Origin of the sequence: Salmonella sp. JXY0409-18 (assembly GCF_020268625.1) — a bacterium.
GTDB lineage: Bacteria > Pseudomonadota > Gammaproteobacteria > Enterobacterales > Enterobacteriaceae > Salmonella > Salmonella enterica.
This window is the reverse complement of sequence record NZ_CP084216.1, coordinates 2,300,964-2,357,072: the sequence shown is the minus strand read 5'-3', so window position 1 is coordinate 2,357,072 and position 56,109 is coordinate 2,300,964. Positions and strand designations below refer to the sequence as shown.

Genomic DNA, 56,109 nt, shown 5'->3' with positions numbered 1-56,109 from the left:
GGACTGGCGCACTGTACAATTCGCCCCTGACGGAACACGGCGATACGGTCGCCGAGCTTTAGCGCTTCGTCGATGTCATGGCTGACCAGCATCACGGTCTTTTTTAGCTTACGCTGCATATCCAGAAACTGGTTCTGGATCACTTCGCGGTTAATTGGGTCCACCGCGCCGAAGGGCTCATCCATCAGCAGTACCGGCGGATCGGCGGCCAGAGCGCGGATCACGCCAATACGCTGCTGCTGTCCCCCGGACATCTCCTTTGGATAGCGATGCAGAAATTTTCTGGCATCCAGCGCCACCATGTCCATCAACTCTTCGGCGCGTTGCTTGCAGCGTGCTTTGTCCCAACCCAACATGCGCGGCACAACGGTAATATTTTCTTCAATCGTCATATTAGGAAACAGGCCGATCTGTTGGATAACATACCCAATATTGCGGCGTAGCGTTACCGTATCCATATCGTTGGTATTCTCGCCGTTGATAAGAATATTACCGCTGCTGGGCGCGATCAGCCGGTTGATCATCTTTAACGTGGTGGTTTTGCCGCAGCCGGAGGGACCGAGTAAGACGCACATTTCGCCTTCCGGCACGTTCAGGTTGACGTTGTCGACGGCTTTTAGCGGCTGACCCTTTTTCTGTACAAATTGTTTGGTGAGATTTTCCAGTTTTATCATTATCGTATCCCCTTAGGTGTCAGTACGACTTGCAGACGATGCAACAGCCAGTCAAGTACAATTGCCAGTAGACAGATCATCAGCGCGCCGGCAATTAACATGCGAATATCGCTGCCGCTAATGCCGTTTAACAGTAGCAGCCCCAGACCGCCGGCACCGATCACCGCGGCAATCGCCATCACGCCGATATTCATCACTACCGCGGTGCGGATACCCCCGAAAATAACCGGTAGGGCCATTGGGATTTCGACCCAGCGCAGCCGTTGCCAGAAAGTCATACCGATGCCGCGTCCCGCTTCACGCAGACCGGGCGGCAAACTATCAAGCGCAGTATGGGTATTACGGACAATCGGCAGTAAAGAGTAGAGAAAAACGGCCGTCACGGCGGGCAGAACGCCAATACCATGCCCGATCAGCGAAAAGAGCGGGATCATTAATCCAAACAGCGCGATAGACGGAATGGTAAGAAGTAGCGTGGCGGCGCCCAATACCGGCGTTGCCAGCCATTTGTGGCGTACAATCAAAACGCCTAACGGTACGCCGATGATAATCGCCAGACCGACGGCCAGCGCGACCAGCCAGAGATGCTGAAAGGTAAGGTTGGCGAGATAGCCTGCGTTATCCAGCATATAATGTATCGTATCCATAGGCGCTCCTTACAGCAGACCTTTGTCCTGCAAAAATTGATGGGCTACCTGTTGCGGCGTGCGATGCTCGATATCGACCTGGGCGTTTAGGGTCGATATCACATCGTTATTGAGCAGGCCGGAAAGGGTGTTTAAGGCGTCATCAAGGCCAGGATTGGCTTCCAGCACCTCTTTACGCACTACGGGCGTGACAGCGTAACTTGGGAAGAAGCCTTTATCATCTTCCAGCACTTTCAGATCAAACCCTTTCACCCGTCCGTCGGTGGTATAGACCAGCCCGGCGTCAACCAGCCCATCCCGAACGGCGTTATAGACCAGCCCTGGGTCCATCTGTCGTATTTGCGGGCGATCAAGCTGCATCTGGTAGGCTTGCTGAAGGGGCTTCATTCCGTCGCTGCGCCCGGCAAATTCCAGATCGAGGCCGAGCATCCAGTTGTGGTCAGGATCGTTCTGCCGGACCTGTTCGATTTTTGCCACCATTTGCGAGATGGTGGTGATATTTTCCGACTCGGCGCGTTTGCGCTGCATCGCGAACGCGTAAGTATTGTTCATGTCAGCCGGTTTGAGCCATACCAGGCCCAGCTTCGCATCCAGGCGTTTTACCGTGTCGTAGGTTTCCTGTGGACTCATGCGCTTATCGATACGGTTGAAAATAATCAGCGATGTACCGGTGTATTCCCAGGTAATATCAATTTGTTTATTCACCATCGCATTACGTGAAATCACCGCGGCGATATTGGTTTGCGGCTGAACCTGAAAGCCTTTCTTCTGCAAATACTGAACGGTCATAGCGGAAAGAATATGCTGCTCGGTAAAGCTTTTGGTGGCGAGAACCAGCGGCGCGGCCTGCGTCTGGCTACTGAACAACAGCGTTGCGGCAAGCCATCCTAACAGGTGTTTTTTGAATCTCATTTAACGCTCCTTATTGTTATTTATGCGTTCAAACGGTATGAGGGCTAAGGCGTCGCCCAAACCAGGCAAGCAGAGTGTCAAGAATCAGCGCGAATAACGCCGTGGCCGTTGCGCCGAGGATCAACGTCGGAAAATCGTTGAGATAAATTCCCGGGAAAATCAGCTCGCCGTAGCTGCTGGCGCCGATCAGAAAGGCCAGCGGCGCGGTGCCGACATTGATGGCGGTCGCGATGCGAATACCGGACAGCATCACTGGCCACGCATTAGGTAGCTCTACCTGGCGAAGCCGCTGCCATTTTGTCATCCCAATCCCGTTCGCCGCTTCAATCAGTGAGGCGGGAACGGAACAGAGGCCCGCATAGGTATTGCGGACGATAGGCAGAAGGGAGGCCAGAAATAGCGCGACAATGGCGGGCGTATCGCCGATCCCGATAATCACCATCGCTAAGGCCAGGACGGCCAGTGGCGGCAAGGTATTACCAACATTAAAGATTTGCATGACATATTCAGCAAATCCTTTTGCCGCAGGTCGGCTGAGTAAAATCCCACTCGGGATACCGACCAGTAAAGCAAAAAACATGGACGTAAAGACCAGCATCAAATGCCGTTGTCCGAGATACAGCAGATCGACCTGACGCGCTTTCAGCGTCTCCAGACCGATTCCCCAGATAAACAGCGCCAGTAACAGCAAAATGACGATAGTGAACCCAAGTACGCGTTTTAGGGTGAGGGTGTGCATTGCGGTGTGTCTCCCTGTTTGCATGTGTTATGGCGACGTTAAGAGTCGCGTGTTGTTATGCCATGTTCCGGCAGGGTACTTTGAGCTATAGCAACAGGTTGGGAAGGATTCCAGCGGAGCGTGATGTTTAACACTGTTAAACATCTATTAACAATTATGTTTTGCCCTTATGCGGCTTCGCGTGAACATTCACGATAAAGAATTATCTTAAAAATAGAAACGTAGTGTGACGTTGTCACTTTTTGTAGATAAAAATAGGCCGCAATGGGAGAAAAGGCAGGTAAAATCCTGCCTTTTGTGGGGATTAACGGAATAACGGTTTTACAGCGACGGGAATAATGAGTTGAGCTTGCCATTGCGCCAGAGTCAGACGCGCCAGTTGCCCCAACGCCTGATAAAACGGATGCCCGGCATGATCGATAAATACGTCCAGAAAGCGGGACGACCACGGAAACAGATGCCAGGCCAGGAGTTGTTCGCATTCATGATGACGGTCATTCTCGGCAAGCCAGGCCGCCAGCAGCAACAGCGACCCAAAATGATCTTCTGGCTCGTTTTGCTGCATTTCAAACTGAATTCCGTTTTCGCGCATCCACTGACGTAGCGCCAATGTAGAATCGCCAAATAATACGCTCTCACGATCCAGCCAGACGGAACCCCACGGCGGAGACGGCAGAGCGTAAGGGCCGATAAACAGACGCTGCCAGGCCTGTGGCAACGACTCTTCGCTGTGGGTCTTAAACATAGCCGCCACAGGCGCAAGCGCCTCGGCATCAAGCGGCCACTGCGCCTGCCAGTCGTCGGTTAATAGCGCCTGAACCAGAGGAGCGGTTTCGTGGCTTTCCGGCGAATAATAAAACAACGCGCCGAGAACACGCGCCGTTACTGCAAAATCATCACGTTGTAAAAAAGTGGTCATTCAAACAATCCCGAAAGGTGCGGGTCGCCCCGCACGCATAAATTAACCTGCGACGGCCATACCTACGGTCATATGCAGGCCATAAAAAAGTCCGCGGCCAATAATTTCGCCCGCCAGCACCAGCACGACACCGAGCAGCAAACCAACGGTATGCGGTTCGCGGCGACGGATTAGCGGACATAGCCAGCAGCCTAATCCGGCAGCAAGCAAGACAATGCGCCAGACCTGTAGCATACCGTAATCCGGTGCGAGATGGCTGGCCTGTTGCACGGAACTGTGAATGGTTGAGAGAGACAGCCCTTGTAGTACGATGACCGCCACGCACACCACCAACGCCAGGCCGCTAATACTGGCAAACGTCACGCTGCAAAATGGGACGCGCGCGATGCGTAGCAGTAGCGCCGCAAACACCGGGCCGCACAGGAATGCCGTGAGGAAAAAGGCCAGCGTGGTGTAGCCATTATACCAGGTTGGCACGGTATCTATCTGATAAACGAGCGTCATTGCCCAGATGAATGCAACGCCGAGCGCCATACTGACCAGCAGCCACACTTTACCCAGCGCCGGGGGCATTTTACCGAGTACCGCCACCAGCCACCAGATGCCGCCTACGGCAAAGAACACCGATCCTGCGGCGATTTCATTACTCAGTGCGGAAGCGCCTACGCGGTTAAGCGAGTTAAACGCACGCATCGGCGAGCCGAGATGCATAATCGACGCGAGGAATCCCACTCCCATCACCAGCCACAGAAAAAACATGCTGCGCACGATGCGCTGACGGGCGATGGTATCGTCTTTTGCCGTCAGCCAGCCCAGTCCGCTAACGATTAACGCGCCGACCACGCACTGACCAAAGACCGTGAAGATCATCAACGGCCATTCATGCCATCCACTTCCCATCTTATACCTCCTTCGGATTGGCCAGATAACCGGTAGTGTCCCCGGTCGGGCGGCTGTTGGCGTTGGGTTTAATCACAATATTCGGCTTCGTGAAATGCGCGCGCGGCAGCGGCGCGACGGCAGCCAGCTCACCGTGTTTTTTGCGCAGTTCGTCTATCGGACCAAAGTCCAGCGCCCGCAGCGGACAGGATTCCACGCAAATTGGTTTCTTGCCTTTCGCCACCCGGTCATAACAGCCGTCGCACTTGGTCATATGACCTTTGGCGGCGTTGTACTGCGGCGCGCCGTACGGGCAGGCCATGTGGCAGTAGCGGCAGCCGATACAGACCTCTTCATTCACCACCACAAAACCGTCATCGCGCTTGTGCATCGCGCCGCTCGGGCAGACTTTCGTACAGGCCGGGTCTTCGCAGTGGTTACAGGAGATGGAGAGATAGTAGGCAAAGACGTTCTGGTGCCAGACGCCGTTATCTTCCTGCCAGTCGCCGCCTGCGTATTCATATATCCGCCGGAAACTAACGTCGGGAGTGAGATCTTTGTAGTCCTTGCAGGCCAGTTCGCAGGTTTTGCAACCGGTGCAACGACTGGAATCAATAAAAAATCCATACTGGGTTGTCATGGGTTACTCCTTACGCCTTTTCAACCTGAACAAGATTACTGTGTGACGGATTACCTTTCGCCAGTGGGGAAGGCCGGTGCGACGTCAGAATGTTAATGGAGCCGCCGCGATCGATTTTGTCGCCAAACATGTCGGCATTTAACCAGGCGCCCTGGCCGATAGCGGTGACGCCAGGCAATATGCGCGGCGTGACTTTTGCCGGAATGAGCATCTCTCCATTCTGGTTAAAGACCCGCACGGTGTCGCCGTGCTGAATGCCGCGCGCTTGCGCATCAATCGGGTTGATCCAGATCTCCTGCGGACACGCCTGTTGCAGGACGTCGATATTGCCGTAGCTGGAGTGGGTACGCGCTTTATAGTGGAAGCCGGTTAGCTGTAGCGGGTAGCGCTGACGAAGCGGATCGTCCCAACCGTCAAAGCCTGGCGTATAGGCGGGTAAAGGATGGATAATCTCATCTTTCTTCAGCTCCCACGTGTTGGCGAGGGTTGCCAGACGCTCGGAATAGATTTCGATTTTACCGGACGGCGTTTTCAGTGGGTTGGCGGCAGGGTCTTCGCGGAAGGCGCGGAAAGCGACGTAGTGCTCCTCCGGGCATTTTTTCTTGAAAATCCCTGTCTGTTTCATCTCTTCGTAATCCGGCATTTCCGGGTTACGCGCTTTGGTTTTTGCGTGCAGGTATTTGACCCACTCATGCTGCGTGCGGCCTTCTGTGAAGGTCTGGTATACGTCCGGACCAAGCCGTTTAGCCACTTCACTGAGCGTCCAGTAAATGGGCTTTCTTTCAAATTTCGGCGAGGTGGCGGGCTGACCAAGAATGACATAGCCCATATTGCCTGCGGATTCGTGGGAAATCAGATCTTCCTGCTCGGTCGGCATTAAATCAGGCAGCAGAATGTCGCAATATTTTGCCGACGCGGTCATAAAGTGCTCGATGCCGACGATCATTTCACATTTACTGTCGTCCTGAAGCACCTCGTGGGTGTGGGCGATATCGCCATGCTGATTGATCAGCGTATTACTGGCGTAGCACCACAAAAATTTGATCGGCACGTCGAGCTTGTCTTTTCCCCGCACGCCGTCGCGTGTGGCGGTCATTTCCGCGCCATGATCGATAGCGTCGGTCCAGGTAAAGACCGAAATCTGGGTTTTTACCGGGTTCTCCAGCATAGAAAACCATTCGACGCCCAGATCCCAGGTGCCTTCGCGCACGCCGGAATTACCGCCATTTATGCCGACGTTACCGGTGAGTACAGACAACATGGCGATTGCGCGTGCGGTCTGCTCCCCGTTAGAGTGGCGTTGCGGTCCCCAGCCCTGGCAAATGTAAGCCGGTTTCGCCGAGCCGATTTCCCGCGCCAGTTGAATGATTTTTTCCGCCGGAATACTGGTAATCTGCGCGGCCCATTGCGGCGTTTTAGCAATACCGTCTTCGCCCTGACCCAAAATATAGGCTTTATAGTGCGCGTTACGCGGGGCCGAGGCGGGCAGAGTGGTTTCGTCGTAGCCGATGCAGTATTTATCCAGAAACGGTTTATCAATAAGATCTTCGGTAATCAGCACCCAGCCGATTGCCGCCGCCAGCGCGCCATCGGTACCTGGGCGAATCGGCAGCCACTCGTCTTCGCGGCCGGCGGCAGTGTCGTTATAACGCGGGTCAATGACGATCATCCGGGCGTTGGAGCGTTCGCGCGCCTGTTCGACATAGTATGTCACGCCGCCGCCGCTCATACGTGTTTCCGCGGGGTTATTGCCAAACATCACCACCAGTTTTGTATTGGCGATATCATCCGGACTGTTGCCGTCGTTGCCGCCGAACATATAGCTCATGGCCGCGCTGATTTGGGCGGTGCTGTAGCTACCGTAACGGCTGAGATAGCCGCCGCAGGCGTTCATCAGGCGATACGGTACGTTAGAATTGGTGATATTGCCGCCGTCCACGCCGGTACCGTAAAGCACATGTACCGCTTCGTTGCCGTAGTCCTTGAGGATACGTTTCAGGTTATCGCCGATGGTATCCAACGCTTCATCCCAACTGATACGTTCGAATTTGCCTTCTCCACGTTTACCAACGCGTTTCATCGGATATTTCAGGCGATCGGGGTGGTTCATCCGGCGACGAATGGAACGACCGCGCAGGCAGGCGCGTACCTGATGGTTGCCATATTCATCGTTGCCCGTGGTATCTGATTCAACCCAATATACGGTGTCATCTTTTACGTGCAGGCGTAGCAGACAGCGGCTGCCGCAGTTAACGGTACATGAACTCCAGACCGCTTTTTCTGCCACATTGCCAGATGCGAGGTCTGCTGCGGCGTGGGCGATGCGGGAGAACGGAAGGGTGAAAGCGCTACTGGCAAGCGCAAGGCTACCGATAGCGGAGGTTTTCACCAGGCTTCGTCGGCTGATACTGGCCGCCATTAATGCCTCAGGGTTGGTGATTTTCATAACAGCTCACTATGCTCATCCAAAAAAGAGTTTTAAATGTTGTTGTGTTCGCAAAACGGGGAGCCCCGGGCGCGTAAAAACGTCCCGGAGCAGGCGGCTTAGATTTTTTCGATTTCCACCAGATTTGTATGTTGAGGATTCCCTTTTGCCAGGGGGGAAGGACGCAGCGTCGTGAGCGTATTGATGCAGGCGCCGTGGTCAATTTTATCGCCAGCCATATCCGCATTATGCCATGCGCCCTGACCCATCGCGCTGACGCCGGGCAGAATACGCGGCGTGACTTTGGCGGGTAGACGCACCTCTCCACGATCGTTAAAGACGCGAACCTTATCGCCATTCGCGATACCGCGTTTTTGCGCATCGAGCGGATTTATCCACACCTCCTGGCGACAGGCGGCCTGCAGAACATCAATATTGCCGTAGCTTGAATGGGTACGGGATTTATAGTGAAAGCCAAACAGCTGTAGCGGGAAGGTGCTCCGCTTCGGATCGTCCCATCCTTCAAAAGTAGGGGTATAAATCGGCAGTGGGCTTATCACGTCGCCTTCCGCCAGCTCCCAGGTACTGGCGATATGAGCGAGTTTGCTTGAGTAGATTTCGATTTTACCGGACGGCGTTTTTAACGGATTGGCCTGCGGATCTTCACGAAATTTTTTATAGGCGACAAAATGGCCGTTGGGATCTTTGCGTTTATAGATGCCCATTTTTTTCAGCTCGTCATACGCGGGCAATGCCGGATCTCTTGCCTGCATTTTGGCGTACAGATATTGCAGCCATTGCGCCTGGGTACGGCCTTCGGTAAACCGCTGATACACATCGTCGCCGAGGCGTCTGGCGATTTCGCTGAGTACCCAGTAGATGGGCTTGCGCTCGAACTTAGGCGTCGTCGCCGGTTGGATAAAAATCAGATATCCCATATTGCCGGCGTAATCATTGGGGATGATATCTTCCTGTTCGACGGTCATGAGATCCGGCAGTAAAATATCGGCGTACTTCGCGGAAGAGGTCATAAAATTGTCGATGACCACAATCATTTCGCATTTCGCTTCATCCTGAAGAATTTCATGGGTTTTATTAATATCCGAATGCTGATTAATCAGGGTGTTGCCAGCGTAGTTCCATAGAAATTTGATCGGAACATCCAGTTTATCTTTGCCGCGTACGCCGTCGCGCAGGGCGGTCATTTCCGGACCGCGCGCAATGGCGTCCGTCCAGCTAAAGCAGGAGATGGCGGTTTTAACGGGATTCTCCAGGACCGGCAGACGTTCAATGGTAATGGTGTAAGTAGATTCGCGTGCGCCGCTGTTACCGCCATGAATGCCGACGTTGCCGGTCAGAATCGGTAACATGGCGATGGCGCGAGCGGTTTGTTCGCCGTTCGCCTGACGCTGCGGCCCCCAACCCTGACAGATGTAGGCCGGCTTGACGCTACCTATCTCGCGCGCCAGTTTGATAATCCGATCGGCGGGGATGCCGGTAATGTGTGACGCCCACTGCGGCGTTTTGGCGATACCGTCCTCGCCCTGGCCCAAAATATAAGCCTTATAATGGCCATTGGGGGGCGCGTCAGCCGGAAGGGTCTTTTCATCGTAGCCGATGCAATAGTTGTCGAGAAAAGGCTGGTCAACGAGATTTTCGTTAATCAATACCCAGGCAATTCCCGCCACCAGCGCGGCGTCGGTGCCGGGGCGAATCGGTATCCACTCGTCTTCACGTCCGGCAGCGGTATCGGTATAGCGCGGATCTATCACGATCATGCGCGCATTTGAGCGTTCACGCGCTTGCTCCAGAAACCAGGTAATGCCGCCGCCGCTCATGCGTGTTTCAGCCGGATTATTGCCGAACATGACCACCAGTTTACTGTTTTCGATATCAGACGTGCTGTTGCCGTCGTTGGAGCCATAGGTGTAGGGCATGGCGCAAGAAATTTGCGCGGTACTGTATGAGCCGTATTGATTCAACGAACCGCCGTAGCAGTTCATCAAACGCTTCACCGGCGAGGCGGCAGGCGACGAGCGGGTTATGTTGCCGCCTACGATGCCGGATGAATAGTGGATATAAACGGCTTCATTGCCGTAGGTCTCTACGGTCTTTTTCAGGCTGGCGCTAATGGTGTCCAGCGCTTCCTGCCAGCTAATGCGTTCAAATTTGCCTTCGCCGCGGCGGCCAACGCGTTTCATGGGATAGTTAAGGCGATCCGGATGGTTAATGCGCCGACGGATTGAACGGCCCCGCAGACAGGCGCGAACCTGATGATTGCCGTAGACATCGTCGCCAGTATTATCAGTTTCAACCCACCAGACTTCATTATCTTTTACATGCAGACGCAGGGCGCAGCGACTGCCGCAGTTGACCGAACAGGCGCCCCAGACGATTTTATCTTCTTCGTTGCGCATGGCCTGCTGCACCGCCGCGGCCGCGGTACGCATCCCAAACGGTAAAGATACGCCTCCGGCAGCCAGCGCCAGTGAGCCAAGCGCCGCTGATTTCACTAACGTCCTGCGGCTAACGCCTGTTTGTTGCTTTTCTCCGGGCATCACTCACTCCATTGTCGTTATTATTTCGCTATATATTGATAACTATAACGAAATTATTAACATGCTAATGATGTAATGAGTTTACCCCTTTGGGAGTAAGGATTATTAATCCATGTCAAAGAGCGTTACCCTCCGGACCCGGAGGGCAGGAGGAGATTATTGCGGTTCGGCGGATGAACCGTCTTGAGCGGGAGAGGTATTGGCTGGCGCATTGCCGCTGCTGGTGCGGGTATAAAGAATTTTATGCGTGTCGTTCGCGCAATGGCCCACCACCTGTGAGTCCGGCTGATCGGCCTGGTCGTTAGGAACGATAGTGAGCGTAAAATTATCTGCCGGCACGCCGTTATTGATGATACGTTGTTCAATATCGCTTTTTACTCTCTCGCACGATCCCGGTGCCGCCATCACCAGCGAGGGGGCGCTGACTAACGCCAGAGCGGCTATTGCAGTTGCGATTTTCATCATGAACTCCTGTGATTAATGACGATGTTCTAAGCTTAGCATTTTTCGTGTAAATAACTGTATTTGCTAATATGATGATAAATATCTTTTCATCCTGGTGACACGCGTGAAGAAACCCCTTTTACTGACGTTATTGTGCATGATACTGGCAGGTTGTGATAACCCGAAATCCCTTGAGTCTTTTACGCCGGAAATGGCCAGTTTTTCGAACGAATTTGATTTTGATCCATTACGTGGTCCGGTAAAGGATTTCAGCCAGACATTGATGAGTGAGAATGGCGAAGTGGCGAAGCAGGTCACCGGTACGCTTTCACAGGAAGGCTGTTTTGATACGCTTGAGTTACACGATCTGGAGAATAATACGGGGCTGGCGCTCGTGCTGGATGCCAATTATTACCGGGATGCTCAGACGCTGGAAAAAAAGGTGCAGTTACAGGGGAAGTGCCAGCTGGCGGCGTTGCCTTCGGCGGGTGTGACCTGGGAAACGGACGACAACGGTTTTGTGGTATCGGCGACGGGCAAAGAGATGAAGGTCGAGTACCGCTATGATAGCGAAGGCTATCCGTTAGGTAAGACAACCATAAACTCGCAGAATACGCTCTCTGTGACGGCAAAACCCTCCGCGGACCCGCGTAAAAAGCTGGATTACACGGCAGTCAGCCGGGTGGATGATCGACAGGTCGGCAACGTCACACAGAGCTGCGAATATGATGCGTACGCGAACCCTGTTGACTGCCGGCTTGTTATCGTCGATGAGAGCGTTAAGCCGGCAGTATCCCACCATTACACCATTAAAAATCGTATCGATTACTACTAAACCGGGCGCGGTGCGACTCTCCGTGACTACTGCGCCACGTTTACTGCGCGGTGGGTTTCAGGAGCGTAGAACCGGACGTTTTATGTTCATCCAGATACTGCTGCTGGAAGATACACATGCGGATGGTGTTACGGTATTCGCCGTTAATGAAGAACTCATGAATCAGCTCGCCTTCTACTCTAAACCCGAGTTTACGGTAGATGTGAATCGCTTTTTCATTCTCTTTATCGACGATCAAATACAATTTATAGAGATTGAGTACGGTAAATCCGTAATCCATCGCCAGTTTGGCCGCGCGTGACGCCAGGCCTTTTCCCTGGTACTCCGGCGAGATAATAATCTGAAATTCCGCCCGCCGATGCACATGGTTAATTTCCACCAGTTCTACCAGCCCAGCGTTTTCACCATCGCATTCGACGACAAAGCGCCGTTCGCTTTGGTCGTGGATGTGTTTGTCGTAGAGATCCGACAGTTCGACAAAAGCCTCATACGGCTCTTCAAACCAGTAACGCATAACGCTAGCATTATTATCAAGCTGGTGGACAAATCGTAAATCTTCACGCTCAAGCGGGCGCAGTCTGACCTTGTAGTCACTTGTCATACTGTATCCTTACACTTCCTTTTAGTTATCCTGCATTAGGGCGTAATAACGCGACCTGTACGACGATCCAGACACCGCAGCGTATTGGGCTCCCAATAGGCGTTGATGTTGGCGCTTTGCTCGCATTTATCGCGGTTATCAAAGGCGGCATCGGCTTTGTCCCACTCTTTTTCTGCGCGGGTATTCACTTTCTGACGCAGACTGCGAGTGTCGTTCCATTGTTCCTTTTCCATCGCCGCTTCCTGACGACTTTGTGCGCTATCTCCCGATTCAATCACCAGTTTACTGGTTTCAGCGAATGCGGAAGTAGTATATACAACGGCCGCCAACGTAAGCATTGCCGTCAGGCACAGGCGTTTGCTCAGCGTATTGTTCATCACAACATCCTTTCATTAGAGGGGAAAAAGCGGTAAACCACCTGTAAATTCTACACCAATCCTTATGCCTGGCATATACACAAGAATGGCCGGATAACCGTAACGATATTCTGTTGTATTATCACTTATCATTTCGTAACCAAATGAATCTCATGCTAAAGACGACTCTGCTTTTCTTTGTCACCGCCCTCTGTGAAATCATTGGATGTTTTCTTCCCTGGCTATGGCTTAAGCGCGGCGCCAGCATGTGGTGGCTTCTGCCCGCCGCCGCGTCACTTGCGTTATTCGTCTGGCTTTTGACCTTGCATCCGGCGGCGAGTGGGCGGGTTTATGCGGCTTACGGTGGGGTATATGTCTGTACTGCGCTCCTGTGGTTACGTGTTGTCGATGGCGTCCGGCTCACGGTTTATGACTGGTGCGGCGCGCTGATCGCGCTGTGTGGAATGCTGATTATCGTCGTCGGATGGGGACGTACGTAACATTGCCGCGCGACCAGAACATTTTGTGATCTGGCAGCGTTTTTTACATTAATATACTTGTATGGTAGTAGCTCAGTTGGGTAAATTTCCTGCATCCCATAATGCGATGTAAGGAATAAACATGAAGATTGTAGGGGCTGAAGTTTTTGTTACGTGTCCAGGGCGTAACTTCGTCACCTTAAAGATAACCACGGAAGACGGGATCACCGGTCTGGGGGATGCCACCCTGAACGGACGCGAGCTCCCGGTGGCCTCGTACCTTACCGATCACCTGTGCCCACAGCTCATCGGGCGGGATGCTCGCCGCATCGAAGATATCTGGCAGTTCTTCTACAAAGGCGCGTACTGGCGCCGTGGCCCTGTCACCATGTCCGCCATTTCCGCGGTTGATATGGCGCTATGGGATATTAAAGCCAAAGCCGCCAATATGCCGTTGTATCAGTTACTCGGCGGCGCTTCGCGTGAAGGCGTCATGGTGTATTGCCATACCACAGGCCACACCATCGACGATGTGCTGGAAGACTACGCGCGTCATAAAGAGCAAGGGTTCAAAGCAATCCGCGTGCAGTGCGGCGTTCCGGGGATGAAAACCACCTACGGCATGGCGAAAGGCAAGGGGCTGGCCTATGAGCCCGCGACAAAAGGCCAGTGGCCGGAAGAACAATTGTGGTCAACGGAAAAGTATCTCGATTTTACGCCAAAGCTGTTTGACGCCGTGCGTAATACGTTCGGGTTTAATGAACATCTTCTGCACGATATGCATCACCGACTGACGCCTATTGAGGCTGCCCGCTTTGGCAAAAGTATTGAAGACTATCGTTTGTTCTGGATGGAAGACCCGACGCCGGCTGAAAATCAGGCGTGCTTCCGCCTCGTCCGCCAGCATACGGTCACGCCGATTGCGGTAGGCGAAGTCTTTAACAGTATCTGGGATTGCAAACAGCTCATTGAAGAGCAATTGATTGACTATATCCGCACCACGCTTACCCATGCTGGTGGTATTACCGGGATGCGCCGCATTGCCGATTTTGCCTCGCTCTACCAGGTGCGTACCGGTTCGCATGGGCCGTCCGATCTGTCGCCGGTTTGTATGGCCGCTGCATTACATTTCGACCTGTGGGTGCCTAACTTTGGTGTGCAGGAGTTTATGGGCTACTCCGAACAAATGCTGGAGGTTTTCCCGCATAACTGGACGTTCGAGGGCGGCTATATGCATCCGGGCGACAAGCCAGGTCTGGGCATTGAGTTCGATGAAAAACTGGCGGCGAAATATCCGTACGATCCAGCCTATTTGCCGGTGGCCCGCCTGGAAGACGGCACACTGTGGAACTGGTAAGGAGCGAAAAATGAAAAGCATCGTAATCGAAAAACCGAATACATTAACTATCGAAACGCGCGCGCTTCCGCAGCCTGCGCCGGGTGAAGTTCGTATTAAAGTGAAACTGGCGGGTATCTGCGGTTCCGACAGTCATATTTATCGGGGACATAATCCCTTTGCAAAATATCCCCGTGTCATAGGCCATGAATTTTTCGGTGTCATCGACGCGGTAGGCGACAACGTCAATCACGACCGGATAGGAGAACGGGTATCCGTCGATCCGGTGATCAGTTGCGGGCATTGTTACCCTTGTTCAGTCGGTAAACCCAATGTGTGTACCTCGCTGGTGGTGCTGGGCGTGCATCGTGACGGCGGTTTCAGCGAGTATGCGGTGGCGCCGGCCCGTAATGCTCATCGCATACCGGACAACATCGCAGATCATCATGCCGTCATGGTTGAGCCGTTTACCATTGCGGCAAATGTGACGGGGCAGGTGAATCCAACCGAGCAGGACGTGGCGCTTATCTATGGCGCAGGCCCGATGGGACTGACGACCGTACAGGCGCTGAAGGGGGTTTATCAGGTTAAAACGGTCATAGTCGTTGATCGCATTGAAGAGCGTTTAGCGATGGCGAAGCAGAGCGGCGCTGACTGGACCCTCAATAATGGTCAACATTCACTGGCGGAATTTCTACAACAGAAGGCGCTAAAGCCGACCTTGATTGTCGATGCCGCCTGTCATCCCGCTATCCTGCAAGAGGCGATTACCCTTGCATCGCCTGCGGCACGCATTGTCCTGATGGGGTTTTCCAGCGACCCGTGTGAGATTGTACAGCAGGGTATTACCGGAAAAGAGCTGGCTATTTATTCATCGCGTCTTAATGCCAATAAATTCCCGGTCGTGATTGACTGGCTGAATAAAGGGCTTATTGATCCGGATAAGCTGATAACGCATACATTTGATTATCAACATGTCACCGACGCGATTGAGCTTTTCGAGAAAGACCAGCGTCAATGCTGCAAAGTCTTACTCACGTTTGCGAAATAATATAAATAATTGCGAGTAAGTGGTACGCATCTTACCTCTTAGAGATTGCCTATATGACACAAATAAAGCATGAACGATCGACTCAGGATTTAGTGCGCGCTGCCGTATCTGGCTGGTTAGGCACTGCGCTTGAATTTATGGATTTTCAGTTATATTCACTAGGCGCGGCTCTGGTCTTCCATGAGATATTTTTCCCGGAACAGTCTGCCGCGATGGCGCTTATTCTGGCAATGGGCACCTATGGTGCAGGTTATATAGCCAGAATTATCGGCGCCTTTGTTTTTGGTAAAATGGGCGACCGCATCGGACGAAAAAAAGTATTGTTTATTACCATCACCATGATGGGGATCTGCACCACGCTGATTGGCGTACTGCCGACGTATGCGCAAATCGGCATTTTTGCGCCAGTATTACTGGTGACATTGCGAATTATACAGGGGCTGGGCGCCGGGGCGGAAATTTCCGGCGCGGGTACCATGCTGGCCGAGTATGCGCCGAAAGGAAAGCGTGGCATCATTTCCTCGCTGGTCGCGATGGGCACCAACTGCGGTACGTTGAGCGCGACGGCGATCTGGGCGGTGATGTTCTTTGCGCTTGAACGCGAACAACTGATCGCCTGGGGATGGCGTATTCCTTTCCTGGCGAGCGTCGTTGTCATGATATTCGCGATCTGGCTGCGAATGAATCTGAAAGAAAGCCCGGTATTCGAAAAAGTAAGCGAAGGCGAAAAATCGCCAGCGTTAACGCCTGCGTCAGAAAATACATTGGGCGCGATGTTTACCAGCAAATCTTTCTGGCTGGCCACCGGTTTACGTTTTGGACAAGCTGGGAATTCGGGGCTTATTCAAACCTTCCTTGCCGGATATTTAGTTCAGACGTTATTATTTAACAAATCTATCCCAACCGATGCGTTAATGATAAGTTCCGTAATTGGTTTTATCACTATCCCACTATTAGGGTGGTTGTCCGATAAATACGGTCGTCGGCTGCCGTATATAATATTGAATATCTCCGCGATTATTCTCGCCTGGCCGATGCTGTCTATTGTGGTAGATAAAACGTATAGCCCTGGCGTAATTATGGCGGCGCTCATTGTTATTCATAACTTTGCCGTGCTGGGATTATTTGCGCTGGAAAACATCACCATGGCGGAAATTTTCGGATCGCGTAATCGCTTCACCCGGATGGCGATTTCAAAAGAGGCAGGAGGCCTGGTGGCGGTTGGCTTTGGCCCCGTCCTCGCAGGAATCTTTTGTAACATGACCGATTCCTGGCTGCCCATCTTAATTATGCTGGTGCTCTACTCGTGTATTGGTCTGATTTCTGCGCTGTTGATGCCGGAGGTCAGAGATCGCGACCTGAGTTTGCCTGAGGATGCGGCGGAAGCGACAGCGGCAGAGAAGTTACGCCACTCCGCAACCCAGACGAGTTAAATCGTGTCGACGGTATGGCCGGAACGCTAATGCGGTTTCGGCCATGCTGTCCGGTCACTTTTGTTTAATTAGCGTAAATCCAAATGCACCAGGGCAGGCGTTACTCTGCGACTGTTCCGCTTTCAGAATATAGAGGTTATAAAATGCAAAACAGGCTTTTATCGGCAAAGGCGACGCTTCCTGATTACGATCGTGCGGCGCTGGCGGCGCGGATGGTCCATCTCGGTTTTGGCGCGTTTCATCGCGCGCATCAGGGGGTTTATACAGATATTCTGGCTGCGGAGCAGCATAGCGACTGGGGCTATTATGAGGTTAACCTTATTGGCGGCGAACAGCAGATTGCCGATCTAAAGCAGCAGGATAACCTCTATACCGTGGCGGAGATGTCGGCGGATGCCTGGACGGCGCGTGTGGTGGGCGTCGTCAAAGCGGCGTTGCATGTCCAGGTTGATGGTCTGGAACGTGTGCTGGCGGCGATGTGCGAACCGCAAATAGCGATTGTGTCTCTGACCATTACCGAGAAAGGGTATTGTCATTCGCCAGCCACGGGCCAACTTCTGCTGGAGCATCCCATGATTGCCGCCGACCTGCAAAATCCGCATCAACCGCTAACGGCACAGGGTATTATTGTCGAAGCGTTAGCGCGTCGTAAAGCCGCAGGCTTACCGGCATTTACCGTGATGTCCTGCGATAACATGCCGGAAAATGGGCATGTGACGCGTCAGGTTGTGACGGCTTACGCCCGGGAGGTGGATGCGGAACTGGCGATATGGATCGAGCAAAACGTGACATTTCCGTCAACCATGGTTGATCGGATTGTCCCTGCGGTCACGCCGGAGACGCTGGATAAAATCGAACAACTGACCGGCGTGCGCGATCCGGCGGGCGTCGCCTGTGAACCGTTTCGCCAGTGGGTGATAGAAGATACGTTTGTGGCGGGTCGTCCGCAGTGGGAAAACGCGGGCGCGACGTTGGTCGCCGACGTGGTTCCGTTTGAAGAGATGAAACTGCGAATGCTTAACGGCAGTCATTCATTCCTGGCTTATCTGGGGTATCTTGCCGGCTATCAGCATATTAATGACTGCATGGCTGACGACAACTATCGTCTGACCGCGCAGGCGTTAATGTTACGCGAGCAGGCGCCAACGCTGAAAGTCCAGGGGGTAGATTTACAGCGTTATGCCGATCAGTTGATTGCGCGTTACCGTAATCCGGCGCTGCGTCATCGTACCTGGCAGATTGCGATGGATGGTAGCCAGAAACTTCCGCAGCGTATGCTGGACTCCGTTCGCTGGCATCTTGCTAATCATAGCGATTTTGATTTGCTGGCGCTGGGCGTGGCGGGGTGGATGCGTTACGTCGGCGGCGTGGATGAACAGGGCAAGGCGATCGACATTAGCGATCCGCTATTGCCGGTTATTCAGCGCGCCGTGGCAAATAGTGAAGAAGGCGCAAGTCGTGTTAAGGCGCTGCTGGGAATGGCTGAAATTTTCGGCAACGATTTGCCGCAGGCGGCGCGGTTTACGCAAAAAGTGCAAGAAGCCTATGACAGTTTACTGACATATGGCGCGAAAGCGAGCGTGGCAAAATATGCCGAGCGGTTGAAGTAGCGCAACAGAGACCCGGTAGCATTATGCTACCGGGAAGGCCGGGGCGGTTCTTAGCGGCCAGTGGTATCAGTTCATGCCAAGACGAATCAGTTCGACCGGCGCGAATTTACCTTCACAACCTTCGACAATCACCGTTTTGCCGCGGCGAATTTGACCTGCATCCAGACCTTCGCTCTCAATGGCTTTAATAATCCCGGTATGACCCGTGCCGCTTATCATGACCCGGCTACCGGTAGTGATTGCGTTACGGTTACGATCGTATGTCATCATGGTGTTTTCTCCTTTCAAACTTACAGCCAAAGCCCGCAGGTTTCCCCGCATGACGGGCGACATATAAATACGCTTATCGTTGCGAATTTTTTTTGTTTTTGATCAAGCTCACGGCTTTTTAGGCGGGAATGTGCAGGGTGAGAAAGCGGAGAAGGCGTCTCACCCCGACGTTAAAGGGGGTTAGTCTTCGCTAAACCAGCCGCTGTTTTCCTGACGGATAAGCTGGACGGATTCGCTAATTTCCTGCAAATGCTGGGTCATTGCGCTCTCAACCGCATTGCCGTCACGATTTTCCAGCGCGGAGAAAATATCATGGTGCTGGCGCAACAACATCTCCGGCGGAGAAACATGATCCAGACTCATATAGCGAACCCGGTCGATTGTCGCTTTGATATTTTCAATGGTATCCCACGCTAACTGGCAATCGGCGATCTGCGCCAGCTTTTGGTGGAAATCGTCATCAAGCTGGAAAAAATCATCAATCTGTTTGCGCTCGATGGCAATATGTTGCAGGTGCAGGTTTTGCGCCAGTTGATAGCACTGGTTGTCGGTGATCATCGCCGCCGCACGGCGGACCACCGCGCATTCGATCGCCTGCCGAACAAAGCAGCCATTCTGTACCTGAGAAAGCGAAATCTTATTCACATAACTACCGCGCTGAGGGCGGATCTGAATCAACCCATTTTCCGCCAGCTTTATAAAAGCCTCGCGCACCGGTTGACGCGAAACGTTAAAACGGGTTGAGACCTCTTTTTCTGATAGCGGCGTGCCAGGCGGGATCAGACAATGCACGATATCACGCCGAAGAATACGGTAAATTTGCTGGTTGACAGGCTGTGTAGGGTTAAGCTGCGTTTCGACGGTCATTCATTCTTACTTTTTAGGCGGTTGACCCGGATACTCTACCACTTTTCCGTGGTGGTCTATACCGATCATGTTTCTGGTTGCAGATACGTTTGCCAGGGATTACCCGGCCCGCAGACCGGGTATAACCCCTTAGCTACGGTGGACGCTGAGCCCTGCGAAGGATTGGGTAACAGGCATCATTTCAACGGTATTAATATTCACATGCGCGGGGAGTGTGGCCACCCACCATACCGCTTCGGTAATGTCTTCTGGCGTGAGCGCGGTGGTATTTTCGTAGGTTTTACCCGCTTTCTCATCGTCGCCTTTGAAACGGACGCTGGAAAACTCGGTACCGCCAACCAGACCCGGTTCAATGTCGGTCACGCGAACCGACGTGCCGTGTAAATCCGTGCGCAAATTCAGGCTAAACTGGCGCACAAAGGCTTTCGTCGCGCCATAGACGTTGCCACCAGCATAAGGCCAACTGCCGGCGGTTGAACCGATGTTAATGATATGACCGCGATTACGTTCGACCATTCCTGGCAGCACGGCGCGGGTCATATAAATTAAGCCTTTATTATTAGTATCGATCATAGTTTCCCAGTCTTCTACGCTGGCTTTATGCGCCGGTTCAAGACCCAGCGCCAGACCGGCGTTATTGACCAGCACATCAATATCGCGCCACTGCGCAGGCAGAGAGGCCATCATCTCTTCGATGGCCGCGCGGTTGCGCACGTCCAGTTGGGCGGTCAATACGTTCTCGCCAAGCTCATCTTTTAACGCTTGCAGGCGTTCATGACGACGTCCCGTGGCAATGACTTTATGTCCATTCTCAACAAAACGGCGTGCAATGCACTCGCCAAACCCTGCGGTTGCTCCAGTTACTAAAACGATCATCACACAGTTCCTCAACGCTTTTTGTGTTGTATTACCATAGCACGCGGCGTTTATGAAAGGGTAATCCTGGTTAACACGGTTGCGGTCAGCATAGGGGGAAGCTTACTCTTATGATCAACCTATTTTCAGGAGTGAAAAATGTCGACGAATCCTTTGTTAGACCAGAGTATGTTGCCTTATCAGGCACCGCGTTTTGATCGGATCAAAGATTGCCATTATCGTCCTGCTTTTGATGAGGGCGTGCGGCAAAAACGCGTGGAAATCGAGGCCATCGTCAATCATCCGGCGGCCCCTGATTTTACGAATACGCTTCTGGCGCTGGAGCAAAGCGGGGCGCTTCTGTCACGCGTCACCAGCGTTTTTTTCGCGATGACGGCCGCGCACACTAACGATGAACTCCAGCGGTTGGATGAGGCCTTTTCTGCCGAGCTGGCGGCGCTCTCCAACGATATTTATCTGAATAGCGCGTTATTCGCTCGCGTGGATGCCGTCTGGCAACAGCGTCACTCACTGGGGCTGGATGATGAGTCGCTACGGTTGGTCGATGTGATCCATCAGCGTTTTGTGTTGGCAGGTGCGCAGCTTGCCGAAGAGGATAAAGCGCGACTGAAGGTATTGAATACTGAATCCGCGACCTTAATGAGTCAGTTTAATCAGCGTCTGCTGGCGGCAAGTAAAGCGGGCGGGCTGGCGGTCGATGACGCGCATTGCCTGGCAGGATTAAGCCCGGAAGAAATGACCGTCGCTGCTGAAGCGGCGCGTGAAAAAGGCCTGGAGGAGCGCTGGTTCATTCCGCTCCTTAATACGACGCAACAGCCTGCGCTTGCTACACTGCGCGATCGCCAGACTCGCGAAAATTTATTCGCAGCGTCATGGACTCGGGCGGAAAAAGGAGATGCCCACGATACCCGCGCTATCGTTCAGCGTCTGGTAGAGATTCGTCGCTGTCAGGCAAAACTGCTGGGTTTCCCCAATTATGCCGCATGGAAAATGGCCGATCAGATGGCGAAAACGCCGCAAGCCGCACTGAGCTTTATGCGTGGCATTGTGCCGCCAGCGCGTCAGCGCGTACTCAATGAACAGGCGGAAATTCAGAACGTCATTGATGGTGAGCAGGGCGGCTACACCGTTCAGGCCTGGGACTGGATGTTCTATGCCGAACAGGTACGGCGGGAAAAATATGCGTTAGATGAAGCGCAACTGAAGCCCTATTTTGCCTTAAATACGGTGTTACAAGAGGGGGTTTTCTGGACCGCCAACCAGCTATTCGGCATCACCTTCGTCGAGCGTTTTGACATTCCGGTGTACCACCCTGATGTTCGGGTGTGGGAGATTTTCGACTCCGATGGTGTCGGCATGGCGTTATTTTATGGCGACTTCTTCGCGCGGGACTCGAAAAGCGGCGGCGCGTGGATGGGGAATTTTGTCGAGCAATCCACACTCAACGAAACCCGGCCCGTTATATACAATGTTTGTAACTATCAGAAACCGGTTGATGGGCAGCCTGCATTACTGCTTTGGGACGACGTTATTACGCTCTTCCATGAGTTTGGTCATACGCTACATGGTTTGTTTGCCGTCCAACGCTATGCCACGCTTTCAGGTACCAATACGCCCCGCGACTTTGTTGAGTTTCCCTCCCAGATTAATGAGCATTGGGCGAGCCATCCGCGTGTGTTCGAACGCTACGCGCGTCATGTCGACAGCGGTGAAAAAATGCCTGCTGATTTACAGGAAAGAATGCGCAAGGCGAGTTTATTTAATAAAGGTTACGATATGACTGAATTGCTCGGCGCCGCATTGCTGGATATGCGCTGGCATATGCTGGAGGAGAGCGTAGCAGAGCAGTCTGTCGCTGAGTTCGAGCAGCAGGCGCTGGCCGCCGAGCATCTTGATTTACCGGCAGTGCCGCCCCGCTATCGCAGCAGTTATTTTGCCCATATCTTCGGCGGCGGCTACGCAGCGGGATACTACGCCTACCTGTGGACGCAAATGTTAGCGGATGACGGTTATCAATGGTTTGTAGAGCAGGGCGGCCTGACGCGTGAAAACGGGCAGCGTTTTCGTGATGCTATCCTTTCCCGGGGGAATAGTACTGATTTAGAAACGCTTTATTCAGCCTGGCGTGGACATGAACCGCATATTGACCCCATGTTACAATATCGTGGGCTCGATCGCTAAGCTGATACGGTTGTTCGGCACTGTCGAACAACCGCCTGAAAATGAATCCTGCACTTCTGATGACAGCCAGTTAAATTTATGGGGTTAAATTGTCTGAATATAACAAGGGCGTGCATTCGGATTTTTCTACTTATTTTTTCGTGGTGGCTTGATTGCCAAAGATTTATTACCGCTTCGCTGTTGATGTTTTCAAAAAATATATTTTCCGCCATGTATCGGCGTTATGTAAATAATGCAGAAATGAATTTGACACTGCGCACAGGGCGACTAGATTTAGAACTGTATCACATGATATGAGAAGACATATCATATTTAAAACGCAACATCATCATGAGGATTATATTATGGCAGAACATCGCGGCGGTTCCGGTAATTTTGCAGAAGATAAAGAGAAAGCCTCAGAAGCAGGTCGTAAAGGCGGCCAGCATAGCGGTGGGAACTTTAAAAACGACCCACAGCGTGCATCTGAAGCGGGTAAAAAAGGTGGCCAGAATAGCCACAGTGGCGGACGGAAATCCGGCAATTAATTTTACTCCTGATATTTCGTAAATATATTCTGAAATATTGCGCATACGATGCGGGCCATAGGCTCGCATTTTTTTATTCTGACCGGGAGTTATTCTGACCGGTCAGATGAAATTATTGTTTATGCTTTCTTCGTTAACAGAAAAAGCAATTCAGCGAGGGCGAAGCGTACGCATTTTTCCAATACTTCCTGACAATCTCCGTTGAAATGTTGTCGGCTTGTAAAAGTTGTATTGTTAATATTCCAGGCAAACCAAACGGTGCCCGCCGGCGTGCCATCTTCGCCGCCTTCCGGACCGCCATAGCCGCTGATCGCTATGCTGATATTGACCTCAGCCTGATCCTTAGCGCCCTGTGCCATTTCAGTAACGACCGCTTCGCTGACGGCGGTATGTTCGGCAAGACTGTGGCGTTGTACGCGCAAGATTTTTGCTTTGGCTTCATCAGTAAAGGTGACATAACCCACACCGTAAAATGAGGGCGTATCTTCTGCTGCGCACAATGCTGAAGCCAGTTTCCCGCCAGTGCAGGATTCTGCAGTGGTCAGACGGAGTTTCTGGTTAACCAGTAAATGACCAAGTTTTTTTGTCAGGCTATCGATGGTTTCGGCTTCATCAAGGGTGACAATATCGTGCTGTTCTAATCTCATCGTTTATTTTTCCGTTACAGAGACAAATGAAATATGTTCGTTCTTCTCAAGTATGGCATATTTATTTTATGACATTGTCAGTGAATGATTATTTTATCCAGTTACCAACAAACCCGCTGTTGCATAACTTGCTTACTTTTCTGCGGCGATGACTGTCATTGATTATGCGTAAGGCCATTATCCTCAAAAAATAAAGCCGATTATTCTGAATTGCTATCAAGACGTTGATGCATATGACTTCAGCGATGTGGCGAGTTAACTATTACGCCGTTACGCTTTCGTGCTCACCGGCGCTGATATCGGTTGCATATTAATCCGGATGGGTTGATTTTATTGCTTAATATCCTGCGGGTAAATTCATGTTTGTAAAAACTAAAAATAGCGGCCAGACTTAATACGTCAAATAGACGTTATTAAGGAGAGAGCATGAAACTACCGGTGGCTGCATTTTTAAGTTTGCTGATAATGCCTTACGCGCTAGCGGATGATCAAGGGGGATTAAAAAAAGACGTGGCGCCGCCGCCGCCTCATGCTATTGAGGATGGTTATCGCGGTACGGATGATGCAGAAAAAATGACCATCGAACAGGCAAAAACCCTGCATGATGGCGCGACCGTTTCGCTGCGCGGCAACCTTATTGATCATAAAGGCGACGATCGCTATGTATTTCGTGATAAATCCGGCGAGATTAACGTGATAATTCCTTCCGCCGTATTTGATGGGCGGGAAGTTCAGCCGGATCAAATGATCAACATTAACGGTAGTCTGGACAAGAAAGCGAAGGAACCGCTTGTTCGCGTGAACCGACTGCAAAAATAACGCGCGCTAACCGGCAATCTCCAGGTCAGCCATACGAGGCACGCGGCTGGCCTGATACCATGGGTCTTGTAAAAGCGCCTGGGGGACAAAAAGATCCCATAATGTCTTATTCAGGTCTGGTTGCGTATCGTTTAAGCTTCATTGATATTGACGGTGCTACAGTCGTTAGCGATCCGTTATCCTCGCAAGAATTTGCCCGGTAGCGTATAAGCAAAACACAAATCTATCCATGCAAGCATTTACCGCTGGTGAACCGGCGGTTTTTTTTTGCCTGCCATCCAGACAAAAGCGGCCCCTTGCGCAACGATGCAGCAAGGGGCCGGCTCTGCGAGGGATTATCTCCGTTCATTAATCATCCCATTTGTGACTGAACCAGGCGGCCAGAAATCCGGAAAATAAAATAATTCCTAATACAACGATAAAAAGGTTAATACTGCCTAACATCTCGTTTCTCCTTATTTTAGCGTGCATCCTCTTTTTTAAAAAACCTCGTACAGACTATAGTACTAATTTATACTTAAGCAAGTCTGGATTGCGTATTTATTTTACTGGAAGGGTAAAGCATTAGAATATTTTCGTCAGCGCCCAGGAATATTCCTGAATTATCGCAGTGACAGCAGATAATTAGCCTGCAATATATAGGGTTAACCCAGTGCGCCAGAAACAGCGCACATGACTGGCTGCAGATAATTAACAGGTGATAGCCTGTTGCGTAGGGGTAATCCGCATTCCTTTTAACATCAGTGCCCAGGCGAACACAATGGCGATTATCAGGACAACGAAAAGCGACCAGGCGGGAAGCGTCGTCAGGATGACGCCGCTGGCCAGCGGGTTTACCGCCGCACCCAGCCAGCCCAACGATTGCGCTGAAAAATAGCTGGCTTTCATCCCGGCAGGCGCAATGTTGTCAATTAACATATATTCGCCGGGGGCATAAATAATTTCGCCAATCGTGAATACTGCCGCTGAAAGCCCCCAAAAAAACAGATTGTCGCCTGAAAAAATAAATCCGATGAGCCCAGCGATAAAAAAGACGGTGCCGGTCGTCATCATTGGTCGAATATTGACGGCGGTAAGTCGACGGCCCACGGCGTATTGCAAACTGACCACAATAACCGCATTAACCGGCAGGACGACGGCTACCACTTTTTCCGCGAAGCCGCTATCGGCAACGACCATAACGTACTGTGAAATACAGGACGCAAAGGCGCCACCCACAAAGGAGGCCAGAAATGCCGAAAGCGTAAACCACAATAATGCTTTGTCGCGCAGCAGAACGGAGGGAGACCAGATAGCGGCATTTTTCCCCTCGCTGGCGGCAACCGAACGTGTCACCCATACCTGAATAAAGACCAGCGGAAATGCGGAACAGATAGCGGCAAGCCAGAAGGGTAAATTGATGCTTTGCATCACCAGCAGCGTGCCGAGCGGCGGGCCAACCGTCCAGCCGATATTGAGTACGGTATAGTTGAGCGAAAAAATCCGTGTTTTTGTTGTCGCGGTGAGATTATCGGCGAACCAGGCCTTCAGGACGGTAGAAAAAACCGAATAGGCGCAGTTAATAAGCGCAAAAAGCAGGACAACCAGTACGACATTATGCACCATTGGGATGGCGATAAATCCGCAGGCGAAGGCGATAATCGCGAGTAACATGTAGCGCTTTTTATCAAACTTGTCCGCCAGAATTCCAAAGCCAAGACTAAAAATGACGCCAATCGTTAACGCGCTGGTCAGCGCGTAGCCAATCAGATCCACGCCTAAACCGTACTGACGGTTAAGATAGATGGTCATAAAGGGGAGCGTGGCGCCGCGTCCAATTGTCAATAACAGCGATGAGGCGAGTAGAGCCAACGTCGAACGTCTCAATCCTGGATTCATTTTTCCTGCCTGAAATGGAGGTTACGTATCGGGACGTTTTAATCTACCGTGCCCGCAAAAGCATGATGTCTATACGCTATAGCGTAGTCTTAACATACCATAACGCAGGATTTTGCCCATCGTGTGTTGTTCAATGCCATGCTCACGGTAAAAAGAAAAGTCCTGTTATGGCGCACTGATTTCCGATAACTTACCTTTTTACAAAATTTTAATAATGACAGGGGCCGATGATGTCGCGTAAAGACGGTTTTTTGGCGTTACTGGTGGTTGTCGTATGGGGGCTCAATTTTGTTGTCATCAAAGTAGGCCTGCACCATATGCCGCCATTATTGCTGGCAGGATTACGATTTTTACTGGTGGCGTTTCCGGCAATTTTCTTTGTCGCCCGGCCTAAAGTCCCGCTTACGCTGTTGCTGGGCTATGGCCTGACGATAAGCTTTGGGCAGTTCGCCTTTCTCTTTTGCGCGATAAAGTTTGGTATGCCCGCAGGACTGGCGTCGTTGGTATTACAGGCGCAGGCCTTTTTTACCATGGCATTGGGGGCGTTTGTTTTTAGTGAGCGGTTACAACGTAAGCAGTTAGCGGGGATCGCCCTGGCGATTATAGGTGTACTGGTATTGATTGAAGCCAGTCTCAACGGACAGCATATAGCGATGTCGGGATTTATGCTGACTCTGGCGGCGGCATTTAGCTGGGCCTGCGGCAATATCTTTAATAAAAAAATTATGCAACATAGTCCGCGCCCGGCGGTGATGTCGCTAGTGGTCTGGAGCGCGCTGATCCCGATCCTGCCGTTCCTGCTGTCATCGCTGCTACTGGAGGGGGCGGATCACATTACGCAAAGCCTTATTACCATCGATATGACGACGATATTGTCGCTGCTTTATCTGGCTTTTGTCGCCACTATACTTGGCTACGGCATCTGGGGCTCGTTACTGGGGCGCTATGAGACCTGGCGCGTGGCGCCGTTATCATTGCTGGTGCCGGTAGTCGGGCTGGCGAGCGCTGCGGTGTTACTCGGGGAAACGTTGACCGGGATGCAGCTTGCGGGCGCAGTACTGATTATGGCTGGACTCTATATCAATGTGTTTGGATTTCGTGTGCGCCGTACTGCGCGCGTCAGGGGATGAGGCATTATGTTACTAAGAAGACAAACGCTAATTTCAGACCATACCGCGAGGTGATAGCGGCGGACTTGTCATCGCCAGACGGTACTAAAAAAATGCCCCGCAAAACGGGGCAAAGAGGTTAAAGGTGTTGGTCGTTATAATAGGGCACGCCTAATTCATCTGACTTATCGCTGTTCACGCTCACGGGGTGAAGTTCATTTGGCGGATCGCCCACACAGGGCAGCAGCATCACATCGCGGCTATTTTGCGCCACAGGTAACAAAGTTTGTTCTGCAATGCCATATCCGGAGGCGATAAGTAACAGACCCGGCAGGGCGGGAAACAGCATTTTCATGGTGCTCTTCGCGTGGCGCATAAACAAACTAGTAGTTGCCATGGTTCAGCGGCAGCATATACCGTGATTCGCCATGCATATTGGTGATCCGGTATTTGTGTGGCGGCACATCAAAATAGTTTTTGAACGTCCGGGTCAATGTTTGCTGTGACTCAAAGCCATAGCGTTCCGCCAGATAGAGAATGGGCTCGTTGCTCTCTTTTAATTTTTGCGCGATTTCCGTCATTTTACGGCTGCGGATGTATTGGCCTAATGAATGACCGGTCTCTTTTTTAAACATCCGTTGCAGGTGCCATTTGGAATATCCTGAACGCTCAGACACTTTTTCCAGTGAGAGCGGCGACTCCAGGTTATCCTCGATCCAGTCCAAAATGCTATGAATAGTAATAGCGTCAGTGTTGCGTCTGGACATCGTCATACCTCTTTTTTGTCTACGGCAGAATTTTCTTGAGCAAATACTCAAGCGTTGCCACTTCGTCCGCCGTTAAGTTTTTTGTTAATTCCTGATGCAGGTCTTGCCCTGGTCGTTGATGACATTGCTCACAAATTGCCGCGCCGTCCGGCGTTAGCTTCACCAGTACGCCGCGTTTGTCATTAGGATTCGGCAGTCTTTCGATCCAGCCTTTGCACAGCAGGCGATCGAGCATCCGCGTCAATGCGCCGAGATCGACAGACAGCACTTTTTTAAGTTCAACCGGGGTAATACATCCCGCGCAGCGTATCGAGCACAGCACTTTAAACTGTGTTGCGGTGATATCCAGCGGGGATAAATAGTTATTTAACAGGCGATCTTTTTTTTGATTTACCATGTAGATCAAGCGACCCAGCGGAATGATTTCATTGAACAGATCACTGGTGCTTTTCAAAATGGTTGCCCCGGCAAGTAATTAATTTCGTCAGATACTATTGCCCAGGCAAGTATAAGTCAACTAAATGAATTGACCGATGCCACGATTTGCTAAAAGGCGTCCGGAGTATTGTGTTGTGATAACTTGTAACTAATTGATAATTACAGGTTATATGTTGTAGAGGATATTAATTTGCACACTGGCGAAATGGCGCGCCTGGGCAATTTCACTTTATACTTCCGGTTCATGAAACGCTGATGGGTAAGAGATAGTATTATGATGGATTTGTTTAAAGCGATTGGATTGGGGCTGGTCGTACTGCTCCCGTTAGCCAATCCGCTAACCACCGTGGCGCTGTTTCTTGGCCTTGCGGGCAATATGAATAGTGCGGAACGCAACCGGCAGTCCTATATGGCTTCGGTTTATGTCTTCGCTATTATGATGGTGGCGTACTATGCCGGGCAGTTAGTCATGAACACCTTCGGTATTTCGATTCCAGGGCTACGGATCGCCGGGGGGTTAATCGTGGCGTTTATCGGCTTCAGAATGCTTTTCCCGCAGCAGAAGGCGCATGAGTCGCCGGAAGCGAAAAGCAAATCGGAGGAGCTGGCAGACGAACCGACGGCCAATATTGCGTTTGTTCCACTGGCTATGCCAAGCACCGCAGGACCGGGGACCATCGCAATGATCATCAGTTCCGCTTCCACGGTGCGTCATGGCGGCGAGTTTCCCGACTGGGTCATTATGGTCGCGCCGCCGATTATTTTTCTTGCCGTGGCGGTGATCCTGTGGGGATGCTTACGCAGTTCTGGCGCTATTATGCGGCTGGTGGGGAAAGGGGGGATTGAAGCGATCTCCCGCTTAATGGGATTCCTGCTGGTGTGTATGGGCGTGCAATTTATTATCAACGGCGTGTTGGAAATTATTAAAACGTACCACTAAGGCGCATTTTCGTCTGCCGGAAACCTGTTCCCGGCAGACGAATGTCTTAATGCGGTTGTTCTTCCAGCGTCACTGGCCATTTGCGGAATATGAGCACAGCCCATACCAGCGCGGCACAGGCGGGTATAGCGCCAATATAGCCGATGGCCGACATTGACCAGTGCAAACTCACCTGATTGCCTACCAGCGCGCCAGCGCCAATACCAATATTAAAGATGCCTGAAAATAGCGCCATTGCGACATCGGTCGCGTCCGGGGCCAGCGCCAGTACTTTCACCTGCATACCGAGCCCTATCACCATAATCGCAATGCCCCAGAAAATGCTCAGTATGGCCAGATGCGCTTCGCTATTCGCCGCAGGCAGCAGCAGAAGCAGACAGATAACCAGCAGGGCAATAGCGATACTGACGAGCGACGAGGCATGGCGATTACCCAGTTTACCAAACACAAGGCTGCCGATGATCCCGGCGCCGCCGAGGATCAGTAACAGGACGGTAGCAAAATTCGCACTGAGCCCGGCGACATTCTGAACGAACGGTTCAATATAGCTATAAGCGGTGTAATGCGCAGTCACCACAACGACGGTCAGTACATAGAGGCTCATCAGCGCCGGGCGTCGGAATAGCAAAGGTAAACTTTTTAGTGAGCCGGAATGCTCGCTCGGCAATTTCGGTAGAAGCTTAATCAGACATAGCAGCGTAATTAATGCGCCCATGCCGATGGCAAAAAAGGTGGTGCGCCAGCCAAAATACTGACCAACAACGCGACCTATCGGCAGCCCAAGCACCATGGCCAACGCGGTGCCGGTCGCTATCAGACTTAATGCCTGCGCGCGTTTCCCGGCAGGGGCCAGGCGGATCGCCAGCGAGGCGGTTATCGACCAGAAAATAGCGTGGGCGAAAGCGATGCCAATACGGCTAATGACCAGCACGGTAAAGTTCCATGCCAGAAAGGAGAGCACATGGCTGGCAATAAACAAAACAAACAGACAAATGAGTAGCTTACGGCGCTCCATTTGACTGGTAAGAAGCATAAAAGGCAGCGACATGACGGCAACTACCCAGGCGTAAATGGTTAGCATGATGCCGACCTGCGCGGTTTGCATATGAAAGCTTTCAGCAATGTCTGATAGCAAACCAACCGGCACAAATTCTGTGGTATTGAAAATAAAAGCGGCAATAGCAAGCGTAACTACCCGTAGCCACGCGACCTTGCGGGAAACTGGATTGATTGTCATAAAAATATTTCGGGTTAGTTGCGAGAAGGTGAGACCGCGATCTTAAAACGTTTACTGGCGAAAAGACAATCATTTTGTGACCTGCTTCTCATTTACTTCGCAGGCCGTTTCGTCTTCAGTCGACGCTCGCCAGTTGGGCGTTAAGTAACTCGATAAAGGCCTCAAGCTGACGCGTCATCGCCCCGCGCCGCCACATTAGCCAGGTGTTAAGCCAGCGCCACTTCTCCGCCAACGGCCAGGCTTCCACCTGATGATGTCCTGGCATACTGTTGAGCATACTTGCTGGCATCAGCGCAATACCTGCGCCGGCAATTACGCACGCCAACATTCCATGATATGACTCCATTTCGTGAATCGTACCGGGGGTCGCGCCATCGGCATGAAACCAGCTTTCGAAATGCCGTCGGTAAGAACAGTTGGCGCGAAAAGCATAGATGTTATAACCATTCACCTCGCTGGCCCGCGAAACGACGGAATGGCCGTGTGGCGCGACGATCATCATCTCTTCCTGGTAAGCCGGTATACCTTCCAGCCCCGGATGCATTAGCGGGCCATCAATAAAGGCGGCGTTCAGCTTTCCCTCGAGCACGCCATCCAGCATGGCGCCGGAAGGACCGGTCGTTAACGCGAACTGAATTTTAGGGTAACGCTGGTTATAACCCGCCAGCAGCGCGGGGATACGTACGGCGGCAGTACTTTCTAACGCGCCGAGTGAAAACAGTCCTTGCGGTTCCTCTCCGGCAACCACCATGCGGGCTTCATCGACCAGCGCCAGGATCTGCTGGCTGTAACGTAAAAAGTTATGCCCGGCTGGTGACAGCCTGAGTCGCTGGTTTTCGCGAATAAACAGAGAGACGCCCAGGTCGGCTTCAAGCTGGCGGATACGCGTGGTCAGGTTGGACGGAACGCGGTGCACTTTTGCCGCCGCCTGCGTAATGCTGCCCGTCAGAGCGACAGCGTTAAACATTTCCAGTTGCGTCAGGTCCATGGTTTTCTCAATTCGTGAATAGTCTGGTTAATATTATTCATTTTTCAGAAAGGGTAAAGGGCGTCATGATGGTACAACTCCCCTGATAACGAGAGAAAGAACATGACCATGATGACTGCAACACAGGCGTTATCCGTGAATCCTGCGACCGGCCAGACGCTGGCGGCAATGCCCTGGGCTAACGCGCAAGAGATTGAACATGCGCTGAGTCTGGCGGCGAGCGGTTTCAAAAAGTGGAAAATGACATCGGTAGCGCAACGGGCGCAAACATTACGTGATATTGGTCAGGCGCTTCGCGCTCATGCAGAAGAGATGGCGCAATGTATTACGCGTGAAATGGGTAAACCCATAAAGCAGGCGCGTGCGGAAGTGACGAAATCCGCCGCGTTATGCGACTGGTATGCGGAACATGGCCCGGCAATGCTGAATCCTGAGCCTACGCTGGTAGAAAATCAGCAGGCGGTGATTGAATACTGTCCGCTGGGCGTCATTCTGGCGATAATGCCGTGGAATTTTCCTTTATGGCAGGTGTTACGCGGGGCAGTGCCGATACTGTTGGCGGGGAATAGCTACTTGTTAAAACATGCGCCCAATGTCACGGGTTGCGCGCAGATGATAGCCCGAATCTTGACGGAAGCCGGTACTCCTGCTGGCGTCTATGGATGGGTGAACGCCAATAATGAGGGCGTGAGTCAGATGATTAACGATCCGCGAATCGCGGCGGTGACGGTGACCGGTAGCGTGCGCGCCGGCGCGGCGATTGGTGCTCAGGCTGGGGCGGCGCTGAAAAAGTGCGTACTGGAACTGGGTGGCTCGGATCCGTTTATTGTACTCAATGATGCCGATCTCGAGCTGGCGGTAAAAGCCGCGGTTGCAGGACGCTATCAAAACACCGGACAAGTCTGCGCCGCCGCCAAACGTTTTATTGTCGAAGAGGGCATTGCGCAGGCGTTTACCGATCGTTTTGTGGCGGCTGCCGCAGCATTAAAGATAGGTGATCCTCTGGTTGAAGAGAATGACCTGGGGCCGATGGCGCGCTTTGATTTGCGTGATGAACTCCATCAACAGGTGCAGGCTTCCGTCGCCGAAGGCGCACGGCTACTGTTGGGCGGCGAGAAAATCGCCGGGGAGGGCAACTATTATGCCGCGACCGTTCTGGCGGATGTCACACCTGACATGACGGCATTTCGTCAGGAACTTTTTGGGCCTGTTGCCGCCATTACCGTTGCAAAAGATGCGGCGCACGCCCTCGCGCTGGCGAATGACAGTGAGTTTGGCCTGTCGGCGACGATCTTTACCGCCGACGATACGCTGGCCGCGGAGATGGCGGCGCGTCTTGAGTGCGGCGGGGTATTCATTAATGGGTACAGCGCCAGCGATGCGCGTGTGGCATTCGGCGGGGTGAAGAAAAGCGGCTTCGGTCGCGAGCTTTCGCACTTTGGTTTACACGAATTTTGTAATGTGCAGACCGTCTGGAAGAACCGCGTCTAATCGCCCTGACGTCGCGTGGCGCCCTCTGCTATACTCGCAGGCCTTTTCAGACCTGCGAGCAAGGAGCATGTTGTGGCCAGGGCCATGGATAATGCAATTTTAGAGACGATTTTACAGCGCGTTCGCCCCCTCATTGGCCAGGGCAAAGTCGCTGACTATATTCCGGCATTAGCGTCCGTCGAGGGTTCAAAGCTGGGGATAGCGATTTGTACCGTGGACGGGCAGCATTATCAGGCGGGCGATGCGCACGAACGCTTCTCTATTCAGTCTATTTCGAAAGTGCTCAGTCTGGTGGTGGCGATGCGTCATTACCCGGAAGAGGAGATCTGGCAGCGCGTCGGAAAAGATCCTTCCGGCTCGCCGTTCAATTCGTTGGTTCAGTTAGAGATGGAACAAGGCATCCCGCGTAATCCATTTATTAATGCGGGCGCGCTGGTGGTATGCGACATGTTGCAAGGGCGGCTTAGCGCGCCGCGTCAGCGGATGCTGGAAGTTGTGCGCGCGCTTTGCGGCGTATCGGATATTACGTATGACGCTACGGTCGCGCGCTCTGAATTTGAGCATTCCGCCCGTAACGCCGCGATTGCCTGGCTGATGAAATCATTCGGTAATTTTCATCATGATGTGCCTACCGTGTTGCAAAATTACTTTCACTACTGTGCGTTGAAAATGAGCTGCATGGAACTGGCGAGGACGTTTGTCTTTCTGGCGAATCAGGGCGAGGCGTTTCATCTCGACGAGCCGGTAGTTACCCCCATGCAGGCCCGGCAGATTAATGCGCTAATGGCGACCAGCGGTATGTATCAGAATGCCGGAGAGTTTGCCTGGCGGGTGGGATTGCCCGCTAAATCCGGCGTGGGCGGCGGTATTGTCGCCATAGTGCCGCATGAAATGGCGATTGCCGTCTGGAGTCCGGAGCTGGATCCTGCGGGAAACTCTCTGGCAGGTATCGCCGCGCTTGAGCAATTAACACAAACGTTAGGACGTTCGGTATATTGATGAATGCGCTTGAACCGCTCTTTGCCCGCCTGGCGCGATCGACATTTCGTTCGCGTTTTCGTCTCGGGATAAAAGAAAGACAATATTGCTGGGATAAAGGCGCGGAGGTGATTGATAAACACGCCGCCGATTTTATCGCCCAGCGACTGGCGCCAGTTCACCCGGCGAATGATGGTAAGCAAACGCCGATGCGGGGCCATCCGGTATTTATCGCGCAACATGCGACGGCAACCTGCTGCCGCGGGTGCCTGGCGAAATGGCACCAGATTCCTCAGGGAGAACCGCTGAGCGAAGCGCAGCAACAGTATATTGTCAGCGTTATCCATTACTGGCTGGTCATACAAATGAATCAGCGGTAGAGCAGCGCGTCGTTGCTGACGCTTTCCCTGATAAATCACCCTATACCACTGATAGCAGCCGTTGACCGTCATATATCTCATGTGCTGAAGTGTCTTTTTAGTTACAACATACATATAGTTGTTTTTTTTCAACGCCTGTCAGCACTGTGCAAAAAAATGTTCTACAGGGCAGGGGAGCCGTGTATCACCAGAAGCTTGCAACCTTGATCTGGATCACGTTTAATGACAGTGCTTTTTTACCTGCTGAAGATAATCATGATCGTTAGACCACAACAGCACTGGATTCGCCTGATATTTGTCTGGCATGGTTCCGTGTTATCTAAAATCTTTTCACGACTGCTCCTTAACTTTCTTCTTTCTATCGCCGTTATTATCATGCTGCCCTGGTACACAATGCTGGGTATTAAGTTTACCCTTGCGCCGTTTAGCATACTGGGCGTCGCTATCGCCATTTTTCTGGGGTTTCGCAATAATGCCTGTTATGCGCGTTACGTCGAAGCCCGACATTTGTGGGGGCAGTTGATGATCGCTTCACGCTCAATACTGCGAGAGGTGAAAACAACCTTGCCTGATGAACGCGGTATCGAGGATTTTGTTCGGTTACAAATCGCTTTTGCCCACTGTTTGCGTATGACATTGCGTCGACAGCCTCAAACGCAAGTTCTGGGAAACTATCTTGACCAGGAGGCGTTACAGAAAGTTGTAGCTTCCCATTCCCCCGCTAACCGTATCTTATTGCTGATGGGAGAGTGGCTGGCGATTCGCCGCCGCAGCGGAAAGCTTTCCGATATTTTATTTCATAGCCTCAACAACCGTTTAAATGATATGTCGTCAGTGTTGGCCGGCTGTGAACGCATCGCCAACACGCCGGTGCCTTTTGCCTATACGTTAATTTTGCATCGTACGGTTTATCTTTTCTGCATTATGTTGCCATTTGCACTGGTGGTTGATCTGCACTATATGACACCGTTTATTTCGGTGCTTATTTCTTATACGTTTATCGCGCTGGATGCGTTAGCGGAAGAGTTGGAAGATCCGTTCGGTACTGAAAATAATGATTTACCGCTGGATGCGATATGCAATGCGATAGAAATCGATTTACTGCAAATGAATGATGAAAGGGATATTCCGGCAAAACGGATACCGGATAAGCACTATCAACTGACCTGAGATCGTCTTAACTGGCGCAGAATGTTCATCTGCGCCATAACCTGAAGAGCAAAGCTTAATAGCCTTCTCCAACGCCGGTTTTGGCTGGACCGGAGTAGTGGACATGAACGATTCGCCATCCTGTGTTTGGTATCTTCGCCCACACCTGGCTTTCGCGGCCTGTCGTGTGTTGAGTCTGCCCATTATCACGGCGTACCGCGGTAAAATGCCAGTCGAACTCTGCAACGGCGGCATTGCCATACACATGAATAGCCGGGGGAGCGTCCAGTTTTAATGTGCGTTTGCTGAAGGTTTTACCCATAGTGGTGCCATAAAAATTTTCAGCGATCTGCGACCATCCGCGTTCGTGACCGCGTGGATGAATAAAACTGGTTTCTGGTGAAACATAAAAGAGCTGCTTGCCTAACGTTGGGTCTGCCTTATCTATTGAATAAAGGTAACGGTTAATACCTTCTGTAATTTCTTGTTTAACGGTCGACGTAGCTTCATTTTGTGCGGCGGTTGGCGTTGCCGCTGATGCCGATGACGCCATCAGAGTTAACGTTATCGCGGCGGCCGAAAACAATAGTGACGTTTTTTGCATAATAGTTATACCCATATAGTCTGTTTTTGAGACGCTTTATCTTTCCTGTTACGTTCACCTTTATACTAAAGGAGCATGGCTCACGAACAATAAAAACATCCTTCTATAAAATTACCCCGAAAAGGGAGTAGTGCAATTAAGAATATCGTATTTGTTTGTAACGGCATGACTCAAAATATCAACATTTAGAGTTTCAGTATTGTTGTTGTCCCTTGACTTACTTTTATGTTTATTACCACTGGTAAATAGTTAACCTTATGAATAGTGATACACAAATGACCGTTTGCGCTATGTGATAATTAACCATAGTAAAAATACACGAAGCGAAGAAGTGCTATTTCAGTAGTACTGATATTTTCATAACGCTAATTTAAAAATAAATGCAAACGTAACAAATTATACACAAAAATAAGAAGGGCTGTGGCCTCAACTGACTTGATTATGATTCCGTCTTAACGAATGTCAGCCGAGTGTTCAGTGCCATTCTCGCCCTGGCATCCCCGACCGTAAGCCTGTTCTCTACTGGTAACCCCCTTGTTATTACAGCAGAAAACAGGGCATATCATTGATGTAGTCATGCTTAACTTGCATTTTAACATCACTAATACATAGCAAGCTAATATTACACTTTGAAACTTAACGTACGGTAATTGTTAGTGATATTGTCCTGGACAGTTCCGCGAGCAGGTTTTGCGGAAAGTCCAAAAATAAGACAAATAAGGCATATAAAATGAAAAAAGTAGTGGTGTTATCTGCGGTAGCCGCAGCCGTAATGATGGCTGGAGCCGCCAACGCAGCAGAAATCTATAACAAGGATGGCAATAAACTGGATTTGTATGGCAAGGTCGACGGCCTGCATTATTTTTCCAGTAATCATAGTACGGATGGCGATCAATCTTATATCCGTATGGGTATTAAAGGCGAAACTCAAATTACCGATCAACTAACCGGTTTTGGACAGTGGGAGTATCAGGTCAACGCCAATCGTCCGGAAGATGGTGACTCCAGCGGTTCCCCGCAAAGCTGGACGCGTCTCGGTTTTGCTGGTTTGGCATTTGCCGATATGGGGTCTGTTGATTATGGTCGTAACTATGGCGTGTTATACGACATTGGTTCATGGACTGACGTACTGCCTGAATTTGGTAATGATTCGTATGAAGCTTCCGATAATTTTATGACCGGACGTGCGAATGGCGTTCTGACTTATCGTAATAATGATTTCTTTGGTCTGGTTGATGGTCTGAATATTGCGTTGCAGTATCAGGGTAAAAATGACGGCCTGTCGAAAGAAGGCGATCCTTTAAGTAATAATGCCAGAAAAAGTATCGCGTACCAGAATGGCGATGGTTTCGGGGCATCAGCGACATATGATTTGGGCATGGGGGTGAGCCTGGGGGCAGCCTATACCAGTTCCAAACGCACGCTTGATCAGATGACGCAAGATAAATACGACAATGGTGACCGCGCTGAAGCCTGGACTGGCGGCGTGAAGTATGATGCCAATAATATTTACCTGGCGGCAAACTATACCCGTACTTATGATATGACCTATATGGGCGATACATTGGGCGGCTTTGCACATAAAACCGATAACTGGGAAATGGTAGGGCAATATCAATTTGATAATGGCTTACGCCCATCACTGGCGTTCCTGCAATCCAGAGCCAATGATGTTGATGGACTGGGTTCGTTCGACCTTGTGAAATATATTGATGTGGGTTCCTACTACTACTTCAATAAAAATATGTCCGCGTATGTTGACTACAAAATCAATCTGCTAAAAGATGGCAACCCATCGAATCCTAATACAGACAACACCGTGGCGCTCGGCTTAGTCTACGAGTTTTGATAAAACTTGCTGATTAAGACAGTTTAGGGATACCCTCCTTTTCCCAAAACTGTGTCACTGCTTAACCTTTATTATTGTTAATTTATTCTTTTATTATTTCAGGACGCTTCTGGCGTCCTTTTTTATTGACTATTCGTTGGCTATTCGACTTCGATCTCGCGAATGCGCATTCTGCTACTGTCATCTATCTGCACTTTACCTGAATGACAAAAGGGGCAACAGAGTGTGGACGTTTGAGAGGTGAAGGGTTGATTACAGGACAGACACCAACCTTGCGCCGGTGCGATAGTAATGTGGAAACGCGCATTGTCAGCAAGGGTATGACGAGCGGCGACGTCCAGGCCAAAATGCAGCGCCGGCACCTCAACACAGGCCATAACGCCAATCTCCAGCCAGACTTGCTTTACCTTGCTGAACTGGTGATTTACTGCCTGCTCCTCCAGCAATTCGATAATATTTTGCGCCAGGGCTAATTCATGCATGGGCCAGCTCCTTCATTCAACAATATTTACGGCGACACAAGGATCAATTACCTGTAACTGTTGCGACCACAATGAGAGTGGAATAGTGGCCAGTTCGCGAGCAATGACGCCGTCAGATTGGGCGTGACGTGTGGTAGGCGAGATAATACGGTAATCAAGAATATTGCCTGACGTCGTCAGTCTGGCCTGATGAACTAACCATCCTCGCGCGGTTTCCACTACTGCGATTTTCCAATCGCCATCATCAAAACGATTCCAGCGCAGGGTAGGAAGGGCGCTCAAACTTCGGGCGAGCGTAATGCAGCGGGCCAGCAGACGTAGCGCAGTCGTTTTACCGCTAAGACAACAGGCTGACAGCAGCGGATATTCGATAGCCAGAGGCGAGACATCCAGGGGACCATGGGTTATTAACGTATGGTCCGGGGACGACGCCATCGGTAGTGTAGGTGTAATGATATTCTGTACTGCCGCCAGCCAGCGGGCGGTTTCAGAACGCTCTTGCAAAAACCAGGCTTCCCAGCCCTTTACGCCAGCGGCAAGCCAGGTCTGAGGATCATCGTCAAAAAAGATTGTGCTTGCCAGCGGGGATAACTCTCCGCGACGTAACAACGCCCATTCTTCAGCGGTTGCCTGTCGGTGGCTAAACAGGGGGAGCCAGTCGGTCAACGCGCGACGGAGCGTTTCTCGCGCCAGCTCCTGTTGTGCGGCCTGCATATCTGGCTTCTCTTCAGGAAACAACAGTAAAGCCGCCGCTACGCTGTGTGCCTGAGCGCACAACGTAAACAAACGTGAAATAAGCGTTTTTGCGTATACCGGTGTTGCGCCCTGTAACAAACGACCGATCGGCGCCTCCTGCCAGATAATCCGTAGCGGGTGAGAATAGACGGTCAATCTTTGCACGAATTATTACCTTCATCGATCACCATAAACCCGGACTTACTGGTTTCGCAAACCGGACAGCACCAGTAATCAGGTAACTGGCTGAAGGGCACGCCGGGTGGAATTTGCCATACGTCATCGCCCAGCGCAGGGTCGTAAACCCACCAACATACTTTGCACTCCATGCGCACCACTGGCTCATTTTCTGTGACCGGGTATTCTTTCAACCATTCCAACGTATTTTTTAGCCCCGCGTAGGCATCTTCGATATCGTCGATGCCTGCAACGGCGATATCAGGAATGTCCGCTATCTCAATCATATCTTGCAGTAATGTATTCATATCATTGAAATAATTTACCCGCCATACGCCGGGAAAATGCGTACTTACAATCCGGCATTTACCATATCCGCGTGAAAAAATAGCGCTACAACCTTCGCCTAAAAAATGATCCAGATACTCGCGATCGGCATCGTTTACTGGCAACAGCGTTAAGTTAATGATATGCGGCTCTTTTACCGGCTGTTTTACGCGCTCGGCTATTTCATGCGCGATAAAGGCGCCATTCATCAGTCCCGCCGGTTGTGGCGGCAATTCTGGCGTAATCGTCGGCTGCGGATGCGTCTGCCAGATGCTCTCCGGGATCGGGCCAATGATAATTTCATCGGCAACCCGTTGCTGGTCAGCGTTATATTCACGCACACGCCAGACACCCGTAAAAACCGTCTCCTGAATACGCTGTTCTTTTCCATCGGATAATAGTACCCGGGCGGAGATTTCACCTTCGCCGAGCAGTTGATCCAACAAACCGCTATTCTGTTGCTCAGTGGCATTCAGCTTATAGCTCAGGGGAAATGGGAGCGTTGCCACCGGGTTATCCATATCGCGAATAAGCGTAGTCAGGATGTGTCTGGCAACACGAAGCTCAGCGGGCAACGCCTGTTCCGGTAAAACCGGCGTCAGTGGTAGATTAATGCCGGCGGGGATAGGAAGAAAGTTAAAGTCTTCCTCTTCTGGCTGCGAGCCTGGTCCGGCAATATTAACGACTGGAATAGTTCTGGAATGATTCACGTGTGTTACCTTTCATTCTATTGCGTGATAACGGGAATATCCTGACGATAGCCCGGTGTGGTCAGCAATGCGGCCACCCGCTGAGAGTATTCTTGCCAGCTATATAATCCCGCCAGACTGCCGACAAAACGGTGCTGGCGAAAGAAAAGCAGCGCCGGATATTTCAGAATGCGATACTCCCGGGCGATCAGATCACTCTGTTCGCTATCCGCAAATGCCGCGGTATAAGACGTCGCCGGAAATTGCTTGAGGATCTCCGGGATAATGACCCAACTGTCGGCGACTTCCGGATGTTTGTTGGGGTCGCTTTGCAGCAAAACCAGCACAGTCGGATGCGCATTAATCAACGACGGGAGCGTTTGCGCATCGGTAACCAGAAAGCCTTTATCCGCCAGTGGACAAACAGGATTTTGGGGTGAGATAGTCATTTTTTTAAATGCTCCGGTAATTCAGGCGTGCGAGACAATAAATCGGCAAAACCGGTCAGCGGATCGCTTTGCGTAAGCATGGCCTGTTCCAGCGAGTCCAGCGCCGCCAGTACCTCAACGGCTTCCGCTTCGTCCATTTCTCGTCGTGCTGCGCCGCCAAATGTCAGCAGCCATGCGCCTGCTAAGGGGGGAGCCACAAGCCGAATATCAACGTCGATAAGCTCGCCGTGTCGGTCGCGGCATTTGGCGAACCACTGACCGGGTGAAATAACCTGCACAGGAACGCCAATACACATTATGATTTCTCTCTCTGTAGCACCCGAATATCGCCGACCCGGCAAGCGCTTTGCGCATCTGGCCGTTCATCTTCGTAGCGTTCCATACACAGGCTGTAATGATTGAGTCTCTCAGTGGGCAAGGCCGCTGAAGAGGCGGTGATACCCCATTGCGCCAGCACTTCCTGCGCGAGATAGACCGCAGGCATCAGTTGCGCCTTTACCTGCGGCGTAAGACTCCCGCCATAGTCATCCAGACATTCCGGCTGCACGCCAATCAGCACAATCTCCGATAACTGGCCGCCGGTTAATTGCAGCAATGCCAGCACTTCAGAAAAACTGGTCTGATGTAAACTGAGTTTTTTCGCCGTCAGATAGGCGGGAACCTGTTCATCACGAAACATCGCCAGCGAACCTGGCGCCATACCAAAATCGATAGCATCCATGATTAACAGTTTTTCGGTCTGTTGCAGCCAGGGCAGCAGCGCCAGTCCCTGCGTACCGCCATCAACAACGTCAACTTTCTCGTTATCGGCATACTGTTCAAACAGCTTTTCCGCCGCTCTGACGCCGAACCCTTCATCTGCCCAAAGCAGGTTGCCAAGCCCTAAGATTGTTACTTCTGCCATTGTTATCACCTGAACCAGCGCCAGCCGCTTATCATGACGGAAATCACGCTTTGTCGGCTCATAATGTCTTCGCGGATAGCGGTATAAACATGCGCAATGACGAAGGCGATAATGAACCACATGCCCAGCCGGTGCCAGAAATGTAGCGCGAGGCTATCGTTGCCAGTCAGGCGAATCATCCAGCCAAACCATTGATACGCCCAACTGTCTGTTCCAAGCCCTTCGCCATAGAGCGCAAAGCCGCTACACACCATCAGTACGGACATCCAGAAATAGAACATTACCGCCAGTCCCGCTACCGGATTATGTCCATAGTAACGATGGGCCTCTTTTTCGAGGAAAAAATACCAGCGGATTTCGCTGATAACGCCTTTGCGCCAGGCGCGGCGCCAGAACGGAACCAGAAACATCTCCCTGGCGTACTCATTGCCGACACATGCCCAGTAAATACGAAACAGCAGCGCGACAGTAAAAATATACGCCGTGGTAAAATGGATCAGTCGTATCCAGCCCATCCAAAACATAAAGGTCGCTTCACCTTGAATCGATGGCAGGGGGTGGCCAATGAAATATCCTGTAACAGCCAGGACGACAATGGATAACGCCGTGATCCAGTGCCATAAACGGACCGGCGCTTCATAGATATAGTACCCCTGGCTGGTTATTTCTTTGAGATGCATTGAGACCTCCGAATCGTCGTCATCGTACCTGAACCCTGACCAGCTCCCCTCCATGATTATCAATAACATGGGTGGAGCAGGCCAGGCAGGGATCGAAGCTGTGCAGAGTACGTAAAATCTCCAATGGTTGATCGGGAACGGCGAGTTTAGTCCCCATTAACGCCGCTTCGTACGCGCCAATTTGACCTTTATCGTCACGTGGCCCGGCATTCCAGGTTGTCGGTACCACACACTGATAGCTGTCGATTTTCTGATTTTCAATTTTTATCCAGTGCCCCAGCGCGCCGCGCGGCGCCTCGCTGAAACCAACGCCTTTTGCCGATGTAGGCCAGGTATCGGGTTCCCAGAGCGTGACGTTTGCCGTCGCCGTATCGCCGGACTTGAGGTTACGCATCAGACGATCGAAGAAATATTGCAGCGTATTGCCTGCCCATACGGATTCCAGCGCACGCGCGGCAGTACGTCCTAATGTAGAAAAGAGCGCTTCTTTAGGCAGCTTTAATACACTAAGCAGTTGATCCACGGGTTCTTTAAATTCCGGTTTATTTTGATGATATCCAATCAGATAACGCGCCAGCGGACCTACCTCCATCGCATGTCCCTTCCAGCGCGGCGATTTAATCCATGAATATTTAGCGGACTCATCCACCTGTTCGATAAAGGTTTTTGTGCCTTTATAGTGTTCGCCCATGACCAGTTGCGGTTCGGTCAGACCATCCCAAGGATGCAGGCCCTTATCGTTATTGCCGTTACCATAGGTATACCAGGAGTGAGTGACAAACTCCTGGATCTCATCGGGGGCGGTTAAATCGACAGGATGAATTTCGTCGAAACGACCGTTAATGATAGCCCCACGCGGAAGCAGAAGATTACTGGCGGAATAATCGTTAGGGTTATCCGGAAACTCGCCATAAGCCAGCAGGTTCATGCTCGATAACCCGCCGCCGATTTTTGCCCAGTCTTTGTAATAACTGGCAATCAGCAAGACGTCCGGAAGATAAACCTGTTCGCAGAACTGGCGAGCTTTTTGGATGATGGAACTGACAAGGTTCAGGCGTTCCATATTCACTGCGCCGACCGCGCCCGTTTCGTCAAGGTTGATGGCGCAAGGAACGCCGCCCACCAGCCAGTTAGGATGCGGGTTTTTACCACCGAAAACGGTGTGAATTTTTACGATCTCTTTTTGAAAATCGAGTGCTTCAAGATAGTGGGCGACCGCCAGCAAATTGGCTTCCGGCGGAAGTTTCATCGCCGGATGTCCCCAGTAGCCATTACGGAAAGGGCCAAGTTGACCGGACTCGATAAACCGCTTCAGTCGATTTTGCAAATCGCGGAAATATCCCGGCGAGGATAGCGGCCATGCGGAAAGGCTTTGCGCGATGGCGGAGGTCTGATGCGGGTCGGCTTTCAGGGCGGCAACCACATCAACCCAGTCCAGCGCGTGCAGATGATAAAAATGCACCAGGTGATCGTGAACGTGTAGCGTAGCCTGCATCATATTACGGATACAGTTTGCGTTGTCCGGAATCGCGATTCCCAGCGCATTTTCTACGGCACGGATTGAGGTCAGAGCGTGTGTACCGGTGCAGACGCCGCAAATGCGTTCAACGAATGCCCAGGCGTCTCGCGGATCGCGACCTTTCAGGATAACCTCAAGGCCGCGCCACATGGTGCCGGTCGACACGGCGTTAGTAATGACATTATTACTGTCGATATTCACTTCGCAGCGCATATGCCCTTCGATGCGAGTAACCGGATCGACCACAATTCGTCGTCCGCTATTGTCCAGCGTAAAACCCTGAGTCTGATAAGGATATGCCATAATTATTTTTTCTCTTCCGGAGCGTTTTCTGATGACGTGTTGTTTTTATTGCGGGCATGTTTTATGGCGCTCACCGTGGCGTGAGCGATGGCGGCAGCGCCCGCGACGCCGGCAACGCCCAGTCCGATTTTATCGGCGGTAGCCTCAATGCCGGTTTGCGGAATGCCCGTTGCCCGGCTGTAAAAAGAACCGTAATCCCAGAATCCATCTTCCGAACATCCGAGGCATCCATGACCTGACTGGATAGGAAAAGACACGCCATCATTCCAGCGAACGGTTGAACAGGCGTTATAGGTGGTCGGGCCTTTACAGCCCATCTTGTACAGGCAATACCCTTTTCTGGCACCTTCGTCATCCCACGCTTCCACAAACTGACCGGCATCGAAATGCGCGCGTCGGTAGCATTTGTCATGAATTCGCTGGCCATAAAACATTTTTGGTCGTCCAAGACGATCAAGGGGAGGGATGCGATCAAATGCCAGCATATAGGTGATAACGGCGGACATCACTTCAGGTATAGGCGGGCAGCCTGGCACTTTAATAATGGGTTTATCGGTAATTAATTTGTGAACCGGCGTGGCTTTAGTTGGGTTGGGACGGGCTGCCTGCACGCAGCCCCATGATGCGCAGGACCCCCAGGCGATAATCGCTTTAGCATCCGCGCTGACGCGTTTTAACTTCTCCAGGAACGGCTCGCCAGCCAGTATGCAAAACATCCCATCTTCATTCAGCGGCGCATTACCTTCCACGGCAACGATATAATTTCCTTTGTACTCGCGCATCACATCCGCCAACGCCTGCTCGGCTTGTTGCCCTGCGGCGGCCATAATGGTGTCGTCATAATCCAGGGAAATGAGCGACAGAATGGCATCTTTTGCCAACGGGTGCGCAGAGCGAATGAAAGACTCGGTACAGCAGGTACATTCAAGACCATGCAGCCATATCACTGGCGTACGCGGTTTATTCTCCAGGGCATAAGCTATCTGAGGAATCATCGAACTGCTCAGGCCTAAAGACGTTGCGGTAAGGCTGCAAAACTTGAGGAAGCTACGCCTTGTCACGCCGTGTCTACGCATAACTTGATAAAATGTATCTTGTGTTTGCATAACGTTTATCCCAAACCACTATAGTTAGTGTGGGCATCATATGTTGCATTTCTTGTCTTTCTCAACGTGTTTTAGTAGCAATTATGTTTCTAATTCGTAACAACCGATTACATGTGTGCTACTCACATTACTCAAAAACATAAATTAATTTAATGTTATTGGTGATGTGGAGTAAATATAGCGTTGTGAAGGTATCTCTTAATGTTGATAAGATTTATTTATAACATGGTGGGATTTTTTTAAATGGTCACACGGATAACGCGTTTCATGTTAGTTCGCTGTGTTTAACTCTCCTTTAAACCCGTCAGTTAAATTTATTAGCTTGTAAAATAAGATCACAATTAATTACGTGCTGCATAACCATTGATAGATTTAATTTAATATATTCATCCAATCCATTCTACAAACAAGGAGAGCATGATGAAAAAAAGTAAAGCAATGTTATTTATCGCTCCGGCGCTGTTTTCATACGCCCTGGCTGCACAGGCCTGCACAACCCTTGCTATTCAGGATAAACAAGGCGATGTTTTTCATGGACGTACGCTGGAATATATGCAGGATTTACCCTCATGGTTAACGTATTATCCGGCGGGAACACAGTTTGATAAAAAAACGCCGGATGGCAGTCAGGGAGTGAGCTATCAGGCGAAATATCCGATACTGGCCATTACTTCCACCATTACTGATGGCGATAGCAGAGACATACTTGAAGGCATGAATAGCGCGGGATTGTCATTTAGTGAAAACATGATCATGAATGCGCAGTTGCCGCCATTGCCCGCGAATGAATATAAACAGGCAATTCCTGTCACCTCGTTGGGAGAATGGGCGCTGGCCCGTTTTGCTACTGTCGGCGAGGTAAAACAGGCAATAAAAGAGGGTAAATTCTGGTCACCGGAACTGCATCGGTTTGGCGATCTTAAATCGCCATTTCATTATGCGTTTTACGACAAGAAAGGAGGAAGCATTGTCGTTGAAGTGGAAAATGGCAAATTCCATGTCTATGACAATCCCACTCGCGTGATGACAAATGGTCCCGCATTCCCCTGGCATCTGACAAATCTGAATAACTATACGCAATTAACCAATGTGGACCGCTCTTCAGGCACACTGGGCGGGATAAAAGTGATGCAGCCTGATAGCGGGATTGCTATTGCAGACTTGCCATCGTCCGATACGTCGGTTTCCCGTTTTATACGCGGCGTTTATTACACCACATATGCGCCGCAAGCGACATCCGCCCACGATGCAATGAATACGCTTGCGCATATTATGAGCCGTTTCGATCGTCCGAAAAATATTACGGTTGATTATATGGGGAGTGAAGGGGAAGGCAACGCCACCCGCAAACCGGTCTCAGAATATACGGTTTGGACAACGCTGTCTGACTTAACGCACGGTGAGATGATGGTGCGCGGCTACAATGATATCAACTATAAAACCTGGTCTCTTTCTCAGTTTAAGAACGCGACTGCGCCCGTGTTCGAGAAAATCAACGTCAAAGGATAAATCGCTCGTCTCGGTTTAGGTTCCCCGGTAGTCTCAGCGAAGGTAATGGAGACTACCGGCGGTTGCTTCTCTTTATCATGCACGGTAATTAATTATCACGATCACCAGCGCCAGGATGGTATGCTAAATCCATTCAAAATCCCCTGGATATGGATTGGAGGGCGCATGGTTATACCTGAGGTCAGGCAGGAGAGGCTCTATCAGAAGATAGCCAACCTCATCATTAAGCTGATCAATGATAATATTTTTCCCCCGGGAACTTTTTTACCGCCAGAACGCGAACTGGCAAAACAGCTTGGCGTGAGCCGCGCCTCCTTGCGAGAAGCCCTTATTGTACTGGAGATCTCCGGATGGATCGTGATTCAGTCCGGTAATGGGGTTATCGTTTCAGATAAAAAACACCTTGCCAGCGACTATACCATCGAAGAAATTTTCTCTACTCGCGAGCTGGTCGATAGCCATTGTGCGCGCTTAGCCGCACAAAACGATAACGTTGACGTCATCAACCAAATAGAGGCGATTTATCATCGTATGGATCAAGCCATTAACGATAATAACGTCCACGGCTTTTACTCGCTGGATAAAGAATTTCACCTTGCGATCTCTGAGGCCAGCCGTAACCGGGTGTTGTTCGATATGTCCCGTATGTTATGGGAACAACGGATTAATATCCCTTATGCCGGGCTTGATGAGCAGTCTGGAGACAGAAATGTTTTACTTAATCTCAACAAACAACATAAAGCGATAGTGGATGCGATGCGCCAGTCTGATGCTGACAGCGCCTATGAGGGATCTCTGGAACATTTACGCTATGTGAGAAAGATTGTCGGCGGCTAAGTTTGTCGATGAATAACACCGCATGGCGGTCATGCCATGCGGTAGAACTCGCCGTAAATCAATGGAAAACAGCATTAATCTTTAAGTAGCGCTCCGGATAGCGATCAAGCTCTTTAACTGCATCAGGGATCTCATCAAGATTGACGATCTTACTGACAACATCTTGCGGATTAATCTCCAGCGTTGACAGCATGCGTAATGCCTCATCAAATTCACCGGCACTGGTGCGGGAACCGCGTAAATCCAGTTCTTTGTAGGTGATCAGGTTCGTCGGCAGCGACGTTTCCTGTTTTGGCCATCCGGTAAACGAAATACGACCAGCAAACGATGCTAAATCAAGCGTATTTCGAATAGCGCTATTTGCGCCGGAAGCTTCTATCACGACCTGCGCCATGGTGCCGTGGGTGATATTTTTAATAGCGTCGATAACCTGATCGTCAGCGGCGTTCAGCACATAGGGAACGCCAAGCTTTTGCGCATAGCGTAGCCTTTCTTCCACAATATCGATCAGAATAGGCGTTGCCTTGTAATGACGCGCGCTTAATGCCGCCATAAGACCAATGGCCCCCGCGCCGATGATGGCAACATATTCCCCGGCCTTAACGTTTGCCCGATGCAGCGCGTGCAGAGCGATGGTCAGCGGTTCTGCCAGCGGCGCCATTTCAGAAGGTACATTATCTGGTATTTTATGAATTAAATGTGCGGGATGAGTAACCACCTCCTGCATTGCGCCATCGACATGCACGCCAATGACGTTTAAATTTTCACAACAGTTAGTTCTGCCGACAGAGCAAGGGTAGCAGTGACCACAATAAATATAGGGGTCAACAATCACGCGGTCGCCTTTTTTAATATTGTCCGGCATTCCGGCGCCTTCCTGAAGAACAATTCCGGTCACTTCATGCCCAATAATTCTTGGGTAAGTAACAAGTGGGTTCGTTCCACGAAAAGCCCCGATATCCGATCCGCAAATGCCTGCAGCATCAACCTTAATTAATACTTCATTTTCTTTCTTATGGGGATAATCCACCCAGCGGGTTTCAACTTCACCAGGCTTATTAATGAACACAGCTTTGACTTTCATTGGCTTTGAATCCTTTACTTTTTACAAACACGAAGACCAACAGGCTTGAAACGATAGCGATAGCACCAGCCAGATAGAACGCATAGTCATATTTACCGCTAAATTGAACGATAAAACCGGTGACAAGCGGACCGATAATACCGGATATATTAGCCAGGCCATGCATGGCTCCGCCGACGCTCCCTACCTTATCTTTATGAACAACATCCTGAATAACCGCCCAATAAATTGGGCCCGTTAAATAGAGCAGGAAGAGTGAAACTGACATGAGCGTAATTGCGCTACCAATAGTGCTAACAGTACCGGAAACGGCAACACATACCGCTGCGCCTGCCAGACATACGCCCAGAATAAGTCGACGTGAGAGCAGAGCATTACCGGTAATCCGATAAATTACATCAGAACAGACGCCGCCGAGCACCATACCAATGGCGCCGATGACCCAGGGAATTACCGTGGCGATACTAATTTCTTTAATATCGAGATGTAACGAATGGTTCAGGTAACTTGGGAACCAGGTCAGGAAGAAAAAAAGAATATAGTTATAGCTGAAAAAAGCCAGAGTTGTCGCCCATACCATTGGTTGTTTCATGTAATAGCCGAGTGAAGGCGTAGCCCGGCCATCATCAGATAAAATAACGTCCTCATGATTTTCAAAATCAATGCGTTCTTCCGGCGCCAGGCGTTTACTCATTGTTGGCTTATCGCTAACGATAAAGTACCAGAGCAGTACCCAGGCCAGGCCAAATAAGAAAATAATGCCAAATGCGGGGCGCCAGCCTAAGGATAACGCCAGCAGGCCCACTATCGGCCCGGACACCGCGCCGCCGAGCGGGGAACCGGCGCTAAAAATTCCGATCGCCGTGGCAGACTCCTTTCGGGAAATCCAGTTATTGATGATTTTATTTCCGGCAGCGCTGACCGGTCCTTCAGCCATACCGAAAAGAACGCGCACGATAAGCATTGTCCACAATCCGGTGACTAAACCAGTTAAGCCACAAAATACAGACCATAGTAACGCTGCGATGAGAAAAACCGTTTTTGGCCCAACTTTATCGCTGGCCCAGCCACCAATAAAATTAAACAGGGCGTATCCGATAAAAAATGCGCTGAAGATCATTCCCATCTCCGCGGCGTTAAATCCTAACTCCTTTTCGATCAAGGGGGCAGTTATCGACAATGCTGAACGATCCATATAGTTGAGCATGTAAACTATAAATAGAAGAAAAACGATAAGCCATCCCATTGTTTTTCTTTTCATGATTAATCCTCTTATTGTGGTCTAGCGGCCTGACCACAATATTTTAAGGTTATTTTCAAATCACCTCTCTTGTGGTTAGAACGTGATCAATATAACAAAAATTTATCGCAGAGGATTTTTATCCATCGCAAGCGTGATGGATAAAATTCTTTAAAATCAGATAATTACTTGAAAATTCAATCGGGGCTATCGTTTTCCCCTAATCCACGCCCCGGTAACGTTTGACATGCGGCGTTAACAGAAGGTGGCGCTGTCTGTGGGTATTTTTCATCGGGCGTAATATAAACCTGACTCGTGGCGACATAGCCATCATTAAAAGTGGCTTCGATATAGGTAGCTTCCCAACCTGTCTTCGGTTCATTTAACGTAATACTGATCTTATTGTTGGCGGGAATATCTATTGTAAGCGGCTGATAGCGGATGCCACAGGCATAACGGAAATCACGCGCATTTGGATTGTTGGCTGTCCAGCGAACGACTTTTACCGGCGCTTCTGAGAAATAGACCGTAAGAAGATGGTGGTGAATAAGGCCGATCAACTGTGGTAATGTTTTTTTACTTTGAAACCTATTAATAAATGGAACGAGGCTTTCTTCAGCGAACTGGTTAATTGAGTAGTGGTTCATATTAGGCACTATACGTAATGATTTTACGCCAGGGAGTTTGCTATAATAAAAGCGAGTATTGTCTGGTACGAAAAAATCATCGCCGCTTGCATTAATAATATATTTCGGTATTGCAAGGCGGGGTTGATAAATAGTGTTGAGATATCTTAACGGATCTATTATTTGCCTTAGCTGGGTAAATGTGGGGGATTTTATTTTCTCATCTATGCCTTGCTGGTAGTAGGGGTAGAATGTAATGGGCCAATTTCCACCGTATGATTGATAAATATGCTCAAGTGAAGCATCAATATCAAGTAGATCAATGGCGAAGGGAACAATTGCTTCAACATCAGGATCGGCAATAGCTGACAACCAGGTGGTCCACCCACGCTTTGAAATACCTGTAATGATAAAGGAATTTATATTCCATTGCGTTAACTCCTTTTTTGCTAATCTCATCGCTTGCGATAGGGCAGTGACCATAGGAATATTTAAGGGCATTAACTCACGTTGCTCCGGCGCTTCCATAAATAATGCCCAGCTTCGGGAAACGCTCTCGTCCTCTTTCAGTGGTTTTTTATCATCCTGAAAGGTTAAATATTGGTTAGGTATATCACTCACTGATATTACGATGGTATTCGTATCACGGGCGATGCTTGCCAGTGTTTCCTGGGGGAAATCACCGGGTTTACCAGTGATTTGTACGCCTTTATCATAATTAATTCCGTTGTTTACAACCACCAAAGCATGGTGCTCTTTTGCCGTTTCAGGGATATAAATATCAACGTTATGTCGCCATTGCGCAGGGGTTACCATGTCATCTGGCGACCAGTGTTGCGATAATAATTCATAGTGTCTGACTACCACCTGTGCTAATGGAGCTGTACTAATCAAGGTATATTTTAGCGGTGTGCCTGAAATCTTCTCCCGGTAGTCGGGGAGAACATGAGACAAATCACACTCCGGGCTGTTTCGACAAAAGAAGATGTTGTTATGAAGTAGTGTATAAACTTTTGTAGAAATAAAAAACAGTACGATAACAACGAGATATATTTTTTTCATGCTTTCCCCGCGCTTTACAAGGGCAAATGCCAACCAGCATAATTTCCATAAATACCTCTTAAACATTCAATATAAGTACAATACTTTTGATAAATAAGGGAAGAAGGGAGTAATAATGCTTGTGACGTTGTCACATTATTCTGTTTCTGGTTTCGCTATTAGCACTGAACTTTTTGAAAGGTAAATCATTGCCGTCACCAGACCAATAATGGCGACAGAGATAGCTATACCGATCCAGACACCATACAGGGCATAACCCAGGACAAATCCGCCCAATACGGGGGATATAAAATCAGCGATTGCGATTAATGCCTGCGCCGTTCCGATGACGATACCTTGTCGGGCAGGCGATACATGGACGGACAAGGCGGCAAGATAAGTGGGTTTGGCTAGCGCATCAGCGATACTAATACAAACGATAGCAAAAATAAGCACTGGTATGGTCGTGGCGATACCCGCAGTGAGAAATCCAGTACAAAGAAGGGCGAAGATTAGAATAATTAGCTTTCGCTCCGAAAAATATTGGCTCACCCAACCTAACAGAAATAGCTGAACGAAAATATTAATAACCCCGTCCGCCATTAACAGGTAGCTTAACGCTTTTGGCCCAAAGGGAAGCCCATTCCAGATGAAGGTGTCAGAAAGAAAAACAGGTAATTGTGAAGAGTACATGCCATAGGCGAAGAAATGACAAAGCATTACGATGATTAAGACGCGAAGGACTGGCATCTTTAAAATAGCGCGGGCAGATAACGCCGCTATTTTATCTGCGGTACGTGATGTTGTGGACGGGTCTTTTAACCCCCAAATCGCGACCAGGGCAGACCCAAGGACAAGTATAAAGGCGGCGTAGATCGGCGCGCTCAGACTGATACGCGATAGCCACCCTGAAACGCCTGCCCCGACAATACCGCCTAAACCAATGCAGCCTGTGAGGATACCGATTGCCTGGCGCCGATTTCTGACGTGCGTACAATCGGCAATATAGGCTGCGGCGGCTGACAAATTCCCGGCGCTAATGCCAAAAAGCGTGCGGGCGAGCAGGATAAACAGGATACATTGCGCGTTGGCGAGTAATAGTAAACTTATCGCCGCAATAGTCAGCGTGATAATCAGTATTCGCTTGCGGCCAACGCGATCGGAAAGGTGGCCAATCAGGGGCGCCGCACAAAATTGGCTAAAAGCCTCAGTGGCGATGATGATTCCAATGATAAGCGGCGAACCGCCCATCTCGCGGATATAAAAAGGCAGTACCGACATCACTGCCGCTGTACTGGCGGCGTAAAGGCCGACAAGCAGGAAAACAGGCAAAATACGCCGCTTGTTGAGCGGGGTGATAGTTTCGCTGTCGGTGTTCTCATAGACATTAGTATTCATCTTTAATCCCTATGGCAAAACGAGAGAGATAATTTTCAATATCGTTGCACTGTTTGCTGTGAAAGAACGCGCCGACATAGCCATCGGGTCGGATCAGCACGCATTGACCCGGCGCCAGTTGATAGGACTCCCGGAAGTGCCCCAGGGTATCGATGAGTTCGTCCTGCTCGCCAATGTGATGAATACGCAGACCTCGCCGCGCATCGATGACCTTACCGTGGGTTTCGTAGGCCAACAGATTCCAGTCCGGACCTTGTAGTAACTGAAATAATCGTAATGATTGGCCGCCGGCGCCCAAAAGAGGAGCATCCGGCGCTCTTTCTCCCGCTTGTAACCCATGCTGACGTTCGGGCAACGTGTGGGCTAAGGGGGAGTTGGTATACTGGATGTCAAGTTGTTGAACGTCGCGTTCTCGTTTGATGCCGCCCTGTTTTTGAGAGTCAAGTAATCGGGTAGAAAGGTGGAGCAGTGATTCGGCTACCGGACGGCGTTCCTGTTCATAGCTATCGAGAAGCTCTTCTCCTGCGCCCCGCAGCGAGGCTGCCATTTTCCATCCCAGGTTATAGGCATCCTGGATGCTGGTATTTAACCCTTGCCCACCCGTCGGCGGATGCACATGAGCGGCATCACCGGCTAAAAATACCTTACCCACACGGTAATGTTCCGCTATGCGCGCATTCATCTGGTACTTCGATACCCAGGGAATCGAATGGATGCGAACATCCTTCCGCCCGATTCGCTCAGTAAGAAAAGCCGTGAGCACGTCGGCTGAGAAATTCTGCGAGTCGTCCGGGGCCAACAATGCCTGGATTTGAAAGAGCTGCGTGCCGGCGAGAGGGCAAATCATTATCATCCGCGCCATATCGCCATCGTTAAAATGGTGCCATACATCCCGGTTCAGACCGGAAAGTGAAGCGTCAGCCACAAGCGCATGGATTCCCAACGTATGGCCGGGGAAGCTGACGCCTAATTTCTTTCTGACAAAGCTTCCGCCGCCATCCGCGCCTATCAAATAATGAGCGATGATGACCTCTTCTCCAGCCGGCCCGGCAACATACGCGGTGACCGTGCGTGGGGTTTGCGCAAAATGTCGTAATTCGCAGCCGAACTCCACCCGATGTCCCCACGCTTTTAATTGCTCTCGCATAATCGTTTCTGTCACGTTCTGTGGAACCATCAATGGCAGATGGTAGGGTTCGGCGTGGGTCGGTTTTGTATGATGCGCAATATCTGAATCTACATAGCTTCCGTCGTGACGGTAGGTTCGTAATCGGGGATAGAGTCCGCCGGCGGCGATCACTTTATTGAGTATTCCAAGATCCTCGAAGATTTCTTGCGTTCGCGGCTGAATACCTTTACCGCGGGAGCCGGTAAAAGGCGTCGTTCTTTTCTCAATCAGGCGAAATGAGACCCCGTGACGCGCCAGTTCGATGGCTAAAGTAAGCCCGGTTACGCCAGCGCCGCAGATCAGTACATCTGTAGTGGTGTATCTTGTCATCGTCTCTCCGATATGTGTATTATGCACATAAGAGGAGACATGCTATGTCAGAAAATAAAAATGTGCAAGATACACATATTTCCGAGCAAATGAAGGCGCTTCACGGTGCGTTGATTCGCGTGGTGAGCGCGCTTAACCGGCCTCGTAATGATGAGAAATTAATTGCAGAGGCGGGGATTCAACTCGATCGTGCGCTATTTTCGATCCTTATTAGTATCGAACGTTTAGGGCCGATTGGCGTTGTTGAGTTAGCCGAACGTGCCGGTCGTGATTATACGACGGTAAGCCGACAGGTCGCCAAACTGGAGAAGTTGGGGTTGATAATACGGCAGCATAATGCCATCGATCGTCGTATACGCGAGGCCGTTATTTCCCGGACAGGAAAGGCGATGACGGAGCGTATAGACGCTGCGCGAGAGCAAATGGGCAAAGTTGTTTTTAAAGACTGGCCTCAGGATGAACTTGATGTCTTTGTTCGGTTAATGCAAAAGTTTGCCGATGCAATGGATAGCGATGCTCCAATGCCGGAATAAGCAAAAGAAAAGGGCGGTCAAATCCGATCGTCCAGGTTAATATCGGTATCTGACATTGATTAAATAGCCAGCAAAGTAAATATAACAACAACATTTATCGAGTTAATTTTCACCCTTTGAAAGGCTAACGTATACTGCAGAATACGGCTATATAACAATCGCCGTATCAATGGTTTTTCAAAGGGTAAATATATGCTTACCGAAAAATATAATTTTCGCATTACCGATCAGATGACTATCCCACTCAGACCTCATTGGATAGCCAATGATTCATACAGGGAAAAGTGTAAAATGCTTGTCCTCAACCGGAGTAAAGGGGAAATTCATAAGGTAGACTTTAGTAAAGTAACAGATTATATCAAAGAAGGTGATGTAATCTGTTTTAACGACAGTACTATAATAAACCATATGTTTATCTGTAAAACAAGACGGAATAGAT

General features: G+C 50.6%; 58 protein-coding genes (2 of these 58 running past the window's edge). 20 read left to right on the top strand and 38 right to left on the bottom strand.

The window, feature by feature from the left end; genetic code table 11:
- The 10 genes from osmV to LDB27_RS11295 form a co-directional block, all read right to left on the bottom strand.
- Positions 1 to 674 carry the 5' portion of an osmoprotectant ABC transporter ATP-binding protein OsmV gene (gene osmV, locus LDB27_RS11340; protein WP_000593093.1) on the bottom strand. Its footprint begins 475 nt before the window's first position, so the window shows 674 of its 1,149 coding nt (coding positions 1-674); its start codon is at positions 672 to 674; its stop codon lies off the left edge, out of view.
- On the bottom strand, positions 674 to 1,321 hold the full coding sequence (gene osmW, locus LDB27_RS11335) for an osmoprotectant ABC transporter permease OsmW (protein ID WP_080076609.1): 648 nt from the start codon (positions 1,319 to 1,321) through the stop codon (positions 674 to 676). Before osmW ends, osmV begins: the two co-directional genes overlap by 1 nt.
- Positions 1,322 to 1,330: 9 nt before the next feature.
- Positions 1,331 to 2,233 carry an osmoprotectant ABC transporter substrate-binding protein OsmX gene (gene osmX / locus LDB27_RS11330; protein WP_001211193.1) on the bottom strand — a complete coding sequence of 301 codons (903 nt, stop codon included), beginning with the start codon at positions 2,231 to 2,233 and terminating at the stop codon, positions 1,331 to 1,333.
- Positions 2,234 to 2,261: 28 nt separating this feature from the next.
- A complete protein-coding gene (gene osmY, locus LDB27_RS11325; protein WP_000557304.1) occupies positions 2,262 to 2,972 on the bottom strand; it encodes an osmoprotectant ABC transporter permease OsmY in 711 nt (236 codons plus the stop codon).
- Between the two features lie 304 nt (positions 2,973 to 3,276).
- On the bottom strand, positions 3,277 to 3,891 hold the full coding sequence (gene dmsD, locus LDB27_RS11320; RefSeq protein WP_000206565.1) for a Tat proofreading chaperone DmsD: 615 nt from the start codon (positions 3,889 to 3,891) through the stop codon (positions 3,277 to 3,279).
- A 42-nt stretch (positions 3,892 to 3,933) separates the two neighbouring features.
- On the bottom strand, positions 3,934 to 4,791 hold the full coding sequence (locus LDB27_RS11315) for a dimethyl sulfoxide reductase anchor subunit family protein (protein WP_000534706.1): 858 nt from the start codon (positions 4,789 to 4,791) through the stop codon (positions 3,934 to 3,936).
- Between the two features lies 1 nt (position 4,792).
- A complete protein-coding gene (gene dmsB, locus LDB27_RS11310; RefSeq protein ID WP_000213072.1) occupies positions 4,793 to 5,410 on the bottom strand; it encodes a dimethylsulfoxide reductase iron-sulfur subunit DmsB in 618 nt (205 codons plus the stop codon).
- A gap of 10 nt (positions 5,411 to 5,420) precedes the next feature.
- On the bottom strand, positions 5,421 to 7,856 hold the full coding sequence (gene ynfF, locus LDB27_RS11305; protein ID WP_001530143.1) for a selenate/tellurate reductase subunit YnfF: 2,436 nt from the start codon (positions 7,854 to 7,856) through the stop codon (positions 5,421 to 5,423).
- A 98-nt stretch (positions 7,857 to 7,954) separates the two neighbouring features.
- Positions 7,955 to 10,393 (bottom strand): selenate/tellurate reductase subunit YnfE, encoded by a 2,439-nt coding sequence (gene ynfE / locus LDB27_RS11300; protein ID WP_001117605.1) that lies wholly within the window; start codon positions 10,391 to 10,393, stop codon positions 7,955 to 7,957.
- Between the two features lie 156 nt (positions 10,394 to 10,549).
- Positions 10,550 to 10,858 (bottom strand): DUF1161 domain-containing protein, encoded by a 309-nt coding sequence (locus LDB27_RS11295; RefSeq protein WP_000975516.1) that lies wholly within the window; start codon positions 10,856 to 10,858, stop codon positions 10,550 to 10,552.
- 103 nt (positions 10,859 to 10,961) lie between these two features.
- On the opposite strand from LDB27_RS11295, the gene LDB27_RS11290 reads away from it, so the two are divergent.
- Positions 10,962 to 11,672 (top strand): YnfC family lipoprotein, encoded by a 711-nt coding sequence (locus LDB27_RS11290; protein WP_000743122.1) that lies wholly within the window; start codon positions 10,962 to 10,964, stop codon positions 11,670 to 11,672.
- 40 nt (positions 11,673 to 11,712) lie between these two features.
- Here the strand turns inward: LDB27_RS11290 and speG are convergent, their stop codons facing one another.
- Positions 11,713 to 12,273, bottom strand: coding sequence for a spermidine N1-acetyltransferase (gene speG, locus LDB27_RS11285; protein ID WP_000199997.1), 561 nt, complete (start codon positions 12,271 to 12,273; stop codon positions 11,713 to 11,715).
- A gap of 35 nt (positions 12,274 to 12,308) precedes the next feature.
- Positions 12,309 to 12,650, bottom strand: a complete 342-nt coding sequence (locus LDB27_RS11280; RefSeq protein ID WP_001066440.1) for a DUF1283 family protein — start codon at positions 12,648 to 12,650, stop codon at positions 12,309 to 12,311.
- Between the two features lie 152 nt (positions 12,651 to 12,802).
- Between LDB27_RS11280 and LDB27_RS11275 the strand changes: the two genes are divergently transcribed.
- From LDB27_RS11275 to LDB27_RS11255, 5 genes are all read left to right on the top strand, one after another.
- The gene (locus LDB27_RS11275; RefSeq protein WP_000921387.1) at positions 12,803 to 13,129 is read left to right on the top strand and encodes a YnfA family protein; all 327 of its coding nucleotides are present in this window, start codon (positions 12,803 to 12,805) and stop codon (positions 13,127 to 13,129) included.
- Positions 13,130 to 13,250: 121 nt separating this feature from the next.
- On the top strand, positions 13,251 to 14,465 hold the full coding sequence (gene rspA, locus LDB27_RS11270) for a starvation-sensing protein RspA (RefSeq protein WP_000706271.1): 1,215 nt from the start codon (positions 13,251 to 13,253) through the stop codon (positions 14,463 to 14,465).
- 10 nt (positions 14,466 to 14,475) lie between these two features.
- Positions 14,476 to 15,495: a Zn-dependent oxidoreductase gene (locus LDB27_RS11265; protein ID WP_000836487.1), complete on the top strand. Its 1,020-nt coding sequence runs from the start codon at positions 14,476 to 14,478 to the stop codon at positions 15,493 to 15,495.
- Between the two features lie 53 nt (positions 15,496 to 15,548).
- Positions 15,549 to 16,928: an MFS transporter gene (locus LDB27_RS11260; RefSeq protein ID WP_000192118.1), complete on the top strand. Its 1,380-nt coding sequence runs from the start codon at positions 15,549 to 15,551 to the stop codon at positions 16,926 to 16,928.
- Positions 16,929 to 17,071: 143 nt separating this feature from the next.
- Entirely contained in the window at positions 17,072 to 18,538 is a 1,467-nt protein-coding gene (locus LDB27_RS11255; protein WP_001181247.1) for a mannitol dehydrogenase family protein, read from the top strand.
- Between the two features lie 66 nt (positions 18,539 to 18,604).
- Here LDB27_RS11255 and ydfZ read toward each other — a convergent pair whose 3' ends face one another.
- The 3 genes from ydfZ to ydfG form a co-directional block, all read right to left on the bottom strand.
- Positions 18,605 to 18,808 (bottom strand): putative selenium delivery protein YdfZ, encoded by a 204-nt coding sequence (ydfZ, locus tag LDB27_RS11250; protein WP_000989267.1) that lies wholly within the window; start codon positions 18,806 to 18,808, stop codon positions 18,605 to 18,607.
- Positions 18,809 to 18,988: 180 nt separating this feature from the next.
- Entirely contained in the window at positions 18,989 to 19,675 is a 687-nt protein-coding gene (locus LDB27_RS11245) for a GntR family transcriptional regulator (RefSeq protein ID WP_000215562.1), read from the bottom strand.
- A 129-nt stretch (positions 19,676 to 19,804) separates the two neighbouring features.
- Positions 19,805 to 20,551, bottom strand: a complete 747-nt coding sequence (ydfG, locus tag LDB27_RS11240) for a bifunctional NADP-dependent 3-hydroxy acid dehydrogenase/3-hydroxypropionate dehydrogenase YdfG (RefSeq protein WP_000636565.1) — start codon at positions 20,549 to 20,551, stop codon at positions 19,805 to 19,807.
- A 138-nt stretch (positions 20,552 to 20,689) separates the two neighbouring features.
- Here ydfG and dcp point away from each other — a divergent pair, with 138 nt between their 5' ends.
- Together dcp and LDB27_RS11230 are read left to right on the top strand one after the other, a co-directional pair.
- On the top strand, positions 20,690 to 22,732 hold the full coding sequence (gene dcp / locus LDB27_RS11235) for a peptidyl-dipeptidase Dcp (RefSeq protein ID WP_000106266.1): 2,043 nt from the start codon (positions 20,690 to 20,692) through the stop codon (positions 22,730 to 22,732).
- Positions 22,733 to 23,076: 344 nt separating this feature from the next.
- A complete protein-coding gene (locus LDB27_RS11230) occupies positions 23,077 to 23,259 on the top strand; it encodes a general stress protein (protein ID WP_000807642.1) in 183 nt (60 codons plus the stop codon).
- Positions 23,260 to 23,378: 119 nt separating this feature from the next.
- On the opposite strand, the gene LDB27_RS11225 is transcribed toward LDB27_RS11230, so the two are convergent.
- On the bottom strand, positions 23,379 to 23,906 hold the full coding sequence (locus LDB27_RS11225; RefSeq protein ID WP_001235359.1) for a 2-oxo-tetronate isomerase: 528 nt from the start codon (positions 23,904 to 23,906) through the stop codon (positions 23,379 to 23,381).
- A 426-nt stretch (positions 23,907 to 24,332) separates the two neighbouring features.
- On the opposite strand from LDB27_RS11225, the gene LDB27_RS11220 reads away from it, so the two are divergent.
- A complete protein-coding gene (locus tag LDB27_RS11220; protein ID WP_000775494.1) occupies positions 24,333 to 24,725 on the top strand; it encodes a YdeI family stress tolerance OB fold protein in 393 nt (130 codons plus the stop codon).
- A gap of 348 nt (positions 24,726 to 25,073) precedes the next feature.
- Here LDB27_RS11220 and mgtS read toward each other — a convergent pair whose 3' ends face one another.
- Complete coding sequence (mgtS, locus tag LDB27_RS11215) at positions 25,074 to 25,169, bottom strand: protein MgtS (protein ID WP_000901531.1); 96 nt, start codon at positions 25,167 to 25,169, stop codon at positions 25,074 to 25,076.
- Between the two features lie 246 nt (positions 25,170 to 25,415).
- Positions 25,416 to 26,603: an efflux MFS transporter YdeE gene (gene ydeE / locus LDB27_RS11210; RefSeq protein WP_001068050.1), complete on the bottom strand. Its 1,188-nt coding sequence runs from the start codon at positions 26,601 to 26,603 to the stop codon at positions 25,416 to 25,418.
- A 227-nt stretch (positions 26,604 to 26,830) separates the two neighbouring features.
- Between ydeE and eamA the strand changes: the two genes are divergently transcribed.
- Positions 26,831 to 27,733 (top strand): O-acetylserine/cysteine exporter, encoded by a 903-nt coding sequence (gene eamA, locus LDB27_RS11205; protein ID WP_000987752.1) that lies wholly within the window; start codon positions 26,831 to 26,833, stop codon positions 27,731 to 27,733.
- Between the two features lie 118 nt (positions 27,734 to 27,851).
- Here the strand turns inward: eamA and marB are convergent, their stop codons facing one another.
- The 3 genes from marB to marR are packed head-to-tail and all read right to left on the bottom strand — an operon-like array spanning position 27,852 to position 28,933.
- Positions 27,852 to 28,067: a multiple antibiotic resistance protein MarB gene (gene marB, locus LDB27_RS11200; protein WP_000783050.1), complete on the bottom strand. Its 216-nt coding sequence runs from the start codon at positions 28,065 to 28,067 to the stop codon at positions 27,852 to 27,854.
- A gap of 28 nt (positions 28,068 to 28,095) precedes the next feature.
- Positions 28,096 to 28,479 carry an MDR efflux pump AcrAB transcriptional activator MarA gene (gene marA, locus LDB27_RS11195; RefSeq protein WP_000091194.1) on the bottom strand — a complete coding sequence of 128 codons (384 nt, stop codon included), beginning with the start codon at positions 28,477 to 28,479 and terminating at the stop codon, positions 28,096 to 28,098.
- A gap of 19 nt (positions 28,480 to 28,498) precedes the next feature.
- On the bottom strand, positions 28,499 to 28,933 hold the full coding sequence (marR, locus tag LDB27_RS11190) for a multiple antibiotic resistance transcriptional regulator MarR (protein ID WP_000843434.1): 435 nt from the start codon (positions 28,931 to 28,933) through the stop codon (positions 28,499 to 28,501).
- Positions 28,934 to 29,191: 258 nt separating this feature from the next.
- Between marR and LDB27_RS11185 the strand changes: the two genes are divergently transcribed.
- On the top strand, positions 29,192 to 29,857 hold the full coding sequence (locus LDB27_RS11185) for a MarC family NAAT transporter (protein WP_000968968.1): 666 nt from the start codon (positions 29,192 to 29,194) through the stop codon (positions 29,855 to 29,857).
- A 46-nt stretch (positions 29,858 to 29,903) separates the two neighbouring features.
- Here LDB27_RS11185 and LDB27_RS11180 read toward each other — a convergent pair whose 3' ends face one another.
- Together LDB27_RS11180 and ptrR are read right to left on the bottom strand one after the other, a co-directional pair.
- Entirely contained in the window at positions 29,904 to 31,094 is a 1,191-nt protein-coding gene (locus LDB27_RS11180; protein WP_000154613.1) for a sugar transporter, read from the bottom strand.
- Between the two features lie 115 nt (positions 31,095 to 31,209).
- Positions 31,210 to 32,082: a putrescine utilization regulator PtrR gene (gene ptrR, locus LDB27_RS11175; protein ID WP_000366539.1), complete on the bottom strand. Its 873-nt coding sequence runs from the start codon at positions 32,080 to 32,082 to the stop codon at positions 31,210 to 31,212.
- Between the two features lie 102 nt (positions 32,083 to 32,184).
- Between ptrR and sad the strand changes: the two genes are divergently transcribed.
- The 4 genes from sad (at position 32,185) to LDB27_RS11155 (ending at position 36,101) form a co-directional block, all read left to right on the top strand.
- A complete protein-coding gene (sad, locus tag LDB27_RS11170) occupies positions 32,185 to 33,573 on the top strand; it encodes a succinate-semialdehyde dehydrogenase (RefSeq protein ID WP_000178394.1) in 1,389 nt (462 codons plus the stop codon).
- Between the two features lie 72 nt (positions 33,574 to 33,645).
- A complete protein-coding gene (gene glsB, locus LDB27_RS11165) occupies positions 33,646 to 34,572 on the top strand; it encodes a glutaminase B (RefSeq protein WP_000090081.1) in 927 nt (308 codons plus the stop codon).
- Positions 34,572 to 34,931, top strand: coding sequence for a DUF4186 domain-containing protein (locus LDB27_RS11160; RefSeq protein ID WP_000992454.1), 360 nt, complete (start codon positions 34,572 to 34,574; stop codon positions 34,929 to 34,931). The genes glsB and LDB27_RS11160 overlap by 1 nt, the downstream gene beginning before the upstream one ends.
- 255 nt (positions 34,932 to 35,186) lie before the next feature.
- Positions 35,187 to 36,101 carry a bestrophin family protein gene (locus LDB27_RS11155; protein ID WP_001562768.1) on the top strand — a complete coding sequence of 305 codons (915 nt, stop codon included), beginning with the start codon at positions 35,187 to 35,189 and terminating at the stop codon, positions 36,099 to 36,101.
- A 55-nt stretch (positions 36,102 to 36,156) separates the two neighbouring features.
- Here LDB27_RS11155 and LDB27_RS11150 read toward each other — a convergent pair whose 3' ends face one another.
- Positions 36,157 to 36,699 (bottom strand): YybH family protein, encoded by a 543-nt coding sequence (locus LDB27_RS11150; RefSeq protein ID WP_000513122.1) that lies wholly within the window; start codon positions 36,697 to 36,699, stop codon positions 36,157 to 36,159.
- 715 nt (positions 36,700 to 37,414) lie between these two features.
- Between LDB27_RS11150 and ompC the strand changes: the two genes are divergently transcribed.
- Complete coding sequence (gene ompC, locus LDB27_RS11145) at positions 37,415 to 38,533, top strand: porin OmpC (RefSeq protein WP_000758335.1); 1,119 nt, start codon at positions 37,415 to 37,417, stop codon at positions 38,531 to 38,533.
- 140 nt (positions 38,534 to 38,673) lie between these two features.
- Here ompC and hypA read toward each other — a convergent pair whose 3' ends face one another.
- Genes hypA through LDB27_RS11100 form a run of 9 tightly spaced genes read right to left on the bottom strand, consistent with a single transcriptional unit; the run spans position 38,674 to position 45,904 of the window.
- Positions 38,674 to 39,015 carry a hydrogenase maturation nickel metallochaperone HypA gene (gene hypA, locus LDB27_RS11140; protein ID WP_000544772.1) on the bottom strand — a complete coding sequence of 114 codons (342 nt, stop codon included), beginning with the start codon at positions 39,013 to 39,015 and terminating at the stop codon, positions 38,674 to 38,676.
- A gap of 12 nt (positions 39,016 to 39,027) precedes the next feature.
- Positions 39,028 to 39,915, bottom strand: coding sequence for an ATP/GTP-binding protein (locus LDB27_RS11135; protein ID WP_001189405.1), 888 nt, complete (start codon positions 39,913 to 39,915; stop codon positions 39,028 to 39,030).
- Positions 39,903 to 40,964 carry a hydrogenase expression/formation C-terminal domain-containing protein gene (locus LDB27_RS11130; protein WP_001016748.1) on the bottom strand — a complete coding sequence of 354 codons (1,062 nt, stop codon included), beginning with the start codon at positions 40,962 to 40,964 and terminating at the stop codon, positions 39,903 to 39,905. Before LDB27_RS11130 ends, LDB27_RS11135 begins: the two co-directional genes overlap by 13 nt.
- Positions 40,965 to 40,981: 17 nt before the next feature.
- Positions 40,982 to 41,392 (bottom strand): hydrogenase, encoded by a 411-nt coding sequence (locus LDB27_RS11125; RefSeq protein ID WP_000155983.1) that lies wholly within the window; start codon positions 41,390 to 41,392, stop codon positions 40,982 to 40,984.
- Positions 41,389 to 41,688, bottom strand: coding sequence for a HypC/HybG/HupF family hydrogenase formation chaperone (gene hypC, locus LDB27_RS11120; protein WP_000334907.1), 300 nt, complete (start codon positions 41,686 to 41,688; stop codon positions 41,389 to 41,391). The genes LDB27_RS11125 and hypC overlap by 4 nt, the downstream gene beginning before the upstream one ends.
- The gene (gene hybD, locus LDB27_RS11115; protein WP_000852664.1) at positions 41,688 to 42,296 is read right to left on the bottom strand and encodes a HyaD/HybD family hydrogenase maturation endopeptidase; all 609 of its coding nucleotides are present in this window, start codon (positions 42,294 to 42,296) and stop codon (positions 41,688 to 41,690) included. Before hybD ends, hypC begins: the two co-directional genes overlap by 1 nt.
- A 5-nt stretch (positions 42,297 to 42,301) precedes the next feature.
- Positions 42,302 to 43,045 (bottom strand): Ni/Fe-hydrogenase, b-type cytochrome subunit, encoded by a 744-nt coding sequence (gene cybH / locus LDB27_RS11110; protein WP_000924455.1) that lies wholly within the window; start codon positions 43,043 to 43,045, stop codon positions 42,302 to 42,304.
- The gene (locus LDB27_RS11105; protein ID WP_000331200.1) at positions 42,996 to 44,798 is read right to left on the bottom strand and encodes a nickel-dependent hydrogenase large subunit; all 1,803 of its coding nucleotides are present in this window, start codon (positions 44,796 to 44,798) and stop codon (positions 42,996 to 42,998) included. The genes cybH and LDB27_RS11105 overlap by 50 nt, the downstream gene beginning before the upstream one ends.
- 2 nt (positions 44,799 to 44,800) lie before the next feature.
- Positions 44,801 to 45,904 (bottom strand): hydrogenase small subunit, encoded by a 1,104-nt coding sequence (locus tag LDB27_RS11100; protein ID WP_001194448.1) that lies wholly within the window; start codon positions 45,902 to 45,904, stop codon positions 44,801 to 44,803.
- A 417-nt stretch (positions 45,905 to 46,321) separates the two neighbouring features.
- On the opposite strand from LDB27_RS11100, the gene LDB27_RS11095 reads away from it, so the two are divergent.
- Both LDB27_RS11095 and LDB27_RS11090 read left to right on the top strand, forming a co-directional pair.
- Positions 46,322 to 47,413, top strand: a complete 1,092-nt coding sequence (locus LDB27_RS11095; RefSeq protein WP_000976504.1) for a choloylglycine hydrolase family protein — start codon at positions 46,322 to 46,324, stop codon at positions 47,411 to 47,413.
- 45 nt (positions 47,414 to 47,458) lie between these two features.
- On the top strand, positions 47,459 to 48,250 hold the full coding sequence (locus LDB27_RS11090) for a FadR/GntR family transcriptional regulator (protein WP_072208654.1): 792 nt from the start codon (positions 47,459 to 47,461) through the stop codon (positions 48,248 to 48,250).
- Positions 48,251 to 48,308: 58 nt separating this feature from the next.
- Here LDB27_RS11090 and LDB27_RS11085 read toward each other — a convergent pair whose 3' ends face one another.
- The 5 genes from LDB27_RS11085 to LDB27_RS11065 all read right to left on the bottom strand — a co-directional run bounded on the left by LDB27_RS11085 (position 48,309) and on the right by LDB27_RS11065 (position 55,137).
- Positions 48,309 to 49,334 carry a zinc-binding alcohol dehydrogenase family protein gene (locus LDB27_RS11085; protein WP_000864927.1) on the bottom strand — a complete coding sequence of 342 codons (1,026 nt, stop codon included), beginning with the start codon at positions 49,332 to 49,334 and terminating at the stop codon, positions 48,309 to 48,311.
- Positions 49,309 to 50,595 carry an MFS transporter gene (locus LDB27_RS11080; RefSeq protein WP_000824236.1) on the bottom strand — a complete coding sequence of 429 codons (1,287 nt, stop codon included), beginning with the start codon at positions 50,593 to 50,595 and terminating at the stop codon, positions 49,309 to 49,311. The genes LDB27_RS11085 and LDB27_RS11080 overlap by 26 nt, the downstream gene beginning before the upstream one ends.
- Positions 50,596 to 50,771: 176 nt before the next feature.
- Positions 50,772 to 52,328, bottom strand: coding sequence for a PhoPQ-activated pathogenicity-related family protein (locus LDB27_RS11075; protein ID WP_000476906.1), 1,557 nt, complete (start codon positions 52,326 to 52,328; stop codon positions 50,772 to 50,774).
- Between the two features lie 69 nt (positions 52,329 to 52,397).
- Positions 52,398 to 53,639 carry an MFS transporter gene (locus tag LDB27_RS11070; RefSeq protein ID WP_001095723.1) on the bottom strand — a complete coding sequence of 414 codons (1,242 nt, stop codon included), beginning with the start codon at positions 53,637 to 53,639 and terminating at the stop codon, positions 52,398 to 52,400.
- Positions 53,629 to 55,137 (bottom strand): FAD-dependent oxidoreductase, encoded by a 1,509-nt coding sequence (locus tag LDB27_RS11065; RefSeq protein WP_000199421.1) that lies wholly within the window; start codon positions 55,135 to 55,137, stop codon positions 53,629 to 53,631. The genes LDB27_RS11070 and LDB27_RS11065 overlap by 11 nt, the downstream gene beginning before the upstream one ends.
- A gap of 44 nt (positions 55,138 to 55,181) precedes the next feature.
- Between LDB27_RS11065 and LDB27_RS11060 the strand changes: the two genes are divergently transcribed.
- Both LDB27_RS11060 and LDB27_RS11055 read left to right on the top strand, forming a co-directional pair.
- Complete coding sequence (locus tag LDB27_RS11060) at positions 55,182 to 55,670, top strand: MarR family winged helix-turn-helix transcriptional regulator (RefSeq protein ID WP_001293633.1); 489 nt, start codon at positions 55,182 to 55,184, stop codon at positions 55,668 to 55,670.
- Between the two features lie 192 nt (positions 55,671 to 55,862).
- On the top strand, positions 55,863 to 56,109 hold the 5' end (the start) of the coding sequence (locus LDB27_RS11055) for an S-adenosylmethionine:tRNA ribosyltransferase-isomerase (protein ID WP_000954705.1). The gene runs 833 nt beyond the window's last position; the window shows 247 of its 1,080 coding nt (coding positions 1-247); the start codon lies at positions 55,863 to 55,865; the stop codon falls past the right edge of the window.

What these genes read in the sequence shown, in the direction of transcription:
- LDB27_RS11125 (WP_000155983.1), bottom strand. Translation starts at nt 41,392, where the DNA reads ATGACTATCTCACCCCAAAATCCTGTTTGTCCACTGGCGGATAAAGGC.
- osmY (WP_000557304.1), bottom strand. Translation starts at nt 2,972, where the DNA reads ATGCACACCCTCACCCTAAAACGCGTACTTGGGTTCACTATCGTCATT.
- ynfF (WP_001530143.1), bottom strand. Translation starts at nt 7,856, where the DNA reads ATGAAAATCACCAACCCTGAGGCATTAATGGCGGCCAGTATCAGCCGA.
- osmW (WP_080076609.1), bottom strand. Translation starts at nt 1,321, where the DNA reads ATGGATACGATACATTATATGCTGGATAACGCAGGCTATCTCGCCAAC.
- ompC (WP_000758335.1), top strand. Translation starts at nt 37,415, where the DNA reads ATGAAAAAAGTAGTGGTGTTATCTGCGGTAGCCGCAGCCGTAATGATG.
- osmX (WP_001211193.1), bottom strand. Translation starts at nt 2,233, where the DNA reads ATGAGATTCAAAAAACACCTGTTAGGATGGCTTGCCGCAACGCTGTTG.
- dcp (WP_000106266.1), top strand. Translation starts at nt 20,690, where the DNA reads ATGTCGACGAATCCTTTGTTAGACCAGAGTATGTTGCCTTATCAGGCA.
- LDB27_RS11280 (WP_001066440.1), bottom strand. Translation starts at nt 12,650, where the DNA reads ATGAACAATACGCTGAGCAAACGCCTGTGCCTGACGGCAATGCTTACG.
- LDB27_RS11160 (WP_000992454.1), top strand. Translation starts at nt 34,572, where the DNA reads ATGAATGCGCTTGAACCGCTCTTTGCCCGCCTGGCGCGATCGACATTT.
- LDB27_RS11150 (WP_000513122.1), bottom strand. Translation starts at nt 36,699, where the DNA reads ATGGGTATAACTATTATGCAAAAAACGTCACTATTGTTTTCGGCCGCC.
- LDB27_RS11230 (WP_000807642.1), top strand. Translation starts at nt 23,077, where the DNA reads ATGGCAGAACATCGCGGCGGTTCCGGTAATTTTGCAGAAGATAAAGAG.
- LDB27_RS11295 (WP_000975516.1), bottom strand. Translation starts at nt 10,858, where the DNA reads ATGATGAAAATCGCAACTGCAATAGCCGCTCTGGCGTTAGTCAGCGCC.
- dmsB (WP_000213072.1), bottom strand. Translation starts at nt 5,410, where the DNA reads ATGACAACCCAGTATGGATTTTTTATTGATTCCAGTCGTTGCACCGGT.
- ydeE (WP_001068050.1), bottom strand. Translation starts at nt 26,603, where the DNA reads ATGAATCCAGGATTGAGACGTTCGACGTTGGCTCTACTCGCCTCATCG.
- LDB27_RS11095 (WP_000976504.1), top strand. Translation starts at nt 46,322, where the DNA reads ATGATGAAAAAAAGTAAAGCAATGTTATTTATCGCTCCGGCGCTGTTT.
- dmsD (WP_000206565.1), bottom strand. Translation starts at nt 3,891, where the DNA reads ATGACCACTTTTTTACAACGTGATGATTTTGCAGTAACGGCGCGTGTT.
- ynfE (WP_001117605.1), bottom strand. Translation starts at nt 10,393, where the DNA reads ATGCCCGGAGAAAAGCAACAAACAGGCGTTAGCCGCAGGACGTTAGTG.
- LDB27_RS11155 (WP_001562768.1), top strand. Translation starts at nt 35,187, where the DNA reads ATGATCGTTAGACCACAACAGCACTGGATTCGCCTGATATTTGTCTGG.
- rspA (WP_000706271.1), top strand. Translation starts at nt 13,251, where the DNA reads ATGAAGATTGTAGGGGCTGAAGTTTTTGTTACGTGTCCAGGGCGTAAC.
- LDB27_RS11255 (WP_001181247.1), top strand. Translation starts at nt 17,072, where the DNA reads ATGCAAAACAGGCTTTTATCGGCAAAGGCGACGCTTCCTGATTACGAT.
- hypC (WP_000334907.1), bottom strand. Translation starts at nt 41,688, where the DNA reads ATGTGTATTGGCGTTCCTGTGCAGGTTATTTCACCCGGTCAGTGGTTC.
- marA (WP_000091194.1), bottom strand. Translation starts at nt 28,479, where the DNA reads ATGTCCAGACGCAACACTGACGCTATTACTATTCATAGCATTTTGGAC.
- LDB27_RS11185 (WP_000968968.1), top strand. Translation starts at nt 29,192, where the DNA reads ATGATGGATTTGTTTAAAGCGATTGGATTGGGGCTGGTCGTACTGCTC.
- LDB27_RS11180 (WP_000154613.1), bottom strand. Translation starts at nt 31,094, where the DNA reads ATGACAATCAATCCAGTTTCCCGCAAGGTCGCGTGGCTACGGGTAGTT.
- LDB27_RS11100 (WP_001194448.1), bottom strand. Translation starts at nt 45,904, where the DNA reads ATGCAAACACAAGATACATTTTATCAAGTTATGCGTAGACACGGCGTG.
- LDB27_RS11080 (WP_000824236.1), bottom strand. Translation starts at nt 50,595, where the DNA reads ATGAAAAGAAAAACAATGGGATGGCTTATCGTTTTTCTTCTATTTATA.
- LDB27_RS11260 (WP_000192118.1), top strand. Translation starts at nt 15,549, where the DNA reads ATGACACAAATAAAGCATGAACGATCGACTCAGGATTTAGTGCGCGCT.
- ydfZ (WP_000989267.1), bottom strand. Translation starts at nt 18,808, where the DNA reads ATGATGACATACGATCGTAACCGTAACGCAATCACTACCGGTAGCCGG.
- marB (WP_000783050.1), bottom strand. Translation starts at nt 28,067, where the DNA reads ATGAAAATGCTGTTTCCCGCCCTGCCGGGTCTGTTACTTATCGCCTCC.
- hypA (WP_000544772.1), bottom strand. Translation starts at nt 39,015, where the DNA reads ATGCATGAATTAGCCCTGGCGCAAAATATTATCGAATTGCTGGAGGAG.
- ptrR (WP_000366539.1), bottom strand. Translation starts at nt 32,082, where the DNA reads ATGGACCTGACGCAACTGGAAATGTTTAACGCTGTCGCTCTGACGGGC.
- LDB27_RS11275 (WP_000921387.1), top strand. Translation starts at nt 12,803, where the DNA reads ATGCTAAAGACGACTCTGCTTTTCTTTGTCACCGCCCTCTGTGAAATC.
- sad (WP_000178394.1), top strand. Translation starts at nt 32,185, where the DNA reads ATGACCATGATGACTGCAACACAGGCGTTATCCGTGAATCCTGCGACC.
- speG (WP_000199997.1), bottom strand. Translation starts at nt 12,273, where the DNA reads ATGACAAGTGACTACAAGGTCAGACTGCGCCCGCTTGAGCGTGAAGAT.
- LDB27_RS11225 (WP_001235359.1), bottom strand. Translation starts at nt 23,906, where the DNA reads ATGAGATTAGAACAGCACGATATTGTCACCCTTGATGAAGCCGAAACC.
- hybD (WP_000852664.1), bottom strand. Translation starts at nt 42,296, where the DNA reads ATGGCAGAAGTAACAATCTTAGGGCTTGGCAACCTGCTTTGGGCAGAT.
- LDB27_RS11060 (WP_001293633.1), top strand. Translation starts at nt 55,182, where the DNA reads ATGTCAGAAAATAAAAATGTGCAAGATACACATATTTCCGAGCAAATG.
- LDB27_RS11245 (WP_000215562.1), bottom strand. Translation starts at nt 19,675, where the DNA reads ATGACCGTCGAAACGCAGCTTAACCCTACACAGCCTGTCAACCAGCAA.
- mgtS (WP_000901531.1), bottom strand. Translation starts at nt 25,169, where the DNA reads ATGTTAGGCAGTATTAACCTTTTTATCGTTGTATTAGGAATTATTTTA.
- LDB27_RS11075 (WP_000476906.1), bottom strand. Translation starts at nt 52,328, where the DNA reads ATGTTTAAGAGGTATTTATGGAAATTATGCTGGTTGGCATTTGCCCTT.
- LDB27_RS11220 (WP_000775494.1), top strand. Translation starts at nt 24,333, where the DNA reads ATGAAACTACCGGTGGCTGCATTTTTAAGTTTGCTGATAATGCCTTAC.
- LDB27_RS11090 (WP_072208654.1), top strand. Translation starts at nt 47,459, where the DNA reads ATGGAGACTACCGGCGGTTGCTTCTCTTTATCATGCACGGTAATTAAT.
- cybH (WP_000924455.1), bottom strand. Translation starts at nt 43,045, where the DNA reads ATGTTATTGATAATCATGGAGGGGAGCTGGTCAGGGTTCAGGTACGAT.
- LDB27_RS11105 (WP_000331200.1), bottom strand. Translation starts at nt 44,798, where the DNA reads ATGGCATATCCTTATCAGACTCAGGGTTTTACGCTGGACAATAGCGGA.
- eamA (WP_000987752.1), top strand. Translation starts at nt 26,831, where the DNA reads ATGATGTCGCGTAAAGACGGTTTTTTGGCGTTACTGGTGGTTGTCGTA.
- ydfG (WP_000636565.1), bottom strand. Translation starts at nt 20,551, where the DNA reads ATGATCGTTTTAGTAACTGGAGCAACCGCAGGGTTTGGCGAGTGCATT.
- LDB27_RS11070 (WP_001095723.1), bottom strand. Translation starts at nt 53,639, where the DNA reads ATGAATACTAATGTCTATGAGAACACCGACAGCGAAACTATCACCCCG.
- LDB27_RS11265 (WP_000836487.1), top strand. Translation starts at nt 14,476, where the DNA reads ATGAAAAGCATCGTAATCGAAAAACCGAATACATTAACTATCGAAACG.
- LDB27_RS11065 (WP_000199421.1), bottom strand. Translation starts at nt 55,137, where the DNA reads ATGACAAGATACACCACTACAGATGTACTGATCTGCGGCGCTGGCGTA.
- LDB27_RS11085 (WP_000864927.1), bottom strand. Translation starts at nt 49,334, where the DNA reads ATGAAAGTCAAAGCTGTGTTCATTAATAAGCCTGGTGAAGTTGAAACC.
- LDB27_RS11315 (WP_000534706.1), bottom strand. Translation starts at nt 4,791, where the DNA reads ATGGGAAGTGGATGGCATGAATGGCCGTTGATGATCTTCACGGTCTTT.